Here is a 57,671-nt window from a genome sequence, read left to right on the forward strand (position 1 = left end):
TGAATAGCGCACTTGCAGTCGGCTTATTAATTCAATATCAAAAAGCCATCGGCTTACGAAGGGTTCACTGAAAATGATTTCGGCGCAACGTTTTGTGATTAATTTTGCGCCACACTGTGTATCATATATCGGTATTTTTAAAATGGTGTTATTGACGATTGTGGCCATGATGCGCCCGGAATAATGGCGCATCTGGCTTCTTTCAATGGTAGAACCCGCTTTCTTTATTCTTGAGCCAAGAATCATTTCTCTTTTAGTATCCTCCTTCATCGCACGGTATAGATTCGTAATTTCCGTGAGAGGCGTAGAAAAATCTGCGTCAAAATAGGCAATGTTTTCAGTTTTTGGATTTTGCATTGAAAAAAGAACACCTTCCCGAATTGCTTCGGCTTTGCCCATATTTTTATCCAGATTCAATATGGTAATTGGCGTTTTTTCATTTATTGAAATACTTTCGGTTTTTATTTGATTGAGCATTTCCCTTGTTCCATCGGTACTGCCATCATTCACAAAAATGATATGCACTTGTTCCAAATTTTCCAAATATGAAAAAAATAGCTTTTTGTTGAAACGTGCAGCTTCATTATAACACGGAATGATGATATCAATCATTTACTTCTGAAAAATTTAAATATCAATCATTTCCTTTTTTCTGAACAATCTCCCGCAGTGCATCAATCTCCTTTTGTTGCTGAAGTGTGTAAATGGTGAGTTCTTCTACTTTTTTCAATAATAAAAGGTTCATTTCCTTCAATTCCATTCCATTTTCTGAAAATTCCTTTGCTGACGGTATTTCGGGCAAGTGATTATTTTCGTTTAGAAAAGCTTCCAATTCCTTCAGAGAAATCAACTCATAATGGGGCATATTATCAGAAGCTCCCTTAAAATAAGTTTCAAAAACATAATCCGGTGCCACCGCGCCATCGAGATCCACCCTAACTTCTTGGGTGTGGATTTTTCCTTTTACCGTCAAAAGTTCGTCTGGAGAATTGGTTCCAATCCCAATCTTCCCATCTTTTTCCGTAAGATTCGTAAATGGATTGCGCTGCGAATGGGCGCAAAATGATATTAAAATTGCCGCCACAAAGATTAATTGCTTCATAGTAAGGGATTTGGATTTTAAAACTTTTTTTAAAAGTACATCATTTTTTTTACGCATTTATTTTTCGCTCAATTTCTATATTTCAAAAAATACTTATTATAACTTTGAAGCGTTATCATAGCAGGAAAATTCAGCAAAAACCCGTTAATAAAACAGTTAAAAAAGTTTACAGTATCGCAAAAAGCTACCTTTTAGATTAAATACCTTTACGCCTTAAAAAACTGTAACTAATGAATAAGAATTTTCTCTTCTTTTCGCTTTTTCTATTGCTCTCATTTTCTTCATTTTCGCAGCAGACCGCGGCATTCACAAATGATTACGCTGAATTCAACCAAGCGCTGGAGCTGTATAACAACGGTCAATTTCTTGCCGCCCAAAGCCTTTTTTCAAAAATAAAGGAACAAAGCAACAATGAAACCGTACAGAGCGATTGTGCATACTATATTGCCAATGCGGCCGTGCGCCTTAATCAGCAAAATGCGGATCAATTGATGGAGGATTTTGTGGAAGAATACCCCACCAGCATCAAGCGTAATTCTGCATATATAGATGTGGCCAGTTACTATTTTGAAAATGGAAAATACAGCTACGCACAGAAATGGTACGATAAGGTGGATGCCAGTAATTTGAGCCGAAGCGAGCAGGAAAAGTATAACTTCAATATGGGATACGTTTATTTTAAGGCGAACCGTTTTGAAGAGGCAAAAAAATATTTCAACAAGGTTTCCACTTCGCAGAAATACGGCTCGCAGGCTAAGTATTATCTGGGTTTTATTGCGTATGAAGGAGACGATTACGAAGAAGCGAATAAAAATTTTGAGGAGGTAAAGGGCGAGGAGCGCTATTCTGAAGATTTGAGCTACTACCAAGCCGATATGAATTTTAAGCTCGGAAATTTCCAAAAGGCAATTGATATGGGCAAAGAGCAATTTGACCGTTCAAACCCGCAGGAAAAAAGCCAACTTTCAAAGATTATTGGTGAAAGTTATTTCAATCTTGGAAATTACGCCGAAGCCGTTCCGTATTTAAAGGAATACAAAGGAATGCGCGGCAAGTGGAACAATACAGATTATTACCAGCTTGGGTATGCGTATTACAAACAGGGCGATTACGAGAATGCTATTGGCGAATTCAACAAAATTGTGGACGGTAAAAATGCCGTCGCACAAAATGCCTATTATCATTTGGCCGAAAGCTATTTGAAACTGAATAAAAAACAGGAGGCGCTGAATGCGTTTAAAAATGCTTCAGAAATGGATTTCAGTGCAGAAATTCAAGAAGATGCATTTTTAAATTATGCCAAGTTGAGTTATGAAATTGGCAACAGTTACCAAAGTACGCCGCAGGTTTTGCTTTCCTTTATTCAGAAATACCCAAATAACGCCAATAATGAAGCGCTGAAAGATTTGTTGATTGACAGTTACATCACTTCAAAAAATTATAAGGAAGCGATGGATTTGCTTGAAAACAACAAAAATTTTGAAAATAAATTGGCGTACCAAAAGGTTGCCTTTTACCGCGGTATCGAACTCTACAATGAAAAAAACTACACTGAAGCCATTTCATTTTTTGATAAAAGTCTAAAAGAACCGCGTGACCCTAATTTTACCGCACGCGCTACATATTGGAAGGCGGAAAGCGACTACCAACTCTCAAATTTTGAAAAATCTTTGATTGGTTACAAGCAATTTCAGCAATTGCCCGGAGCGCAGAATACTTCAGAATTGGCAAACTTGAAATACAATCTTGCGTACAACCAATTCAAACTTAAAAATTACGAGGAAGCTATTTCAAATTTTAAAAGCTACGCAAATTCCTCTTCCGCAGAAAATGCCAGAAAAAAGGATGCATACCTGCGCTTGGCAGACAGTTATTTTGTAACGAGCCAGTATTGGCCGGCGATGGAAAACTACAATTCAGCCATTGAATTGGATGGTGAAAACGATTATGCACAGTTCCAAAAAGCAATTAGTTACGGCTTTGTGGACCGAAGCGAAAAGAAAATAGAGGAGTTGATTGCCTTTTCAAAAAAATATCCAAAATCCGTGTATCGCGACGATGCGCTTTATGAATTGGGAAATACATACGTCGCTCAAAATAAAAATAGCGAGGCAATTGGAGCTTACGATCAATTGATTCGAGACATCCCAAACAGCAGTTTTGTTTCAAAAGCGTTGCTGAAAAAAGCGTTGATTTATGACAATACCGGCAAAAGCAGCGAAGCTTTGGGAATTTTCAAAAAAGTGGCAAAAGATTTTCCAAATACGCCGGAAGCAATGCAGGCTGTGGCTTCAGCGAAAATAATTTATATTGACCAAGGCCAGGTTAATGAGTACGCCACTTGGGTGAAAACGCTGGACTATGTGGAAATTGGCGATACAGAATTGGATGATGATACCTATCAAGCCGCCGAGCAGCCGTATTTGGAAAACAAGCAAAGTCTGGCCCAAAGCCGTTTTGAGGATTATTTGAATCAATTCCCGAACGGCCAGCACGCGTTGCAGGCACATTTTTATTTGGGTCAAATTTATTTCAGCAATGGTAAAAATGACCAAGCCATTCCGCATTTTGAATATGTGGTGAAACGCGAGCGAAGTGAATTTACCGAACAGGCCCTTGCGCGAATTTCAGAATTGTATTTGGGCAAAAAGGATTACCAAAATGCGCTGGATTATTTAACGCGGCTGGAAGCTGAAGCAGATTTTCCACAGAACATCATTTTTGCGCAGACCAATAGTATGAAGGCTTCGTATGAATTAAAGCAATATGCGAAAGCCGTAAATTACGCTGAAAAAGTACTTCAAAATTCAAAAATTGATAATTCCATAAAAAGTGATGCGCAGGTAATTATTGCTCGCTCTGCAATGAAAACTAATAATGAGGCAAAAGCAAAAACCGCATACGCTGAAGTTGGAAAAATCGCTACAGGGCAACTTGCGGCTGAAGCGCTTTATTACGATGCATATTTCAAAAATAAGGAAGGTAATTTTGAGGCTTCAAATGCGTCTGTACAGAAATTGGCGAAGGATTTTTCGGGCTATAAATATTATGGGGCCAAAGGTTTGGTGTTAATGGCAAAAAATTTTTATGCACTGAAGGATGCCTACCAAGCAACCTATATTTTGGAAAGTGTGACCACCAATTTCACCGATTATCCGGAAGTGGTAGATGAAGCCAAAACCGAACTGTCAAAAATTAAAACTACCGAGGCAAAAACGAACGCTTCCGTAGAAACTGGAAATTAATCCATCTGTATTCACCTTCAAGGTTTTCAAAACCTTGAAGGTTTAATAAATCTAAAAAAAAAGAAAAATCAATTGATAAAATGTCAAATAAACGCATAGTTTTCATTTCAATAATAGCGATTTCAATGTTCAATTTCTCATTGTTTTCGCAAGAGAAAGAGTTGGGAACCGAAGTGGTAAACATTGTTAAACCTTACACACCCACAATTTCGGATGCTTTTAAGGTAAAGGAAACACCAAACTTGAATGACAGCATTACCACGCAAAAAAAGGAGGTGAAATACAGTATATTTTCCGTTCCGGTGGCTTCCACTTTTACGCCGGCAAAAGGAACGGCAACCAACGTGGAAAAGGCAAAGCCCATAAAATTATACGATAATTACGCCACGCTCGGTTTCGGAAATTACACCAGTGTTTTAGGCGAACTCTACAGCAATTTTGAGATTAGCCGAACAGACAATGCAGGTTTTTTCTTCAGGCACAATTCTTCGCAAGGAGATATTGATGGGGTGCGTTTGGACAATAAATATTACGACACCAGCCTTGACGGAAATTACACCAGTAGGCAAAAAGATGCAACCTACAAGCTGGATGCGGGCGTAGAGCACCAGGTTTTTAATTGGTATGGATTGCCGGAAGATTATCTAAATTTTACTGATGAAATGGTAGCAGGAATCGATCCGCAGCAAACCTATTTAAGCGGCCACGCTGGTGGAAGCATCGCCATTGATGACTCTTTCTTTGAAAAGGCTTCGGTGAATATTCGTTATCTCGGGGATTCGTTTTCTTCTTCAGAATTCAATGCTATTTTGAAACCCGAGCTTTCATTTCCTTTGGAAACTTTAACGCTGAAAATTGATGGCGATATTGATTATTTAAGTGGAAGTTTTGAAAGAAATTATGAAAATACTTCAGAAATAAACTATTCATTTTTGAACGTGGGCATTTCGCCTTCGGTGATTTTTGTGAATAATGATTTGACCTTTTCATTGGGTGTTTCGGGGTTTGTGAGCTTGGATTCAGAAAATAGTGAGACTGATTTTTCACTGTACCCAAATATTAACGCTTCCTATAGATTAGTAGATGAAATTTTGATAGTTTATGCCGGTGCCGAAGGTGGACTTCAGCAGAATACCTTTTATAATTTTAAAGAGGAAAACCCTTTTGTATCGCCCACTTTGGCAATTGCGCCTACCAAAAATCTCTATGAAGGTTTTGGCGGAATTAAAGGAAAACTTTCAAATTCTGTGGGGTATAATCTGCGCGCGGCATATGGAAAGGATGAAAATAGGGTACTTTTTCAAGCCAACCCATTAAAGGTTATTTTGCCTGATTTTAAAGGGTATGAAAACGGAAATTCATTCAATGTGGTGTATGATGATGTTAACACGCTATCTGTTTTTGGAGAATTGCAAGTTGCGGTTTCGGATAAATTTTCATTGGGCATCAATGCAAATTATTTCAATTACAGTACAGATTTACAGGCCCAAGCGTGGAATTTGCCGGATTTAAAGGCGTCCGTTTTTTCAAATTTCAACATCACCGAACAGCTTTATGGCGGTGCGTCGCTGTTTTTTGTGGGTGAAAGAAATGATTTGGTTTTTAGTAATGATCCGGTTTTGTCTGGGACAAACTTTGAGGTGACGCTGGATGCATACCTTGATGCAAATGTACATTTTGGTTACCGTTTTACGGAGCGGCTGTCTATTTTCGTGAAGGGGAGTAATCTTTTGAGCGATAATTATGAGAAATGGCTCAATTACCCAGTTCAGGGCATTCAAGGCTTGGCTGGGGCTACTTATAAGTTTGATTGGTAGATTAATATCATAAATCAAGTACAATTTTAATATTATCCTTTATTTTTTTCTGAAACTCTAATGGTAAAGCAGCTATTTTTTGAACCAGTCTTTTATTATCAATAGCCCTTATTTGATCTATTAAAATTGCACTTTCCTGTTTTAAGTTTGCAGTTCCGGCAGGTAGGTTTACCCTTAAAATCTCAGATTTTTTAAAAACTTGGGTTGTTATTGGGCAGATAATGGTTGATGTATGTGGTACATCGTTAAGCATATTATTTTGTATAACTAAAACGGGTCGGGTTTTTCCAGGTTCTGTACCAATTTGCGGATTTAAATCAGTAATCCAAATTTCAAATTGCTTAATTTTCATTTTCAAAAATTTCAAATTCTGCCATTATTTCCATTGAATTTGCAGAGACCAGCTTTGATTCTTTTTTAAGTTGATCTTCAAGCAATTTTCTTCTATGGAAATTATTGTAAAAATCAATGGCCTCATTAATATAACGGTTGCGGGGTTTTTTTAGATTTTCCAGAATTTTTTCTGTTTCTCCGAAAATAGAGTCGTCAATTTTTAGTGATACCTTTTTCATTTTTTATTTTTACCAAAAGTATATCTTTTTAGTATATCTTCAAAGTCTATTTTTATTCTGCATATATATTTTTTGCACTCCTAGACATTATCTATTTTTGCACCTCAATAAATTCAGAATGAAAAAGATACTATCACTCTTTATAGCAATCACCCTGTTTTCCTGCGCACCCGATAAAATTCCCGCAGATTTACTCATAAAAAATGCAACTATTTATACCGTAGATAAGGATTTCAGCATTGCAAATGCATTGGTGGTAAAAGACGGAAAAATTCTAGAAATTGGTCTAAAACCCGAACTTGAGCTAAAATATAAAATCGAAAAAACCTACGATGCTAAAGGGAATACGGTAGTCCCGGGATTGATAGATGCACATGCGCATCTGTACGGACTTGGATTGTCATTGCAAAATGTTGATTTGGTGGGTACCAAAAGTTTTGATGAAATTTTGGGCAAGGTGGTAGCCTTTCAAGAAGAGAAAAATGTTGATTATATCATCGGCCGTGGGTGGGATCAAAATGATTGGGAAGACAAAAGTTTTCCCACAAAAAAGGAACTCGATTCTCTCTTTCCAGATACGCCCGTAGCTTTGCAGCGTATTGATGGCCACGCATATTTGGTAAATTCCAAGGCGCTGGAACTCGCCGGAATTAATTCGAAAACAAAAATCTCTGGGGGTGAAATTGTTCTGGAAATAGGAGAGCCAAACGGAATATTGATTGACAGCCCAATGGATTTAATCGAAAAAACGTTTCCCAAGGTTACCGCGCAAGTTTCCACCGAGGCACTTTTGGAAGCCGAAAAAATTTGCTTAAAATATGGACTTACAACGGTTGATGACGCTGGACTGAATCGGGATATTATTGAATTAATAGATACCCTTCAAAAACAGGAAAAATTTAAATTGAGAATGTATGCAATGGTTAGCAACAGCCCAGAAAATGTTGGTTTTTATTTAGCGAATGGAATCTATAAAACGGATAGATTGAACGTTCGTTCATTTAAAATCTATGCGGACGGCGCTTTGGGTTCGCGCGGCGCCGCGATGCGTGAGGAATATTCAGATATGCACGGTCATTTTGGGGCAATGATTACACCGGCCGATAGTTTAGATTATTTAGCTGAAAAAATTGCAAATTCAGAATTTCAAATGAATACGCACGCCATTGGCGATTCGGCAAATATTGCAGTATTGCGGGCTTACAAAAAAGCATTGAAAGGTAAAGCGGGTAAGCGATGGAGAGTAGAGCACGCGCAAATTCTTTCGGAAGAAGATTTTGCGTATTTTGGAGAAAACATAATCCCATCCGTGCAACCCACGCACGCAACAAGCGATATGTATTGGGCGCAGGACAGAGTGGGAGCGGAGCGCATAAAGTATGCTTACGCATATAAAATGATGCTCGAAAAAGCTGGTAGAATTGCTTTGGGTACCGATTTTCCTGTTGAAAATGTGAACCCAATGTACACATTTTATGCAGCTGTGGCGCGCAAGGATTTGAATAATTACCCTGAAAATGGTTTTCAAATGAAAGATGCATTATCAAGGGAGGACGCGCTGCGCGGAATGACTATTTGGGCCGCTTATGCCAATTTTGAAGAAAAGGAAAAGGGAAGTATTGAAGTAGGAAAATTTGCGGATTTCACTATTCTTGACAAGGATATTATGAAAGTGGATGAAAATGAAATTCCCAATACAAAAGTAGTGGCGACCATCATAAATGGCGAAGTCGTTTTTGAAGCTAACTAGATGGAACAAATTCTAAAACAGCTTCCGCAGAAAGCAAGAGAGGCCGAAGCCGAAAACAAAAGATTTTTTACGAAACTAAAGAAAAAACCACCGAAGCACCTCGATACGTTGATGCAGGAATTGCACGAAGAGGAATTTCAAAAAACGGATTGCTTGGATTGCGCCAACTGTTGCAAAACTACCGGCCCGCTTTTCACGGACAAAGATATTGAGCGTATTTCAAAACATTTTCGGATGAAGCCGCAACAGTTTATTTCAACTTATTTGCGGATTGATGAAGACAAAGATTATGTGCTTCAAAGCGTTCCCTGTAATTTTTTGGGAGCCGATAATTATTGTAGCATTTATGATGTCCGGCCGAAAGCGTGCCGCGAATTTCCGCATACAGAACGAAAAAAATTCCAGCAGATTTCAAACCTTACAATGAAAAATGTCGCCATTTGCCCCGCGGCTTTTAATATTGTGGAGGAAATGAAACGAAGGGTAAATTCCAAATAACAAGTACCAAATTCCAAATAAATTCCAAAAACAAAAATCAAAAAAGAAATCACTCCCTCCCTTTGGGAGGGTCGGGGTGGGCCTATTGATATAGCAAATACTTTTGCCGAATCTTCATAAAACCCGCAAGCCCTTCTTTCCAGGAATTTCTTATTTCCTCAGCAGACATTCCACTTTCAATCTGCTTTTGAAGTTTATCCGTTCCGGCAAGTTTCACAAAAAAAGAATTGAAAAATTCCTTCTTTTTTCCATTGGCATTGTAGGCGTCAATGAGCCATTCCAAATTTATTTTGCTCAATTTCGGTTCTTTCCGAAGATCTTTTCCATTACAAAGTTGTCCTTTGAATTTTGGATCTTTTGCACCCTCATTGGATTTCGGTGTATATTCAAAGGTATATTTTGAGGTGGGCAAACTTGGGGCGCCAAAAATCTGGAATTGCATATCGGTTCCTCGACCCGCATTGATGAATGTACCTTCAAAAAAACACAGGCTCGGATACAGATTTATTGCTTGGTCATTCGGTAGGTTGGGAGAGGGTTTTATGGGCAGCGAATAAGAAGTTTGATGCGTGTAATTCTCCATTTTTATAACCGATAGTTTACATTTAGCCTTATTTTTTAACCAACCTTCTCCGTTAATCATTTGCGCGTATTCGCCAATTGTCATCCCGTGAACAACAGGAATTGGGTGCATTCCCACAAAACTTTCATTTTCCTTTTCTAAAATAGGGCCGTCAATGTAATGTCCATTCGGGTTTGGCCTGTCAAAAATGATTACCGGAATTCCAGCTTCAGCACAAGCTTCCATTACGTAATGGAGCGTGGAAATATAGGTGTAAAAACGTGCGCCAACATCCTGAATGTCGAAAACCACGACATCGATTCCTTCCAATTGTTGGGGAGTGGGTTTTTTATTATTCCCATAAAGTGAAATTAGTGGTACGCCCGTTTTTTTGTCGATGCCATCTTTCACGTGTTCGCCAGCATCTGCCGTTCCGCGAAAACCGTGCTCCGGGGCAAAAACTTTACTCACTTTTATACTGTTGTCGACCAAAAAATCAACCAAATGCGTCGTGATTTTCTTTGTGTTGTCATCTGCTGAGGTCACTTCATCAATAATTACCGAAGTCTGATTAGCAACAACACCTACATTTTTTTCGGCCAGCATAGGTATGTACAATTGCGGCTGTGCGGCACCGGTTATAATTTTATCCACGATGCTGAGTTCGCCCGTTTTAACAATTGCTTTCTTTGAATCTTCTCGATCTTTTTCCTCGGTAAAAGGTAATTTCATGGGATTGTCTGGGTTGGGTTCTTCCTGAAGCACATCAGACACCAATTTGTTTTTTTCAGTGGTCTGGCTTCCGCAGGAAAAAAATAGTGAGACTACTATTAAAACCGTATTTTTGACAATTGTTAATCCCATAATTTTTCCGTGAATTTCGAATTTTTCATCGCCCGGCGCATCATTGCTTCCAAGGACTATAAAAGTAGTATTTCGGCACCGATTATAAAAATTGCGATCACCGCAATTGCCATTGGAATTATTATGATGCTTATTTCCATTGCTACGGGCGTTGGGCTTCAAAAGAAAATCCGCGAAAAAGTTTCAGCATTCAACGGCGATATCATTATTACGAATTTTGACACTAATTTTTCAAACGATTCGCAAAATCCCATTTCAAAAAACCAACCATTTTATCCTAATTTCAAAAATGTTGATGGAATAAAACACGTTCAGGTTACTGCTTCAAAAGGTGGCGTAATCCGTACCGAAACCGATTTTGAAGGTGTGGTGGTGAAAGGTGTGGGAGATGATTACGATTGGAGCGCTTTTAAGGATTTTTTGGTGGAAGGAAAATTACCTGATTTTAGTGGCGATTTGAATGAAGACATTTTGATTTCAGAATATTTGGCGAATAGGCTTCAATTGAAATTGGGTGATAAAGTGACCACTTTTTTCTTAAATGATGAGGTTTCAAAAACGCCCAGAAGCCGCGGATTTGTTATCGTTGGAATTTACAATAGCGGCTTTCAACAGTTTGATGAACAATTCATTATTACAGACATTCGCCACATCCAGCGTTTGAATAAATGGGAGGATGACCAAATTGGTGCTTTTGAAGTTTTTGTAAATGATTTTGATCAAATAATTCCAATAGGAAATGCCGTTTATAACGAAACGGAAAGTACGCTTGATACACAGACCATCCGCGACAAGTATGCTTCTATTTTTGAATGGCTGGATCTGTTTGATTTTAATATTGTAATGATTATTGGTATTATGATTTTGGTCGCAGGCATCAATATGATTACTGCACTTTTGGTTTTGATTTTGGAACGTACCCAAATGATTGGAATCTTGAAGGCGCTGGGCAGCAGCGACTGGAGCGTGCGAAAAGTGTTTCTTTATAACGCAATGTATTTAATTGGCGTTGGCCTCTTTTGGGGAAATTTGATTGGCATTGGGTTATTGCTAATTCAAAAATATGGCAAGTTTTTCCCGCTGAACCCAGATACATATTATGTTAATGAAGCCCCGGTTTACTTGAGTTGGGATTACATTTTACTTTTGAATTTTGGAACTTTTTTGCTTTGTCTTTTAATGCTTTTAATCCCTTCGTTTATTATTTCAAAAATTTCTCCGGTGAAGGCTATTCGGTTTGAGTAACTTAGCAAGTCCTATAAAGGTTTTAAAATCTTTTATAGCTTTTTTAAGTTTCCAATACATAGCTTCCTGTTAAAATCAAATTTTTACTCATAAAATTTTTTTGTTCGTTTTTTTTTTTTCTTTATAAACTTTAAAGTTGTTGATTTACATTTAACTAATAAATTTTAACCTTAAAATTTTTATCATGAAAATATTTTTATCTTATTTTTTTACTTTCCTAACTTTCTTCTACACTTTTATTTCGTGTGCTCCAGAAAAAGAAAATTCTTTAGAAAACATTAAGGACTATTCAGTCGAGGCTTCGCATTTAGATTATAATCAAGAATCTAAGAATAATGATTATACATTACTGGCTGAAGAGTATATTGCGAGTATTGATATTTTACAAAGTCATTTTAATGATCCAAATAATTCTTTACCTGAAGAGTTTGATCAAGCTGCCGTTGATTATTTTACCGTTCTGCTTGGATATGGACAAGGAGAACTTTCTTCGGAATTTGTCAATAATGTCATAGAGAAAATGGGTATAGTGAATGAACAAGGTGTTCGGGCTGTACTCGATGATTATGATTTAGAGGAGTTTACTGTAACATCTATAGAAACTATAGCGACTGGCCAACCAATTAAACGATCTATTTAATAATCCTAATTACCTTCTCTTAGATCAAGATGAAAAAGATCTATTAAATATGGCAAATACTATACTTCAAGCGGAGCTTAATCAAGGAAGAAGTTATAATAATTCCAATAATACCCATGGAATAGATGCGGGTTTTGTAGAGCTCAATCAAGCTAGAAGTTGCACTGGTGGCGGAAGTGCTGGGTTTGTGGTTGGAGTTTTGTTGGGTGCTACAGTTTGTTTACTTTGCGCACTTGGTGCTGGATTAATAGGTTGGGGATTAGGCTGTGGAATTGGCGGGGGTAAGTAATAATAAATAAAAGAATCATGAAATTATACATATTTATATTTTGCGGTCTAATAACAAGCATATTTTATGCACAAGAACAACCCTCAAATCTTGATAAAAATGGGGAATGGTTTGTTAATAGTTATTTCGGAACTGTGACCATTGAAGCAGAGGATTCTTTTAAAGTAAATGGAAATGTTGCTGGAGGAACTGTAGGAAGAGAGTTTATTTTAAATGAAAATTTTTCATTGCTTACGGGAATAGAACATTTGAGATCTTGGACTGACTTTCAAAATCAAAATCAACAAATTTTTCTTAAAAATAATTATATTAAAATTCCCATAAATTTTAAACTTGGATATTTATTTTCAGAAAAAACCTCGGCATTTGCAGAAGTAGGTGTTTATGGAGGTTATCTTTATACTTCTAAAGTTGAAATAATTTCCGAAAATTTTGAAGATAGGGAAAAAGGATTGGGATTCAATTTTGGTTTACATGCTGGTGTTGGGATCAAGCACCAGCTAAATGAGTATTTCAGCATGTCATTGGGTTTTATCTCACAGGGTGATTTTGCCACAACTTTTGATGATGATACACCAGAATATAAATTATCTGATTTATATGCGTATCGCTTAAGCGCATGGGTAAAACTATAAATATGGGCTTTCGAAATATTTTTGCATTGGGGTTGTGCATAAGCACAGCCCTTTTTTCATGTAAGGGTAAGCACTCTTATGAAGATATTTTAAAAAATGAAAATATATATCTCGTTTTTCGAGGTACAGCCACTAAAGAGGGTTTTCTTTCTAAAGAATTTAATTTAAAAAATCCTAAACCCTCACATGTGGGCATTGCAGTATTTGATAATAGTTGGAAAATTTATCACGTTTTGAATTCACCGTCAAATATCTCTGCTTTAAAAATGGAAACATTTAACAAATTTTTGAACACTGATGAGATGAAAATCTTAAATGCAAGTGTATGGGAGATAAAAAATATCAGCAAATCCCAAAGGAAACTAATTAAAAATGAACTAAACAAACTGGAATCAAAAATTGTAATCTTTGACCGGGCTTTTTATTAGATAACGGTCCGTTTAACCTGTACTGTTCTGAATTGGTCAATGATATACTACATAAAACAGATGCAAAGAGATTTAATTTTGAAATAAAGACCTCGAAATTAAAACCTGTGTATTCAAAATTTCTTCGGAGAGATTCTTTAAAATATTACCCTGTTGATGTTTTTCAATATAACGAAAACATAAATCTTATAAAAGATTGGGATTTCGATTAATTTTATTCAATATATAAATATTTCTCCAGTCAAGGCAATTCGGTTTGAGTAAATTGTAAAAAAAAGCGAAGCAATCTTTTGAATTTGGCTTAAAGAATTCATAATTCATAATTCTGAATTCAAAATTAAGAATGCTACCTTTGCCCATCTAAAATTTGTTATGGAATACGCAGAAAATATACTAGGTACCATTGGTAACACACCCATGGTGAAAATCAATAAAATAATTGGAGATATCCCTGCTTTGGTGCTCGCTAAATATGAAACTTTCAATCCTGGAAATTCAGTAAAAGATAGAATGGCCGTAAAAATGATTGAGGACGCCGAGGCTGATGGCAGGCTGAAACCCGGCGGGACCATCATCGAGGGAACTTCTGGAAATACGGGAATGGGCCTTGCACTTGCCGCAATTGTGAAAGGGTATAAAATGGTGTGCGTAATCAGTGATAAACAGAGCAAGGAAAAGATTGATATTCTAAAAGCCGTGGGAAGCAAGGTTGTGGTTTGTCCCACGAACGTTGCCCCCGAGGACCCGCGTAGTTATTATTCCACTTCAAAAAGGCTGGCTGAGGAGACACCCAATAGTTGGTATGTAAATCAATATGATAATCTCAGCAATACCAAAGCCCATTACGAAAGCACGGGTCCAGAAATCTGGAAACAGACCGATGGTAAAGTCACGCATTTTGTGGTAGGCGTGGGTACAGGAGGAACCATAAGCGGCGTTGGGAAATATTTAAAGGAAAAAAACCCGGACGTAAAAGTTTGGGGTGTGGATACCTACGGAAGCGTTTTCAAAAAATATCACGAAACAGGAATTTTTGACGAAAATGAAATCTATCCATACATCACCGAAGGAATCGGGGAGGATATCCTTCCCAAAAACGTTGATTTCAGTGTGATTGATGGGTTCGTAAAAGTAACGGATAAAGATGCTGCAATCTATACCCAGAAACTTGCAAAAATGGAAGGTTTCTTTTTGGGTAATTCTGCTGGAGCGGCCATAAAGGGCCTACTTCAATTAAAAGATAAATTCAAAAAAGATGATGTGGTCGTTGTGCTTTTTCACGATCACGGAAGCCGTTATGTGGGTAAAATGTATAATGACGAATGGATGCGCGAACGTGGTTTTGTGGAAGATGAAGCGAAAAATGCTTCAGATTTAATTCAGGATCACGCTGATAAACCGCTCATTACCGTTAAAACTGAAGAGTTGGTGGGCCACGCCATCGAGCGTATGAAAAAGTATCACATTTCCCAAATTCCTGTGGAAGATACTTCGGGGTTTGTGGGGTCACTGGACGAAACGGGATTGCTCAGAAAATATTTGGAAAATAAAAATATTGCGGAGCTTTCCATAAAAGATGTGATGCACAAGCCATTTCCAATCGTAAAAAAAAGTACGCCCATTGAAGAAATTTCAAAATTGATACATAAGGATAACAATGCGGTTTTGGTAAATTTGGGCGAGGATAAATATCATATTATTACGAAACACGATATTATTAGGGCGCTGTAAATTAAAATTATTGATTTAACCAAAAGCCAAAACTCAATAGCCAAAAGCAAAAAGCCAATAGCCAAAAATCCAAACACAACAATGATGCAAAAGGATGCAAAGAAATTATTTCGGTTTTTGCGCACCAAGCCGGTGCCGGCAAATACGAATGAAATCTTGGCACTGGAGCGTACCAAGCTTGCCAACGAGCGCACGTTGCTTTCGTACATTCGGTCATCACTTTATTTGCTATTGGGCGGTATTGGTCTTCTTCAATTAAAGGATTTTGAGAGAATCAATTGGTTGGGTTACGTAGCACTTGTCGTGTGCGTCATATTTCTCGCCGTAGGCATTTTTAGGTATGTATTGCTCTATCGCCGACTGTATAAATGGAATCGTGTTCTTTTTGCAAATTCAATTACGGATAAGGTAGAAAAACAAGCGAAAAAAAATGAAGTTGATAAAAATGAAGCTAAATCTATAGAAAAAGAATAGTTTTAACTACCTTTGCTCATTCCCCACGGATAACTCCCCTGTTATACATTCGATATGAAAGAAGATTTTCTACATTATGTGTGGAAATTTCAAGTATTCGGTGCATCGGGATTAACGACGGCTGATAAGGAAATTCTACAAATTATTCATCCGGGAAGCCACAACAGCAATGCGGGCCCCGATTTTGTCAATGCCCAGATTGTACTTGGCGCACAGCATTGGGCTGGAAATGTTGAAATTCACCTAAAATCTTCAGATTGGTATGCGCACAAGCACGAAATTGATTCTGCCTACGAAAATGTCATTCTTCATGTAGTCTGGCAGCACGATGCGGAGATTTATAGGAAAGATGGGTCCGTAATTCCCACATTTATATTGAAAAATTATTTGCAACCGCATACGCTGCAAATGTATTCGAAACTTTTTGCGAAGGGAAATTTGTGGATGAACTGCGAAAATGATTTTCCGGGAATTGATACCTTTTTGATTGAAAATTGGTTGGAGCGACTGTATTTTGAAAGACTTCAGGAAAAGCAAGGATTTATTCTGCAGGAATTGAAAGAATCACAGAATCACTGGGAATCCCTGCTTTTTAGAATGCTTTGTAGAAATTTTGGGCTCAAGGTAAACGGAACATCGTTTCTCAGCATCGCAAAATCACTGGATTTTTCAATTGTAAAAAAATGTATGCAGGATACGTTAGAACTTGAGGCATTACTTATGGGTCAGGCGGGACTTTTTGAAAAAGACTTGGAAGATTGGTATTTTTCATCGCAAAAAAAGCGGTACGATTACCAAAAGCGTAAGTATAATTTGGATAATGCCCACGTTATAAAACCTATTTTTTTTAGACTTAGACCGCCCAATTTCCCCACATTAAGGCTATCGCAATTAGCCGTGTTGTATGCTGAACGACAAAATCTTTTTCAGGAAATTATTGAAGTGAAAAAACTGGAAGAATTTTATGATATTTTTAAAGTAGCCGCAAATGAATATTGGGATACGCATTTTAATTTTGGACTTTCCACAATGAGCCGTAAAAAGTGGTTCTCCAAAAGTTTTGTTGATTTGTTGGTTATCAATACCATTATCCCATTGAAATTCTGCTATGCTGAAAAAATGGGGACAGATGTTACAGAAGAAATAATTGCGCTTTCCACGGAAATAGCTTCCGAAGATAATAAGATCATAAAAAAGTTCAATTCATTGAAACCAATCGCGCGGAGTGCACAACAATCGCAAGGACTTTTGCAAATGAAACATTTTTATTGCGATAAAAATCGGTGTTTGCATTGTGCAGTGGGAAATTCTTTGCTTAGGCGGGGGTGATGTAAATCTAACGCTCCAAAAGACTTGTCACAACTTGTGTTTTAGTGATTAAAGTACGGTGTACTGGGCATTTGTCCGCAATTTCCAATAACCGCTTTTTCTGTTTTTCATCCAAATTTCCTTCAAAATAAATCTCACGTAAAAAAGTATCAATTTTGGAGGCGGAATCTTCACAATTTTCGCAGTCCAGTGCGTGATCTTTATTATAATTTACGTGGACTTCCACATTTTTTAAATCCCATTTTTTTCTTTTCGCATACATTTGGATGGTCATAACGGTGCAGGACGCCAGTCCCGCCGATAAAAATTCATAAGGAGAAGGCCCAAAATTATTTCCTCCGAATGTCTCAGGTTCATCTGCAACCAAATAATGATTTCCCAATTTTAAGTTGGTACTATAGCCATCTTCCGCATCAAGACTCGCGGCTACGCTTCGTTTGGTGGAAAGATTTACCTCTTCATTTATTTCGACATAATGCGTAGCCCACCCAGCAATTACGCTTCCTATATATTTAGAGTCTTCTTTATTTGAAATTAAATGGTCAACGCCATTGAGGGAAATAAAACTTTTCGGGTGGTGCGCGTTTTTATAAATTTCTTCCGCGTGATGAATTCCTACCGTGGTATCTTGCGGAGAATGCAGAATCAAAAGTGCCTTTTTGAAGTCGCGAACAACATTTAACAGTGATTTGGATTCAATATCTTCCAGAAATTGCTTTTTGATTGTGAATTCCCTTCCGCCAAGGTTCACTAATGCCTTTCCATTTTGTGTGATTTCCTCTCGATTACTTCGCAACATATTGGTTACATGTGAAGGATCACTGGGTGTATTAATGACCGCAACCGCTTTGATGGAAGGTAACTTTGAAGCGGCAAAAATTGCGGCAGCACCTCCAAGTGAATGCCCAATCAAAAGGGTGGGAGCGCTAAATTCTTTTTCCAAAAACGCGGCTGCCGCGATAAGATCATCCACATTTCCTGAAAAATTTGTGTTTTCAAAATCTCCTTCACTTTCCCCCAGACCAGTAAAATCAAAACGTAAAACTCCAAATCCTTCCGCGGCGAGGGCCCGACTTATATTTTTTACTGCTATAAGATTTTTGTTGCAGGTAAAACAATGTGCAAAAATCACAAAGTTATGCGGATGCCTGTCTAAAGGTAATTCCAGGCGGCCAGCCAAATTTTCATCATTTTTGTTTTGGAATGAGACTTTGTTTAAATTCATTGATTATCTTTTGTGTAATTATGCATCTCGCAGTATTCCTGTGGGACGGCCATCAATAAACTTTTGGGTTTCACTGCGGCAGTAATTTCGCTTACTTCTCCTAAAAATTCACCATCTATTTGAAATGATACTTTCTTTTTTGTGGAAATTATGGCCTTTTTTGTTGAAATGATATCCACGAATTCTGATGACATTTCAGGATTGTCCTGCAATGTTTTTAAAATTTCAATAAAATCCAGATTTTTAAAAATGAGGATTTCAAAAATACCGTCATTTATTTTTCCCTTCGGATTTATATTGGCGCCGGTACCAAATTTATTCGCGTTGGCAATAGCCAATAAAATCCCCGATTTTTCGAAAGTTTCATTTTCGGTTTGAATAGAGAAATCATATGGCCCTCCAGAATTAATGATGGTAGGAATTGATTGAAGAAAATAACCAAGTTTGCCACGAATGTTGGAACTTTCATAGTTTTTCACCAATTCTGCATTCATACCTAAGTCCGCAATATGCAAACAGATTTTATCATTGATAATTAGCGTGTCTACCTTCAACAAACAATCTGAAAAGGCGACTTCAATCTGTTCTTCCACGGTTTCTGGAATTTCAAAATTGACGGCCATTCCATTCGCGGAACCAGCCGGAATTATTCCCATAACTATATTCGAATTCCGTAAACATTGCGCAACCAGAGATATGGTTCCGTCTCCACCTGCGACCAAAACACGTTCAGGATGGTATTCTTTCAAAATATCTTGTATCTGCGAAACATCGTCCCCGCCTGTGGTTTCAAAAATTTTAAGGGAATATCCACGTTGCGCGGCTTCATAATCTACGCCTTCAATAATATGGTCTTTTTCAGAATCTCCGGCTATTGGGTTGACTATAAGCAGGATATAACTTTTTGATTTCATTAGTAGATATTGATTTTAAAATTAATTATTTTGGAAATGCTAAACCGTTAACAAATTCTCAATAAGTGAAGCTTGATTTAAAACTGTACCGTGGCTATGTAAATGACGAACAATTGGTGGTTTTTGGCCACGTTTTCAGGTCTTGGGCACCGGATAAATATAGATTGGACCGAAAAGGGATTCGGCATGCGGTTTCCATAATTCATATGTTCCGAATAAAGCCTTTGGAAAATGTGGAGGTACGACTGAAATTCCGAAATATTGAGGTAACCACAAAAACCTTGAAAGATGGTTACTTTCGGTTCACGCTTCCGTTTACTGAAAATTTGGAAAGTGGCTGGCATACGTACGAGGTAAGTTGCAAAATTGCAGAATTCGGTATTGTGGAAACTTCGGAATTGCTTAAACCTTTTGAAAGCAAAGTGGGCGTGATTTCAGATATTGACGATACTTTTTTGGTTTCACATAGCCGAAGCTTTTTCAGAAAACTGTATGTGCTGCTTCTTCGGAATATTAACAAAAGAAAAATTTTCACGGATGTAGCCAGACATTACCAAGCCTTAAGCCACGCGGGCCAAGAGAATGCAGAAATTTTCAACTCCTTTTTCTTCGTATCCAGCAGTGAATGGAATCTGTACGAGTTTATTGATTCCATTACACGAATGCACGAGTTGCCAAAAGCGGTCATAAAATTGAAAAAGATCAAAACGGGGATTTCAGATTTTTTATTTACCGGCCGCGGAAGCCACGATCATAAATTTGAAAAAATCAAGGATATTATTATGTTCTATCCAAAATTGCAATACGTACTTTTGGGTGACGATTCGCAACGCGATCCTTTTTTATACGAGCGTATTGTGAAGATTTTTCCAGAAAATATTCGTGCAATCTACATTAGGCAGACATCGCGGCATCGAAAAAGGGAAACTGTCAAAATTCTAGAAAATATAGAATCGCTGAACGTATCCACGTGCTATTTCAAAAACAGCGAAAAAGCCATTGAGCATTCAAAAAAGATGGGTATTATTGAAAAGGCTATCTTCTAATTTAAATTTTAAAATCCAAATTAGATAAGACAGCCTTTAAAAAATTTAATCTCTGCGGTTATAGCGAGCGCGGTCAAATTCATCCCGCTCATAAAATTTTCCATCCTCGTAAACGTGATCCTGCGGAATATTTCTGTTGAAGGATTTTAAAATTACAGACTCATATTCCCTGTTTAACGATTGGCCTTGCTGATATCTTTTAGTTTCGGCAAAAGTTCTGTGGTCAATTCCATTAGTTATTACCGTATTATTTTTTGTGTCCAAATTGACCATGCCAATAGGTACAATCACGTGGTTTTCACCATCCTTGTTTACAAATTCTCTAATGTCCACATTGTTTGGTCTGCCATAGGGGTCGTGTTTGGCATCAATTATAGTTTTATCCACGTGTACATCAAGATAAACCACGCGTTTCATTTCTTTGTTTACAAGCAAGTTTTCTACTTTTCCCACAACGCGGTTGTCTGCATCGCGCACATCCCAACCGCGTACATCCGGATCATCGCTGGCCACTTTGTAATCTGAAAGCTCGTTTAAATTATATAAATGTTTTTCTTCGGTTTTCATAGCTTAAATTTTGTTGGTTAATATTGGGTAGTTGAATCTTCTACTGGGGTATCATAATTCTCATCCATTTGTTCAATACTGTTGTTTTCAACTTCATTTTGTTCCCTATCGTCCATGGTGTCCTGATAGTTCCAGAAAAAATAAACACCAACGAGTATTAATAGGACTAAGAGAATCCAAGGCCATACCGGTTTTTTCTTTTCAATTTTTATTTCAGCCATAATCAAAAAATTTTGAGGTTAGAATTAATTTGAATTTTAAAATTAGGGAAAGAATTTTTTCTGAAAATGGATGTGCTGCCTAAATTACTGTTAACTAAATTGTTAATTATTGCCAACTTGGCTTTATTAAATGGTCATTTCGGAAATGCTGAAGCCGCTGATTTTTGGTAGTAGTTTAACGTTTCCATTTTTTTTCTGATACAACTTTGTTTTATTTTTAAGAAATGGAAAATAAGAAAAGAAGAGGTGGATTCGTTTTTACGAAGCACCAAGCGGAAGAACAATCTCCTTTTGAAAAGTTGTTTGAGATTTTTCAAGAATTAATCACCCATACTTCTGGTGATTTTGATGAAGCCATAAATTGGTTGGAGCAACTGGATGAAGAATACCAATTGACTACGGATGATTATACCATCGATGATTTTATTGAAGAATTAAAAGAGCGCGGCTACATTCGAGAAGAAATTTTGCCTGATGGAAAAGGCGGTCTTGCCATAACCGAAAAAACGGAGCGTGCTCTTAGAAAACGTGCTTTGGAACAAATTTTTGGGAAGCTCAAGCGAAGTGGTGTGGGAAATCACCGCACAAAATTTACTGGCACTGGAGATGAAAAAGCGGGGGAATTCCGTGATTACAGATTTGGCGATGCACTCGACCAAATTTCGATGACAGAAAGTATAAAGAACGCTCAGGTAAATCATGGGATTGGCGGTTTTTCCCTCGCAGAGAACGATTTGGTGGTTGAAGAGACTATGTACAAAAGCCAAATGAGTACGGTCCTTATGATTGATATAAGCCATAGTATGATCCTTTATGGTGAAGACAGGATTACTCCGGCAAAGAAAGTGGCAATGGCTCTTTCAGAATTTATTACCACAAGATACCCGAAAGATACTTTAGATATTTTGGTTTTTGGGGATGATGCCTGGCCCATTAAAATAAAGGATCTACCTTATTTAAATGTAGGTCCCTATCATACAAATACCGTCGCTGGCTTGCAATTGGCAATGGACCTTCTCCGCAGAAAGAGAAACACGAACAAGCAAATTTTTATGATTACTGATGGAAAGCCTAGCTGTATGCGTCTACCGGATGGAAGATTTTACAAAAATAGCATGGGCCTCGATTCCAACATTGTAAATAAATGTTATGGGATGGCGGCCCAGGCCAGGAAACTTCACATTCCCATAGTTACGTTTATGATTGCGCAGGATCCTTATTTAATGCAGTTTGTGGATAATTTCACGGCAGCCAATCAGGGTAAAGCATTTTATACGGGGCTTCAAGGTTTAGGCGAAATGATTTTTACCGATTACGAGGCAAACAGAAAAAAAAGAATTCGATAATATTTCAAAAATAAATAAGAAGAATAAAATGAATTTAGAACACATCAAAACCTTCGGACAGTTAAAAAAAGAAGGATATGAATATAAAAGTGTAAAGGAAGAACTTCGCCGAAATTTACTTCAGAAATTAATGAAGAAAGAAACCGTATTTGAAGGAATTCACGGATATGAATATACGGTAATCCCAGAATTGGAAAGGGCAATTCTTTCAAAACATAATATCAATTTATTGGGATTGCGCGGGCAGGCAAAAACGAGGTTGGCCCGGCAAATGGTTAGCTTGCTAGATGAGTATATTCCGGTGGTTGAAGGAAGTGAAATTAATGATGACCCCTTCAAACCCATTTCCCGATTTGCAAAAAATCTGCTGGAAGAAAAAGGAGATGACTTGCCCATAAAATGGATGCACCGCGATGAAAGATTCTATGAAAAACTAGCAACGCCGGATGTTACCGTAGCCGATTTAATTGGAGATGTAGATCCCATTAAAGCTGCAAATTTGAAATTGACGTATGCTGATGATCGCGTAATCCATTTTGGAATGATCCCGCGAAGCAACAGGTGTATTTTTGTAATCAATGAGTTGCCGGATTTGCAGGCGCGGATTCAAGTGGCACTCTTCAATATATTGCAGGAAGGGGATATTCAGATTCGTGGATTTGCGCTTCGATTGCCTTTGGATATTCAATTCGTTTTCACTGCAAACCCCGAAGACTATACCAATCGCGGAAGTATTGTGACACCATTGAAAGATAGAATTGGGTCCCAAATTCTTACACATTATCCGGAAAGTATTGACATTGCTAGAACCATCACGCAACAGGAAACAGCAAAAACTTCAGAAACAAAACCCAATATTTATGTTCCGGAGCTAGCGAAAGATATTTTGGAACAAATAAGTTTCGAAGCCAGAGAAAGCGAATATATTGATAACAAAAGTGGCGTTAGTGCTCGACTTAGCATCACGGCCTATGAAAATTTATTGAGCACGGCTGAAAGAAGGTCCCTAAATACGGGCGATGAGAAAACCACAATCCGTATGGGTGATTTTATGGGGATTATTCCCGCAATTACGGGAAAGGTGGAACTTGTTTATGAAGGTGAGCAGGAGGGGGCATCCCAAGTTGCGCAACAACTAATAGCCAGCGCAGTAAAAACCCAATTTGAAAGTTATTTCCCAAAAGTTGAAAAATTGAAAAAACAGACGGATGCCGATCCCTATGCTGAGGTGGTTGCTTGGTTTTTCGAAGAAAGCAATTTTGAATTGTTGGATTCTTTGACAAATACAGAATATGAAAAAGAGTTAAACAAAATTGAGCCGTTGGATCGTTTGATCAAAAAATACGCTTCAGATTTTCCTAAAAAGGATGTTTATTTTTTAAAGGAATTTATCCTTTGGGCGCTCGTTGAACTGAAAAAATTGAGCAAGTATAATCTTAGTTCTGGCGTCAGATTTAAGGATGTTTATGGTAGCTATATCAATGATTTATAATTTTTATGAACTAAATTGAATTATTTTTTAAGCCAAAATATTGAAAATCTGAAAGTTGGATTCGCTAAAAAATTTCAAATTTTTAACTTAAAATTAATAGGATTTGGCAAAAACTTTGGCTGACTTCTGTATATCTTTGGGGCAAACAAAACATCAACTTATAAAATTATGAAACTAAAAACAATCGTAATGTCTATGGCAGTTGTAGCTATGTTATTTGCTAGCTGTGAGGACTCAAAAAAGAAAGAAGCTGAAGCACAAGCTCAAGCTGAAGAAATGCGCATGCAACGTGAGCAGGATTCCATGATGAGATTGGAAGAAGAAAACAAAATGAAAATGGCAGATATGGAAGCTAATTCCATTGCAGCTAAAGCTATGAACAACGAGAAGTATTCTACTCTGGTTGCTGCATTGCAAGCTGCTGAACTTGCTGACACTTTCAAAGGTGAAGGTGAGTACACAGTATTCGCTCCAACAAACGAAGCTTTCAGCAAAGTACCTAAAGCAACATTGGATAACCTAATGAAGCCAGAGAACAAAGCTCAACTTCAAGCATTGTTGAAATATCACGTAGTAGCTGGTAAGTGGAACGCTGCTGATGTTCAGAACAAAATCAAAGAAAACAATAACAATTACGAGGTTACTACTTTAGACAACCAAACTTTAACTCTTTCTGAGAAAGATGGTAAAGTTATGATTAAAGATGCTACAGGTAGTATGAGCACTGTTGTTGACGCTAACATGGACGCATCAAATGGTGTTATCCACGGTATCGACAAAGTTCTTATGCCAAAAAAATAATCTAAAAATCTTATTTTTTGAAACCCCAGATTTTTCTGGGGTTTTTTTATGCCCTTTATTTTCGTAGATACCCGAAATCTTTTAAATCGTTAACAGTATCTATGTTGTATAATTTTCCATCATGCATAAGTTTATTATTGGTTGAAATTTCGAAGACATCATTGTAGTAATGATCTGTAATTATAATACCTTTAAAATCCAATAAAGAAATTAAAAGTTCTTTTACTTTATCTTTATAAATTGGTTCCAGCATTGAGAAGGGTTCGTCCAGCATCATAAATTGATGATCCATTTGAGCTATCAATAATACTTCAAAATAGCGAAGCTCGCCCAACGAAAGTTTTCCCGTTACTGTATTGCTAATCTTTGCAATAAAAGGATCATAAAATATTCGGTCCTGTTTTTTTTCTTCCGAAAAATAGATAGGAATTATATCCCGAACTTTTAAATTTTTAGGCAAAAAGGATTCTTGTGGTAGGTATGAGACTATCTGTTCTTTTATTATTTCTGAAGGTTTTATAACTTCATTATTATATAAAATATTAATGGAATTTCCCTTCATTTTCCCGAAGATCATTTTCAACAACGTGGATTTACCGCAGCCATTTCTTCCAAAGATTGCAACAATTTCACCGGTTTTCAGCGTTAGTGAGACATCTTTGAAAATAGATTTTTTTCCAAAGAATTTTGTGGCGTTGGAAATAGCGAGTTCCATCTAGAATAAAATATAAAGAACAGTGGCAACAAAAGCCAATGGAATGGCCACTAAAAGGTTTATAAAGAATGAGGTTTTAAAGAGTTTAAGTTTCGTCAAACCCAGATTATGATAAAAATACCATTTCGATTTATGTAAAATTTGAAAGCTCCAAAATCCTATGAAAATGCCCAAGAAAACAAAAACAAGCATTGCCCAGATTATGTTTGAAAAAGAAGCGCAAACTGCGGTAAATGCCATTATATATGGAAAAATTGTTTTATAAAATTGCCAATGCGCTCTTATCACTTTAGGTTCTATATTTTATATTTTTCTCACAATTATCTATTATTTCTAAAATTCGTTTCATTCGTGTTTCGGTCCGTTTTGCTTGATTTAGCCAATAGAGATAGCTCTTCTGCGCACCCCTATTAAAAGTTTTATAGTTTTCAAAGGCAATAGGGTTTTCACCAAATGCTTTCTTCAAATCTTCTGGAATAATTAAATTTTCAACATCATCCAGCGCGCTCCAACTTCCGTTTTTCTTCGCTATTGCTATGGCCTGCTTTCCGCTTTTGTGAATAAGTCCTTGCTTTTGCAATTCTTTTAAATGATTTTTGTTAACCGCACTCCACACACTTTTGGGTCGGCGTGGGCAAAAATATTGCCGGCGTTTTCCCTCGCCCATACTTTTTGATGTGCTGTCAATCCAACCGTAGCACAGGGCTACCTTTACTGCTTCTTCCCAACGCATAGTTGGAATATTGGTTTCTAATTTGTACAAGATCAAATAGACACCTTCGGTATGCGTTTGATGATTTTCGTGGAGCCATTCCCTCCATTCCGCATCAGTTTTAAAGTAAAGTTCCATTTTGGAATCCATTATTTTACTTCTTCAGAATTCACATAGAAATCAGCTTTAATCTTAAGTGAAGATATAGGGTTGCTCAATTGCTTTTCGGTCCATTCGGCTTTTGGGTAAATCCATTCTTCGCTTCCATCAATGATGGCTATCACGGGCATATCAAAGCCATTAACGATGTTGGTATATCGAAATTTAACCGAATTATCCTCAAACATATATTCTATTTTTGGCACTTTTATCGTTCTTAAATATTGTTGCCAAAATTCCGTGAGGTCTATGTTGCTTTCTTTTGAAATATATTCCTCAAGTTGCTTGCTGCTTATAGTCTGATGGTAAAATTCCTTGTTTAGCCCACGCAGAATTGCCCTCCATTTTTCGTCATCATCAATCAGTTGCCGTAATGTGTGCAGAATATTGGCACCCTTATAATACATATCACTGCTGCCCTCGCGATTTACATTATAAATGCCTATAATTGGCCTATCGTTTTGAATATTATTCCGAAGGCCAATAATATATTCTGATGCCGCTTTTTTTCCGAAAAAGTAATCCAGATACAAACTTTCCGAATAATTTGTAAATCCCTCATGAATCCACATATCTGCCACATCATTATTGGTTATATTGTTCGCAAACCATTCGTGGCCGCTTTCGTGGATTATTATGAAATCAAATTTTAATCCCCATCCGGAGCCTGAAAGATCGCTGCCCAAATACCCATTCCCGTATCTGTTCCCATACGTTACGCTGCTTTGGTGCTCCATTCCCAAATACGGTACTTCTACGAGTTTGTAGCCATCTTCATAAAATGGATACGGGCCAAACCAATGCTCGAAAGCTTCCATCATTTTTGGAGCTTGTTTGAATTGTTCTTTTGCCTTTTCCTCATTTTCCCGAAGCGCATAATAATCCATATCAAGTGTTCCATTTTCACCTTTGTATTTTTCGCCAAAGTGAACATAATCCCCAATATTTAAGTTTACGCCGTAAGTATTTATAGGATTTTTTACTTCCCAAATCCAAGTTTTTGAATCCTTATTTTCAATAGTTTTCAGTAATTTTCCGTTGCTCACGTCCATCAAATCCTTCGGCGTTGTTACTGAAATTTTTACACCGTTATCTGGTTCATCTGCGGGATGGTCTTTTAATGGCCACCAAATACTCGCACCGATTCCCTGATTTGAAGTTGCTATAAAATGTTTCCCGTTGCTATCTTTTTTCCAAGTAAATCCGCCATCCCAGGGTGGGCGGATTGCCTCTTTCGGGGTACCAGAGAAGAAGATGGTTATTTCAAGTTTTTTTCCCTCTTTCTGATTTTTTTGAAGTTTTAGTAAATGTGCATTTCCTTCGGAAGTGAATTGAATTTCTTTTCCATCCTGTAGCACTTTATCAATCTGCATCGGCTTTTGAAGGTCAATCTGCATTACATTATTCGGCTGTAAAACTTCATAAGAAATAATATTGCTTCCTGAGATATTTTTCTCTGAAGGATTTATTTCCACAGAAAGATTATAATGCAAAACGTTCCACCACGCTCTTTCCGGGGTTATGCTACCGCGAAGGGTATCGGCGCGAGTAAATTTCTCCTGGGAAATTAGAATGCTGGTTGATGCAAAAAACAGAGAAATAATTAGAAGCTGTTTAATCATAGTTTATTTTTTAAATCACAAATCACAAATCACAAATCACAAATCACAAATCATAAATCACAAATCACAAAATTCAAATCACAAATCACAAATCACAAATCACAAATCCCAAATCACACAGTCTAAATCCCAAATTTCAAATCACAAAATCCCAATTTTAAAAATCAATTCAGAAAGTAGAAATTAAAGCTTATTGCATTATCTCCTTTTTCTTTTTTCTACAATTGCTGAGAAGATTTTTCTGAGTTCATCGGCTTCCTTTATCAACTCAAGCAATTCTCTTTGGTGAGCTTTATTAAAATCATTCTGCAAAAGTTTTAACCAAAGTAATGATTCCTTGGCTTCCTTTCTGCAAATCTTAATTCTAAAGTCAAAATCTTTATCACTTATATGCTCATTGGATTCTATATAATTAGCTGCTACAGAACCCGAAGAACGAACTAATTGTTTCAAATCTTCAATATTTGCAATGCTTTTCTGAAAAGTATATGCTAATAGTCGGACAGAATTTGCAAATTGAAAAGTTCTGCTTTCCAAATCATAAGGTTTTTTCATTTTTGGGATTTGATTTTTTGAGATTTGTAATTTATTTATTCAGAAATCTCTATCTAAAAACCGAATTCGGAAAAACAAACACACTTTCGTGACCATTCTCACCTACCGCGGCCACTCCGAAAAAATAATTGTCAATTACAATCCCTTCCAAAGTAAATTCTGAGACATCGCCCACATATCTGCTATACTCCCAAGTTGGGGAAGTGGTATCACGCCAATAAATTGTATATCCCTTTGCGCCGGCAACCTTGTCCCATTTCAATCTTGCGGAAGCTTCCACCACGCCGCCAATTGCAACATTTTTTGGCTCAGCAGGAGCCCACGCCAAACATGCCATATTTATTGCGTTCACGGCAGTTAGTTTTGCCGCATAATCAAAGTTTACGAATTTCAATTTATCCCCATATTCAATCCCGTTTTCGGTGCGAATGTCCTGATGTTGCTGGTTGTAATTTTCGTGCGCTTCCATAATTCGTATTCCCGCCCAACCCAAATCGTTGAAGGGGCGATGGTGCCCTCCGCGACCAAAGCGATCCAACCGGTAGATGAGCATCGGGTTCATTTCTGGCATGTAAGTCTTTGTTGTTTTAAAAACGTAACGGGCAAGTTGGCGCGAAATGCCATCCACTTCGCCACCGTAAAATCTTCGCATTTGTCTTTCTTTTTCAGTTTCAGTTGGCGGAACAGGTTCAGAAAATATTCGAAAATCGCGATTGCTAATTACACCGTCAACACCTTCAATATTACCAATCATATCATTATTGAAAACACCAATAATTTCCCAACCTTGTTCCTTTGCAAAATCCGCAAAACCTTTTCCACCAAAAAGACCCTGTTCCTCGCCGCTCAAACCTAAATAAACTATGCTGCTCTCGAATTTATATTTTGAAAGGACCCGCGCAGCCTCTATAGTTCCAGCCATTCCACTGGCATTATCATTGGCACCGGGCGCATCTTTGGTAAAATCGCTACTATCGCTATTTCGTGAGTCTATATCGCCGCTCATTATGATATATCTATTGGGATATTTTGAGCCTTTCTGAACCGCGGCCACATTTACAATCCAAGTATCTTTTGGTACACGGTCATTGCCTTCGGCCTTGACGAAATCCTTCTGATAAAAAACGTTTAGACAATTGTTGCATTCCTTTGAAACTTTTTCAAATTCAGATTTAATCCATCTGCGGGCAGCGCCAATGCCGCGCGTACTGCTCACGGTATCGCTGAAGGTATTTCGCGTTCCGAAATTGGCGAGCGTGGTTATATCTGTCTTAATTCTTTCAGCAGACACAGATTTAATGATATCATATATTCGAGGGTCTGTTTGGGAAAATGAGAGGGCAGAAATGGTGCAGAAGAAGAAGAAGAGAAGCAATTTTTTCATTGGAATATATTTTTCTTAAATGTACCAAAAATGATGGGAAAGACCTACAAGGTTACGGAAAGCTTGAAGGAGTTATTAGATACTTTGCAAATACCTACGAGATTTTGGAAACCTTGCAGGAGAAATCTTGCAGAAGGGTTTACCTAAATTTACTTGTTCGCTACCAAAGCAAGTTTTTTTGTGTCAGGGCTTATGGCGAGCCGCGTAATATCTTTGAGTCCGTATTCTTCAAGGGAAGCTACCTGTACCCAATCTGGTTCACCTAAAGTGTCATATAGATAAAGTTTGTTGCCACTCGCAACAATCACTTGGGTGTCGTTAATCCAGACATAATCCTGAATTCCAATTGGCAATTCAGTAATAAAAAAACTTTCAAAAGAATTCATATCCAGCATATACATGTCTAGATTGCCTGCATCATTTATTAACGAATAACTCATGGATTGGGTCTTTGGAATTTTTTGAAGCGACCTTCCGGCATTTCGGAATAATGTATCTGTCGTATTTTTTTGCAAATCAATAAGTGCCAAATCCATTTTTTCACCATTCAAAACTGTAGAAAGAATGGTTTTATCATTGTAAAATGCAAAATACGCAACTTGGATATTTTCGATTAAATCTGAAGAATTTCCCATTTCAGAATTGTATTTGTAAAGTCGCTGCAAGCCATCCTTATCTAATCTTACTGCAGCTAAATCATTATTTGAAGGGAATTTTTGTGGGGAATATTCGCTGCCTTGTGTTATTTTATTTTTCCATTTTGAAGTTTTTGAAATCAAATCATATTCAGCGATATCTGTTTGGCCATTGTTATTTCCCGCGTATAGCAATGCTTCATTTGAAGCGAAAGAAGGCTGATTGTTATAACCGTCATTAGTTGAAATTTTCTGTACATTCAATAATTCCAACCCTTCATAAGCCATGGAAAAATCACAAACGTATATGGCTGAATTTTCTTGTGCGAAGTTGAAATAATTGATAAAAAGTAGGGAAAGAAACAGGAGCTTTTTCATTGTAACATAATTTTCATATAAAATAACAAACACTGCGCCATAAAATGGGAAACCACGAAAACGCAAATATCATAGAATTTGTGTTTTCGTGGTTATACCTACAAGGTTTTGGAAACCTTACAGGATTATTAAAAAGGATATTTATTTTCCGCAATCACTTTTTCAGCGATTGTTCTTCGCAATTCACCAATGTTTGGGGTATTTTGGTATTTGGTAAATCGCTTCAATCCCATCAACATCATTCGCTGTTCATCGCCTTCGGCAAAGGAAAGAATGGCTTCTTTTGCTTTTATGGTAATAATATCAACCGCGTGGTACAGATACAATTGCGCCATTGCAATCTGTTGTTTTTGTGAATCCTTACCAAAACGTTTCGCATTTTTATATGCACGCAGAACCCCACTTTCCGCCATGTATATTTCAATAAGAATATCGGCTGCGGCCATCAATGTTTGCTGATGTTCTTCCAGTGCCGTTCCATACTTTTGAACAGCGCTTCCGGCAACCATTAAAAATACTTTTTTCAATTTGCCGATCATCGCTTTTTCCTCGGAAAGCAATTCAGAATAATCGGGAGTTTCAAAAGAAGGAATGCCCATTAATTCTGAAGCTACTGCTTGTGCAGGATTCAACAAATCCACGTGGCCTTTCATTGCTTTTTTTACAAGCATTCCCACGGCGAGCATTCTATTGATTTCGTTTGTACCCTCGTAAATACGGGCAATTCGCGCATCGCGCCAAGCAGATTCCATTGGTGTATCGGCGCTAAAGCCCATTCCCCCAAAAATCTGGATTCCCTCATCGGCACAATTCTGGATGTCTTCGGAAACTGCCACTTTTAAAATGGAACACTCAATTGCGTATTCCTCAACGCCTTTAAGCTCCGCTTCTTGATGGCTATTGCCTTGTTCCACGCGCATCGAAATTCTGTCTTCAATATTTTTTCCGGCACGGTATGTAGCACTTTCACTCACGTAGGCATTGGTTGCCATTTCGGCCAATTTCAATTTAATGGCGCCGAAGGAAGAAATAGGCACTTTAAACTGAATGCGGTCGTTTGCATATTTCACCGCCTCTGTAATCACACGGCGTTGTGCATCCAGACTTGCGGCGGCGAGCTTAATTCGTCCAACATTCAATGCGTTCATTGCAATTTTAAATCCATCGCCGCGCCCAGCCAACATATTTTCCACCGGTACTTTTGTTTCGTTAAAGAAAACCTGTCGGGTAGAGGAGGAGTGAATTCCGAGCTTCTTCTCTTCCTCACCTAATGAAATTCCATTTGAAGGATCATTTTCAACTATAAATCCGGTGATATTTTTGTCGTCTTCAATGCGTGCGAAAACAATAAAAGTGTTGCAAAAACCAGCGTTCGAAATCCACATTTTCTGTCCGGTAATGGAATAGTACTTTCCATCTTCGGAAAGGACCGCTTTTGTTTTTCCGCTATTGGCATCACTTCCCGCCCCTGGCTCGGTCAAGGCATACGCGCCAAACCATTCACCGGTTGCAAGTTTAGGAACGTATTTTTTGATTTGCTCCTCGGTACCGTATAACGTAATTGGCATCGTCCCAATCCCCGTGTGCGCACCGAAAGCCGTAGCGATGGAGCCCGTAGCGCCAGAAATATAGTCGCAAACCAACATGGTGGTTACGAAACCCATCCCCAGCCCGCCGTATTCCTCAGGAACGGCAACGCCAAGCAAGCCAAGTTCGCCGGCTTTGCGCATAATTTCTTCCGTGAGTGCATAATCCTTGTGCTCGAACCGCTCTTTGTTCGGCCAAATTTCACGTTCCACAAATTCCTTGACGGAATCGCGCATCATTTTTTGTTCTTCGGAAAAATCCTCTGGGGTGAAGATGTCTTCGGCATTTGTTTCTTTTACTAAGAATTGGCCGCCTCTTAATAGTTCGGACTTATTTACTTGTGTCTCCATATTTCTTATTTTGTATGTTGAATTCTAAATTTTAAATGAAAATTTAGATGTTATTTTTTCTTCAAATTGTCTTGAGCTGTAATTATTATTTTGGTCAAAATGTTTATTATATGTTCTATTTCCATCAAAAAAGGAGAAATATTGAGTTGTGTCAAATCAGACTTGTCCAAAAGTTTAAGCCAATATCTTGTTTCGCGTGCTTCCTTTGAAGCGATGGACACTTTATTTATAAAATCCTTTTTCGATTGGGCTGCCGACGCCTCTTCAACATTAGCGCCTATACTGGTCGCCGAACGTAATAGCTGTTTTGAAAGAATGAATTCCTTTTCTTTTTGAAGTTTTTTATATAAAGAAATTATATCGAGCGAAAACTTAAAGGTTTTGTCTATTATAATATTTTCCTTCTTCGGCTCCATTCATTCAAAATTTAGAATTCAGAATTTATAATAGCTCATAGATACCAGCCGCACCCTGCCCAGTACCCACGCACATCGTAACCATTCCGTAGTTGCCCTGTAGATTTCGTTTTCGCATTTCATCAAAAAGTTGGACGGAGAGTTTTGCGCCTGTACATCCAAGTGGGTGCCCCAAAGCGATTGCGCCACCGTTTACATTTACTTTTTCCTTATCTAATCCAAGTTCGCGAATAACGGCAAGTGATTGGGAGGCAAATGCTTCGTTCAATTCAATTAATTCTATCTGATTTTGATTTAATCCAGCTTGCTTCAGGGCTTTTGGAATAGCATACACCGGACCTATACCCATTATGGCGGGTTCTACGCCAACGGCGGCAAAACTTACCAATCTGGCGATGGGTTCAAGATTTAGTTCCTTTACCATTTCCTCACTCATAACTACAGCGAAGGCAGCACCATCACTCATTTGTGAAGAATTTCCAGCGGTCACACTGCCGCCTTCGGCGAAAACGGGACGCAGTTTTGATAGCGCTTCCACATTAGTCCCCTTACGCGGGCCTTCATCTTGGTTTACCGTGTACTTTCTGGTTTCCTTTTTACCGGAATCGTTAACAAATGTTTCTTCCACTTCAATAGGAACAATTTGCTCCTGAAAACGGTTTTCATCCTGCGCCTTTAACGCACGCATTTGGCTGGTGTAAGCAAATTCGTCTTGGTCCTCGCGGGAAACGTTGTATTTTTTGGCAACCGCTTCGGCAGTCAATCCCATATTCCAATAGTAATCCTCGTGTCCTTCCTTCGCCAACTTATAGTCGGGAACGGGTTTGTAACCGCCCATCGGGATGTAGCTCATACTCTCCGCACCGCCCGCAATAATGCAATCTGCCATACCACTTTGAATCTTTGCGGCTGCAATGGAAATGGTTTCCAATCCCGAAGCACAATAACGATTTACCGTCATTCCGGGAATATCAACAATGTCAAGACCCATCAACGAAATCAGCCTACCCATATTCAAGCCTTGTTCAGCCTCGGGCATTGCGTTACCTACGATTACGTCATCAATTCGCTTTTTGTCGAGTTGTGGCAATTCATTCATAATGTATTTAATGGTTTCCGCCGCCAGTTCGTCTGGACGCTTAAAGCGAAAAACCCCGCGAGGCGCTTTGCCAACTGCGGTTCGGTATGCTTTTACTATGTATGCTGTTCTCATAATCTGCCCCCTCTAACTCCCCCAAGGGGGAGAAATTATTACGGGGTATTTTTAATTATACATTCGTTTTCATTATTTCTCCTCCCCTTTGGGGAGGTTGGGAGGGGCTTTTAATTTCTAAGCGGTTTCCCTTTCTGTATCATATGCTGAAGTCTTTCCAGTGTTTTCCGTTCTCCGGTTAGGCTTAAAAATGCTTCTCTTTCAAGGTCGAGCAAATATTGTTCGCTTACTTGCGTGGCTTCACTTAAATCGCCACCCGCCATAACGTACGCTAGTTTGTTGGCTATTTTCTTATCGTGTTCGCTGATGTAATTTCCTGCGAGCATTTGGTCTGTACCCACTAAGAACATCCCCAAGGCCTGTTTTCCAAGCACTTTAATATCTGTTCTTTGAATGGGTTTCGTATAGCCTTGGTCTGCCATAAACCGGGCAACTTCCTTGGCGGCTGCGATTTGGCGTTTTGGGTTTACAACTACGATATCTTTTCCTTTTTGAAGAATACCCGTGTCATACGCTTCGTAAGCTGAAGTTGAAACTTTTGCCATCCCAATTGTGAGGAAATATTCCTGGAGTCTGTTGAGCTCCACATCATCTTTTTTGAAGGAATCGCTTGCACGGAGCGTCATTTCCTTGGAGCCACCGCCACCGGGAATTACCCCAACACCAAATTCCACCAAACCAATATAGCTTTCCGCAGCGGCTACTACGCGATCTGCGTGCAAGGTAAATTCGCAACCGCCGCCAAGCGTCATAGCGTGCGGAGCAACTACCACGGGAATGGAAGAGTATCGCAAACGCATGCTGGTATCCTGGAAATATTTGATGGCAGCGTTCATTTCATCGTATTCCTGCTCTACGGCCATCATAAAAATCATTCCAATATTGGCACCTACGGAAAAATTCTTGCCGTTGTTTGCAATAACGAGACCATCGTAACTGGCTTCGGCAATGTCAATAGCCTTGTTAACGCCAGCCAACACATCGCCGCCAATGCTGTTCATTTTGCTTCGGAATTCAACGTTAAGAATTCCATCGCCCAAATCTTCGACCACCACATCTTTATTGCTCCAAACCTCCTTAGATTTACGGATGTTGTCCAAAATAATAAAGGCATCCTGGCCGGGAATTTTTTTATGGGTCTTTTCTGGAATGCTGTAATAATAGGTATTGCCCTCACGCACATCGTAAAAACTGTCCACACCATTTTCCAGCATTTCATTTACCCAAGGTGCGGGCTCTTTGCCTAAATCCTTTATAAGCTCAATTCCCTTTTTAACGCCAACAGCATCCCAGATTTCAAAGGGTCCTTGTTCCCAACCGAAGCCAGCTTTCATGGCATCGTCAATTTTGTAAAGTTCATCGGTTATTTCTGGAATTCTTTTGGAAACGTAGGCGAACATTGCCCCAAAATTCTTTCGGTAGAATTCGCCAGCTTGGTCTTCGCCTTCAATAAGAATTGGGAAACGTTCGGTAACTTTATCCACCGACTTTGTTTTCTCCAACGTATCAAAAGAAGCCTTTTTGCTTTTTCTGTATTCCATGGTTTCCAGATCCAAGGAGAGGATCTCACTGCTGCCGTCGTCATTTTTTACTTTTTTATAAAAACCTTGACCGCTTTTGCTTCCCAACCATTTCTTTTCCATCATGGTATCGATGAATCCGGGGAGCTGGAAAATGCCGTGCTCTTCATCATCGGGCACGTTTTCATAGATTCCGTTGGCAACGTGCACCAACGTATCCAGCCCTACCACATCAACTGTTCTAAAGGTTGCGGATTTTGGCCTGCCTATTACCGGACCGGTCAATTTATCTACTTCCTCAATGGTAAGACCCATATCCTTCACTTGATGGAAAAGGCTTTGAATGCCGAAAATCCCAATCCTATTTCCAATGAATGCCGGTGTGTCTTTTGCGACAACTGAAGTTTTCCCGAGGAATTTTTCGCCGTAACCGTTTAAGAAATCAAGTACTTCCTTGGAAGTTTTTGGCCCGGGAATAATTTCAAAAAGTTGGAGGTAGCGCGGTGGGTTGAAAAAATGGGTACCGCAGAAATGCTTTTGGAAATCCTCACTTCGGCCTTCGCTCATAAATTTAATGGGAATACCCGAGGTGTTTGAAGTAATAAGCGTACCGGGTTTTCTATGCTTGTCCAGATTTTCAAAAACCTGTTTTTTGATGTCGAGACGCTCCACAACCACTTCAATAATCCAGTCTGCCGTATTTACTTTTGCAATATCATCCTCAAGGTTTCCTGTGGAAATCCGCTTTGCGAAATCTTTGTGGTAGAGTGGGGCGGGATTGCTTTTTATGGCCTTTTGCAGATCGCCGTTCACGATTCTATTTCTAACAACCTTATCTTGGAGCGTAAGTCCTTTTTTCTTTTCGTCATCAGTAAGTTCGCGCGGAACGATGTCCAGCAACAAAACTTCCACACCAATATTTGCGAAATGGCAGGCAATGCCGCTTCCCATAATTCCGGAGCCGATGACCGCTACTTTGTTAATTCTTCTTTTTGACATTTTTTTGAGTTGTAAGTTAAGAGTTCAGAGTTAAAAGCTCTGAATTCTGTATTTATTTTGTTTCGTATATTTTCTTTGAACTTACCAATTCATTAATAGTACTGGCTACTTTTTTGAAAGTCTGAAGATCTTCGGCGGAAACGTTTTTCTGTACGGCCTCATCAAAACCCAGGACTACACCTTTGGAGAATTCCCGCATTTCCTTGCCAAAGTGTGTTAAGTGGATTAACACCCCGCGGCCGTCGTCCGGATTTGGTTTCCGTACAATCAACCCTCTTTCCTCCATAGATTTCAATGTGCGCGAGAGGCTGGTTGCCTCCATTCCCATTTTTGGGCCGAGCGCCGTGGATGGCGTTCCCTCTTCTGGGTCTATGCTTATAAGTGCAAAACCAGTGGCCATAGTACTTCCCTTTTTCCCAGCTTCCTCATTGTACATTCTGGTAACGTTCATCCAAGTGGAACGGAGAATATAGTCTATGGTTTTTTCCTTCATCAACTGATTATCAAAAATGTGAAAACCAAAGATACAAAAATTTATTATGCACGCATAGGAAAAAGATGTTAGAATTTAGAATTTAGATGTGAGACGTTAGACAAAAGACAAAAGAAATGAGAACAGAGACAAGAGAGCAGAGAATATAGAAATTACTTAAGAGTAATTAGAACTTTAATTGGCAACAAATTTTAGTCCGATAATTGAAATTATTAATGTTGAGATGAAGAAAATACGCCAAAAGGTGGCGGGTTCATTGAAATAGAATATCCCTATAAGAACAGTTCCCACAGCGCCGATTCCTGTCCAGACGGCGTAAGCTGTGCCAATGGGTAAGGATTTGGATGCTTTGATGAGAAGAAACATACTTACAAAGAGGCAAAGCATAAAACCCCCGAACCACAATTTGGTGATTAGTCCGGAGGTTTCCTTGACTTTTCCAAGGCAGAAAGCGAAAGCTACTTCAAAAAGACCTGCGATGATTAGTAGGAGCCAGTTCATTAGTCCCCGCTATGCTCATAAATCTTATCATACAGATTTTTGAACTTCTCTTTAATTACTTTACGTTTCATCTTCATAGTGGGGGTGAGGTGGCCACCTTCGATGCTCCATACTTCTGGGGTTAGCTCAAATTTCTTTACCTTTTCCCATTTGCCGAAACGTTCGTTATAGAAATCAATTTCCTTTTGGATTCGTTTTATTACGGCTTCATTTTTTACCATTTCCGTAGGATCTGATGGAATGTTCTTGCCTTTTTTATTTCCCCATTCCTTTAAAAATTCAAAATCTGGTTGGATAAGCGCTGCTGGCATTTTCTCGCCTTCACCTACCACCATAATCTGATCGATAAATCGGGATTGCTTCATTGCGTTTTCGAGTACTTGCGGCGCAACGTATTTACCGCCGCTGGTTTTAAACATCTCCTTCTTGCGGTCCGTAATTTTTAGGAAACCATCTTTATCTATTTCGCCAATATCACCCGTATGGAAATAGCCGTTTTTGAGGACTTCATCCGTTTGCTCTTGGTTTTTGTAATAACCACACATTACTTGTGGGCCTTTGATTAGGATTTCACCATCCTCGGCAATCTTCACTTCAGTTTCCTTTAGCGGTTTTCCCACGGTACCGATTTTAAATCCATGGTCGCGCATATCGTTTACCGAAACGACTGGGGAGGTTTCGGTAAGACCGTAGCCTTCCATTACGGGAATCTGCGCAGCGTTAAATACCCGTGCCAACCGAGGTTGCAGGGCTGCACTTCCGGAAGCAATGGCTTTAAGATTGCCACCCAAGGCTTCGCGCCACTTGCTGAAAATCAATTTATTGGCTAGTTTCAGTTTGGTTTCGTACCACCAACCGTTTTGTCCGTACGGCTCATATTTCAAACCGAGGTCAATGGCCCAAAAAAATAGTTTTTTCTTAATTCCCGTAAGTTCGGCACCCTTCCCATAAATTTTATCATACACCTTTTCCAGAAGACGCGGCACGGCGGTCATTACATCTGGTTTTACTTCCTTTAAATTATCGCTAATGGTCTCCAGGGATTCAGCGAAGTTTATTTCGACCCCGCAGTATTGGTACATATAAAGAATCATCCGTTCGTAAATATGGCAAACGGGAAGGAAGCTGAGCGCTTTGGATTTTCCCAATTCTATGGGCAGTCGGTCTGCACTAAAAATACTATTTGAGGCTATATTTTTATGTGAAAGCATTACGCCCTTAGGCTTGCCCGTAGTTCCGGAAGTATATATTAATGTTGCCAGATCATCTTCGGTAATGGCATCTTTTCTGCTTTCGACTTCATTTTGGTTGCTATCATCCTTTCCATCTTCAAGAATTTCCTTCCAGTTTTTCGCCCCTTTAATTTCATCAAAGGTGTACACTTCCTTTAGGGAAGGCACATTGTTTCTGATTTTTTGCACCTTATCATACACCTCCTTGCAGGAAGCGAAACAATATATGGATTCACTATGATTGAGAACGTACTCATATTCCTCTTCTGAAATCGTGGGATAGATAGGTACGTCCTGCGCTCCGGTCTGCATAATGCCGATGTCGCAAATATTCCATTCCGTGCGGTTGGTCATGGAGATAATGGCGATTTTATCGTTCGGTTTTACGCCCATTTTTATAAGCGCGCGGCTTAAGGCGTTTGCTTTGTCTATATATTCCTGAGTGGATGTGGCTTCCCAGGTTCCGTTAAATTTGGTTACCAGTGCTTTTTGCTGTGGATATTTTTCCAATTGGTAGTAGGGAAAGTCGAAGAGTCTTTTTGGTTCTTTCATGGAATTTTTATTGATAAAGTGAAAATAGGGATTTTTTTCAAGTTATCTATTAATGGGGGATTAGATTTTAGACTCTAGACTAGAGACTAGAGAGCAGAGACTAGACGTAAGACTTAAGATGTGAGATCTGAGATGTGAGATCTGAGATGTGAGATCTGAGATGTGAGATCTAAGACGTAAGACTTAAAAAGTATGATGTAAGATGTAGGACTTGGTTATTTCTTGAGGCTTAAATTTCAAGGTTCAGGGTTCAGGGTTCAGGGTTTAGGGTTTAGGGTTCAGGGTTTAGTGTTCAGTGTTCAGGTTCAATGTTTAAAGTTGAAAATTTTTAATTCAAATGTGAAGACTTGATTTTGCTTTTAGAATTTTGGATTAAGGATGTTTGCAATTTTTGCAGCATCTATAGGTGTGTATTAAAAAGTGATGGTGAGGTTTTTGTTGCTTGACCATAGAAGGGTGATAATAAGGTAGTGTTATAGTTGAAGTAATCAGGGAGCATCCATAAGGTATCTAGGGAGTATCATCGGTATAGGGTCGGCATACTATCGGCATATCATCGGCATACAGTCGGCATAGGGATTTTTCTGTGGAGGGAAAGTACGGCTAAGATAGGGAAATGATGTTTGATCAGCAATTAACAATTAGCAATTAGTAGTTCTCAGTTCTCGGTTCTCAGTTGTTGGCTTTTGGCTGTTTATTGTTCTCGGTTGTCTGTTTTTGGCTTTTGGCCTTTGGCCTTTGGCTTTTATTGCATTTATAATATTTTTCAGGGAGGTCATTGCGAGGCCGATAGGCTGTGGCAATCTCATGAGGCTACTTGTTATCATGATTGGGACTGCACTTCGGCAGATTGCTTCAGTCGCTCCTAAAGTCGCTCCTTCGCAATGACGTTACTATATATCCAACCATCCAATAATCCAAAAAAATCTATTAGGCTTTTTCAATCCACTCCCGCGCATTTACCAGCGCCTGCACCCAAGGAGAGACTTCATCATTTTTTCTGTCTTTTGGGTAATGCGCCCAATTCCAAGGGAAAATGGATCGCTCCAAATGGGGCATCATTACCAAGTGCCTTCCGGTTTTATCAGTCATCATTGCGGTGTTGAAATTGCTGCCATTTGGGTTTGCTGGTAAGACGTCGTAGCCATATTTACCTACAATGTTATAGTGGCCCTCTTCTTTTGGAAAACTGAATTTACCCTCGCCGTGTGCTGCCCAAATTCCCAACGTACTTCCAGCGAAAGAGGATAGCATCACGCTATTATTCTCCTGAATTTTCACCGAAGTAAACACGCATTCAAATTTGCCCGTTGCGTTGTGGAGCATTTTCGGTTTTTCTTTATCCTCTGGATTTAAAAGTCCCAATTCCACAAAAAGCTGGCAACCGTTACAAACGCCAAGGGAAAGGGTATCTTTTTTCGCAAAGAAATTTTCCAAGGCCTTTTTCGCCTTTTCATTGTATAAAAACGACCCGGCCCAACCTTTGGCACTGCCCAGAACGTCACTATTGCTGAAACCGCCTACTGCTACTATAAATTTAATATCTTCCAGCGTTTCGCGGCCTTCAACGAGATCGGTCATGTGCACATCCTTTACATCAAAGCCCGCGAGGTGCATCATATACGCCATTTCGCGTTCGCTGTTGCTCCCTTTTTCGCGGATAACAGCGGCTTTTGGACGGCCTCCATTTTGAGGAAGTTTGGGCAATAGAAATTCTCCTCCTTTGGAGGGGTTAGGAGAGGCGGGAAACTCAAATTTAAGAGGTTGGTTCTTGTAATTGTCGAAGCGCTGTTTTGCCAGTGTTTCGCCGCCTTGGTTTTTATCCAATAAATACGAAGTTTTATACCAAACATCGCGCATTTCAGAAATACTGAACTCTAATTCTTTATCGTTATTTTTTATTGAAAGCGAATTGTTTTCTGAAACGGTTCCTATCTTTTTGAAATCTATTTTATTTGAAGTAAAAAGTTTTTCAACCGAAGCATCATCCGAAGCTTGAATAACCACACCACAATTTTCGGCAAAAAGGAGTTTCACCAAATCGTTTTCACCCAAAGTTGAAAGATCTAAATCTGCTCCCAAGTTTATATCGGCAAAGCACATTTCCAGCAAGGTGGTAATCAATCCGCCCGAGGCCACATCGTGTCCGGCAAGGATTTTTTCATCACGAATTAATTGCTGCAGCGTGTTGAAAACATTCTTCACATATTCGGCGCTTTTGACCGTAGGCGCATCGTTTCCTACAGAATTTAAAATCTGCCCGAAGGATGAGCCTCCCAACTTGAAGTCGTCCTGCGAAATATTGATGTAATAAATACTTCCCCTCCCAATGCCTTGGGATCTCTGCAAAACAGGCTCCACCACTTTTTGAATAGCGTTACAATTTGCTGCCGCGGAAATAATCACTGTTCCAGGAGAAATCACCTCACCGTCCTTGTATTTCTGTTTCATGGAAAGGGAATCCTTCCCCGTGGGGACATTGATTCCCAAATCGATTGCAAATTCAGAAACGGCTTTTACCGCTTGGTATAAACGTGCATCCTCTCCCTCGTTGTTTGCGGGCCACATCCAGTTTGCGGAAAGGGAAACGCTTTTCAATCCGTCTTTTAGCGGTGCCCAAACAATGTTGGTCAGCGCTTCGGTGATTGCGTTTCGAGAGCCAGCTTCGGGGTTAATCAGAGCGGTCAAGGGCGAATGGCCAATGCTTGTGGCAATACCTTCTTTTCCGTTGAAATCCAACGCCATCACGCCGCAATTATTCAGCGGAAGTTGCAGCGGCCCGGCGGTTTGCTGTTTTGCAACACGTCCGGTTACGCAACGATCTACTTTGTTGGTAAGCCAATCTTTACAGGCCACGGCTTCCAATTGAAGCACTTGCGCAACGTATTCTTTTATTTTTGAAAACTCATAATCCGGATTTTTGTAGTTGCGGTTTATGGTTTTATCCTTCATTAGGGTTTTGGGGGAACTGCCAAACATATCCTCCAACGCAAAATCCATGGGTTTCTCGCCTTTCTTATTTTCAAAACAGAAGCGTTTGTCTGCTGTTACATGTCCCACTTCATACATAGGGGAGCGTTCGCGGTCTGTGATTTTCTTTAGTTTTTCCAAATTCTCTTCACCAATGATCAAACCCATCCGCTCTTGGCTTTCGTTGCCCATAATCTCCTTCGCGGAAAGGGTAGGGTCGCCCACGGGAAGTTTGTCCAACTCAATTTTTCCGCCCGTGTCTTCCACGAGTTCGCTCAAGCAATTTAAATGGCCGCCCGCGCCGTGGTCGTGGATGGATATAATCGGGTTTTCGTCGCTTTCCACCATTGCTCTTATGGCGTTGGCGGCACGTTTTTGCATTTCTGGGTTGCTGCGTTGTATTGCGTTCAACTCAATTCCGCTGTGAAATTCGCCAGTATCTGCGGAAGAAACCGCGGCACCGCCCATTCCAATTCTATAGTTTTCGCCACCCAAAACAACAATTTTATTTCCTTCCTGTGGCTTCCCCTTAATGGCTTGGTCTGCTTTTCCATACCCAATGCCACCCGCAAGCATGATAACCTTATCATAACCCAGTTTGCGAGCATCAAGCCCTTCCCTTTTGGGGGAGCCGGAGGGGGCTTCTTCGTGTTCAAAAGTTAAAACTGAACCGGCAATAAGCGGCTGCCCGAATTTATTCCCAAAATCGGAAGCGCCGTTGCTGGCTTTTATCAAAATATCAAGTGGCGTTTGGTACAACCAATCGCGTTCTTTCATACTTTTTTCCCAAGGTCTTTCGTTGTTCAATCTAGAATACGAAGTCATATACACCGCGGTTCCCGCCAAGGGCAGGCTACCTTTTCCACCTGCCAGTCGGTCGCGGATTTCTCCGCCGCTTCCGGTCGCCGCACCATTGAATGGCTCCACAGTAGTTGGGAAATTGTGCGTTTCAGCTTTAAGCGAAATAACACTTTCAAAATCGGTTTCGGCGTACCAGTCGGGTTTGTCGGTACTCTTTGGCGCCCATTGCTTCACTTTTGGGCCTTTTATAAAAGCAACATTGTCCTTGTATGCCGAAACGATATCGTTCGGGTTGGTTTCTGAAGTTTTTTTGATGAGTTTGAAAAGGGAGGTTGGCATTTCCTTCCCATCAATTTCAAAAGTTCCGTTGAAGATTTTATGCCTGCAATGTTCGCTGTTCACTTGGCTGAAACCAAAAACTTCGCTATCGGTAAGTTTTCTGCCCAATTTTTTTGAAAGATTTTCAAGGTACTCCACTTCTTCGGCATTAAGCGCCAAGCCTTCCTTTTGATTGTATTCTGAAATATTTTCAATTTCCAAAATACCTTCTGGCTGTATGTGGATATCAAAAATTTCTTGGTTCAAATCTTTGTATTTCTGTGAAAGCATGGGGTCAAAAGTCCCTTTTTCAATTGAAGTATTATGAAATTCCTCAATGCGTATAATGCCTTCAATGCCCATATTTTGGGTAATTTCAACAGCATTGGTACTCCATGGAGTTATCATTGCCGCACGTGGACCTATAAAAAAATCCGCCGCATCGGGAGATAGGGCGGATTTTTCTATTTTGGGTTGGTTGCCGAAAAGCCACGACAGTTTTTTAATGTTTTCCTCTGAAATATTACCTTGGGTCTGGACTGCAAAAACGGTATTTTTTACGTCTCCAAAAAAGTGAACCATCTTTAATTTTCTGTTTGAAATTAATGTGTTGCAAAGGTAATTTAATTCAAATAAAGATGAAGTGATTTTAAAGGCGCTTCTGTAAAGTTTTTGATTATGCGTTTGGGTCTGGTATTAATTCTTCATTATGTTTTAAAATATGTGTGAGAATATTTCACATTAAATGATAGTTTTGCAGAAAAAGAAGTGTTTTGCTTCAGAAAAAATTTTAGAATGAAATTGATATTTACTTCCTTTTTAGCTTGTTTACTTTCCTTGGCAAGCTATTCGCAATTGGTTATCAACGAACTTGATAGTGATACACCCGGTCAGGATTTTCAGGAATTTATTGAACTGAAAAGTGACACGCCCAATTTTCCGTTGGATGGCTACGTGGTAGTACTATTTAATGGTTCTACAAGCGGAAATGACAGCAGTTATTTTGCGGTGGATCTCGATGGGTACCAAACCGACATTAATGGAATTTTGGTAATTGGCAGCACGGGAGTATCCCCAATCCCGGAACTTTTAATACCGCCGCTCGTTATTCAAAATGGGGCAGATGCAGTGGCAATCTACTTGGGCGATGCTACGGATTTCCCTGAATTTACACCCGCAACAACTACCAATTTAATTGACGCGCTGGTTTACGATACCAGTGACCCGGACGATACTGCCCTTATGGCGTTGCTGGGCGTTACCGAACAGATAAACGAAGATGAAAATGGAAACGCAACCACGGAATCCATCCAAAGAAATAATGATGGTACTTACACCGTTACTACACCTACGCCGGGCGAGACAAACGATGGTAGCGGGGTTGATTTGAACGGAATTTCATTTACCACAGACCAGGACGAATATGAAGAAGGGGAGGTAATGACCATAACTTTTACCACCGAATTTAATGTTACCAACGACTTAAACCTTGATTTTACGCTCGATAACGAAACCTTTACTACGGCAGATTTTACCGGGAACACTTCATTTACCATTTCGGCAGGTACAAATTCTGAAGTAGTACAGATACAACTGGTGGCAGATGGAATCAATGATGGCGATGAATTCTTGGAAATTGATTTGGGATTTATTCCGCAGGGATTCAATAGAATAAGGGACAATGTACAGATTTTGGTAATTGATCAGGATTTTACCCAAGCAGATTATGGAACGCCATTAAATCCCACGTATGGAATGGTAGCTTCCACGCAGCCATCAGGCTATTACAGTAGTCTTACAGGCCTTGGCGGGGAAGATTTGAGGCTGGCGATGCAGGATATTATTTCAGATCCCGCAGTGGTGCGCGCCCAGACGTATGCCGATGTAGTTGATATTTTAAAGGAAGCAGACCAAAACCCGGAAAATAGCAATGAGGTTTGGCTTTTTTATACCGAACAGGCGAGGGCAAAATACCTTTATCAAAATACGGGAGGCAGCAACGTTGGGCTTTGGAACCGCGAGCATACCTATCCACAATCCCGCGGAGGTTTTTATACCATTGAATACGATGAGGTGGCAGATGGCAGGGACCTATTTTTAGTGAGTTCTGCAGATTCGTTGCGTCACGGGATTTCTGAAGTGCACGGTCTCCGCGCTGCGGATGGTCCGGAAAATAGCTCTAGAAATAATAGTGATTACGGCGAATATGACGGTCCTGCAGGAAATCTGGGCAGCTGGAAGGGTGATGCCGCACGTGCGGTTATGTATATGGCGGTACGATTCAATAATTTGGAACTTGTAAACGGTGATCCAGCAAATACTACGGTCGGGCAGTTGGGCGATCTTGAAACCTTATTGGATTGGCACAGAAATGATCCGCCGGATGATTTTGAGATGCACCGAAACAATGTAATCTATACGTGGCAATTTAACCGAAACCCGTTTATTGATAGGCCAGATTTGGTAGAATATATTTATGGAAATATGATGGGCGAAATTTACAATCCGGGATTAGGCATTGGTAGCGAAACGCTTTCAGAAATAAATGTATATCCAAACCCTTCCAGCGGAACATTCAACGTAGCTGGAATTTCCGAAGATACCAAACTTACGGTTACGGATATTTCGGGTAAAGTTATTCTGAAATCAGAAAGAATTGAGAACGGAACTTTTACATTGAATCTCCCAAGTGGACTCTATATTGCAACTTTTGAAAATGCTGCAAATGTGGAGACATTCAAGTTGGTGATTGAGTAGCTTTAAAAATTATATTTGATTATAAATAAAACTAACGACGCTATTAATTGGCAATATTTATATAATTACACAAAAAAAAGTGGACTATCAAGTCCACTTTTTCGTTAGCTATAATATTTAGTCTATTGTACAATAATTCTTTTAACAACACTCTTTTCAGTAGCATTCAGTTTTAAAAGATAAACACCACTCTCCAATGAAGAAACGTCCACTTTCTTTTCAGAAGCAGTAAAAATTGCCGATTTTATTTCTCTTCCCGCAATATCATAAACTACATAACTTTCTATGGGAGCAGAGGTATTGTCCTGTACCCAAACCACTTCTGAAGCGGGATTTGGATAAACAGAAACAGTTTCAGCCGTAAAATCCTGTGTTCCCAGAACGCCCCAACGATCCTCTGCCATGGGTCCGCCCCATATTAGCGTTGCCAAATACGGCTGATCGATAAATGGATTTCTGTTGCCATATACGGGTTGTAAATATGCATTGCGTTGGTCCTCAAACTCGGTTACGGGATCCTCGGCATTCCATTGCAAATAAATTTGCAACATATCTGTATCTCCTTGGAGGGCGCCGGAACCATTGAGGCTTGGCAAACAGCGATTGCCGTAGCGGGTGTACATATACATCATCATTCGCGCTACATCGCCTTTCCACTCATCACCGGGATACCAGTTTCCACTTCCCACGTTCCCAGCATTGCCGGAGCCTGCTGCAAACTTTTTACTATCGCGATTGTTATTGAATTGCTGGTCTGATGGACGAATGTTGTGCGGGTCTGCATTAATCCCCGTCGAGCCATTATTAACATCGCCCATTGTAGGATTTGCATTGGAACGTGCAAAGGTATGCTCGCGATTGTATTCGCAAGTACTACCGCCAAAATCGTCCTTATCACGGCTGCGGTCTGTAGTACAATTCCCATCTGTATCGTTATAACCATACAGCAATAATACATTGTTATTGTTGTCTGGATCTTCGTCCGTAATCTTCATCGTGTCGCGCGTATCTCCATAAGTGAAACTCGAGCTTGCCACGTTGATTTTTTGCTGAAGCTCAAAATAAAGATCCTGGCCCGTAAGGGTAATATCCACATTGTTGTAATAAGGTTGTTGCGCAAGAATGAGCTGCGCGGAAAGTAAAATTACGAGGGTAACTAATTGTTTCATTGTTCTTATTTAAATGGTGCTATTGATTTTATTGATGCTATTGATGCTATTGATGCTATTGATGCTGTTTTTGGTGTCACTATAGTTTCTATTGTTATTTTTGATGCTATTGTTTCTCTTGTTGCTTTATTATTTATTTTCCCATAGAATCCATAGTATTAATTCTTATTCTTTTTTCTGAAGCAAAGAAATATAAAATCCGTCAAAACCGCTTTGGCTTGGCATTATTTTTTCGTCGTGAATCAAGGTAAAATTTTTACCGGCTTCCCTGCCTAAAAATTCCTTTATCTGCACCTCATTTTCTGAGGGGAGTATTGAGCAGGTTGCGTATAACAATTGGCCTCCCGGCTTAACCATTCTAGAGTAACTATCCAACAGTTCCTTTTGGGTGGCGCGAATGGAATCCAAGAATTCGGGTTGCAGTTTCCATTTGGAATCTGGATTTCGCCTTAAAACCCCCAAACCGCTACAAGGCGCATCAATCAAAACTTTGTCGGCTTTATCCGCTAATTTCTTAATCACTTTAGTGGATTCGATCACACGTGTTTCAATGTTGAAAATATCATTTCTGCGTGCCCTTCTTTTCAACTCATTCAACTTATTTTCATAGATGTCCATCGCAATTAGTTGGCCTTTATTCTGCATTAAGGTAGCAATGTGAAGGCTTTTTCCTCCGGCACCGGCGCAGGCATCCACAATACGCTCTCCGGGCTGTGGGTTCAAGATTTCAGCGACTTTTTGGGAAGATGCATCCTGAACTTCAAAAAGGCCGTTTTTAAAAGCATCTGTAGTAAACACATTTGTGCGTTCCTTGAGCTTCAGTGCGTTAGGATATCCTTTGAGCGTTTCGGTTTCAATATCCAAATCTGAAAGCTCGTTCTGTAAATTTTCGACCGTGGTTTTAAGGGTATTTACGCGCAGGACCACATCTGCCAATTCATTTAAGGCTGAAATTTCCCTGTCCCATTTTTTGCCCAGTTCCTTTTGGCCCAGCTCATCCAGCCAGTCTGGGATGGACTCGCGATACTTTCTTATTTTTGATAGCTCATCAAATCGACCTTTGATTCTGCGTGTTGGGGTGTCCTCAAATTGCTTCCATTCTGGAATTTTAATTCCGTTCAACGTGGCCCAAACGGCAAAAAGTCGAAAAAGATTTGGCCTGTCAAAAGGCTTGCGCACTTCAGCAATCTCCGCATATAGTCTTTTCCAGCGCACGATATCATACGTAGTTTCCGCGATGAAGGCCCTATCGCGTGCGCCCCAACGTTTATCGCGCTTCAAGGTATTTTTGAGAACTTTATCTGCCTGCTTGTTTTCGTTGAAAATGAGGTGTAGCGAGTCTATGGTTGCAAATACAAGGTTACGGTGTAATTTCATTTTTCTTCTTTTTGCACAAATTCTATACTAGGTTTTTTCCCTTGATGAATTTGCGGACGCAAAGGTATCTTTTTAAATCGAAAGTGAAATCGAAATCGAAATTGAAATCGAAGCTGAATTTGAAATCGAAATCGAAACTGAAAATCTTTAGAATGATTACTTTTGCCCAAAAATATTCTTGATGCGTTATTTGGTAAGCCTTCTTTTTGTTTTCTCCCTTTTTTCTTGTGAAACAAAGCCTGATTACACTTTTTCTTCGGTTGAAATTAGCCCGGTATTTATTGATAGCCTTAGCATTCGTGCCATTGAGCCCATTAATGAAAATATGGTGTGGTTTGCGGCAGACAAGGGCAGGGTTGGGGTAATTGATGGCGATACGCCGCGGCTCGCCAACATAAAATACGGTGATTCTCTGCTACATTTTCGTTCCATAGCTTCAACGAAAGAGGCCATTTTTGTATTGAGTATTGCAAATCCCGCCGTTCTTTATAAAATTGGAGTAGATGGTGCAAAGGCTACAAATATTGAGGAAGTTTACACTGAAAAAGGTGAAAATGTTTTTTATGATTCCATGAAATTTTGGAACGAAAAGGAAGGAATTGCCGTTGGCGATCCCATAAATGGTTGCTTGTCCATAATAATCACGCGTGATGGCGGAAACCATTGGAATAAATTGGATTGTTCAAACCTTCCTTCGGCTGAAAAAGGCGAGGCGGCTTTTGCGGCAAGCAATTCCAACATCGCGGTTTATGATAATCAGGTATGGATTGCCACGGGCGGCAAGCGGGCGCGCGTGCTTCATTCTGCCAACAAGGGTGAGAATTGGGAGATTTTTGAAACTCCAATTATTCAAGGGAAGGCGATGACGGGAATTTACAGCATCGATTTTTATGATGCCAAGACGGGAATCATTTTTGGCGGGGATTGGGAAAATAAGAAATTGAACGAAGGAAACAAGGCCGTAACAAAGGACGGTGGCAAAACCTGGAAACTTATTGCCAATGGAAAGGAACCAGGGTACCGCTCCTCTGTAAAATATGTGCCGGAAACTGAAGGCCAAGGGATTGTAGCCATAGGCTCTCCAGGAATTTCAGTTAGTGGTGATGGTGGGAAAAGTTGGAATGAGATTTCAAAAGAAGGTTTTTTTGCCATTGAATTTGTGAACGACAGCGTTGCGTTTGCTTCGGGGAATAATAGGATTTCAAAATTGTTATTCAAAAAATAGGAATCAATTATTTATTTCATTCATAATCTCCGCAAAAAGCTGTGCTGATTTTATCCTGTCTTCATTATTGTAAAAGCTTGAGGCAACGATTACTTCATCTACGTTAGTTTCGGTAAGGAAAGTCTCTATTTGTTTTTTGACTGTTTCCTTGCTTCCCACAAAAGAATATTTCAGCATTTGATGCAAGGCGGGATGGTTCAATAACTCTTGCATTTCTTCAGTAAAATCAGAGGGCGGTTGCAATGCGGCCCTTGCGCCCGTGAGCACGCCCAAAAACATACGTATTATGGTAGTAAATATTCGTTTTGCCTCTTCGTCGGTATCGGCTACGATTACATTTATCCCTGCAATGGTGTAGGGCGTCTTCAAAAATTCTGAAGGCTGAAATTCTGACCTATAAATTTTTAGGGCATTCAATAAATGTGCAGAGGCAAAATGGCTCGCAAAAGCATATGGCAAACCTTTTTCGGCAGCCAAATGTGCACTATCCGTGCTTGATCCCAAAATATACAAAGGCACATCCACGCCTTCGGCTATGGCAGCGCGTACTTTGGAACTTGAATTTTTTTCTGAAAAATAATTTTGGATTTTTCCCACTTCATTTGGAAAGGAATGTGCGGCCTGCATAAAATCTGACCGAATGGCCTGCGCCGTTTGGGGATCGGTGCCGGGTGCGCGTCCCAAACCAAGATCGATACGGTTGGGGTATAAATGTGCCAAGGTTCCAAACTGTTCCGCAATGATCAATGGCGAATGGTTGGGGAGCATAATACCGCCAGAACCCACGCGAATTTTCTCCGTATTTTCAGCAACATAACCGATGAGCAGTGAAGTGGCACTGCTGCCAATGTGCTCTGAGTTATGGTGTTCAGCAAACCAATACCGTTTGTAACTATATTTTTCAGCCTGCTGTGCCAATGCAAGCGAATTGTGCAAGGTTTGTTGAATGGAATTTCCTTCTGAAACAATGGCCAAATCGAGTATGGAGTATGCTATTTTTTTTAAATTCATTTTAAATATTTTTGAACAGAACTATAGGTTGTTCAAGATTTCCGCTTTCTTCAAACTTCTGAAGAAATCAATTTTTCCTCATCATTTTTGCCCATTACAACCTGAAGAAGCAGTGCAATAGCTATCACCAGTATACTTCCTATTAAATTGAGCCACAAATATGGAACCTTGTCAATACCTCCGTAATGTTTTATGGCGAAATAAAAGAGGGCAAAAATGAGCAGTTGCGTAATAATGGCAGCAATAAATACCGCGAAACTTTTTACGTATTTTATGAAAAATGCCAATAGGAAAATTCCCAGCACATTTCCATAAAAAATGGAACCGATAATGTTTACCAATTGGATTAAATTATCGAATAAATTAGCCGTACAGGCGACCACAATGGCCATGATTCCCCATAAAAATGTGAATCCGCGCGAGGCGTTCAAATAATGTTTATCGGCTTTGCCGGGTCTGTTTCTTTTGTAAAGGTCTATGGTAGTGGTAGAGCCTAGGGCATTCAGCTCAGACGCAGTGGAGGACATGGCCGCGCACAAAATTACCGCAAGCAACAAACCTATGAGCCCATTTGGCAGATTATTCAGGATAAAATGGATAAATACATAATCCTTATCATTGGTCTCCGCATTTGGGTTGGCTTTTTCAATTACCGCCTTGGATTGTTCACGCAAATCCTTTTCGGTATTGTTGAGCAATTTTATTTCCTGCATCAAACCCTGTTGCTGGGAAAGTGACTCAGCTTTGGAATAGGCAATCTGTTTCGCCTTAATTTCTTGATGAAGGGATTTTTTCTCTGTTTCCAAAGCTTTGTAATCTTCGGCATATTCAGATTTCATGACATCCTTTACCGCAGCGGGATTAAAGTGCAATGGTGAATAATTGAATTGGTAAAAAACAAAAACCATAGTTCCCACCATCAAGATGAAAAATTGCATAGGAACTTTGAGCAAACCGTTCATAATCAAACCCATTTGGCTTTGCTTGACGTTGCTGCCAGACAGATATCTTTGTACTTGGCTTTGGTCTGTCCCAAAATAGGAAAGCGCCAAAAATGTTCCGCCAATCAGTCCGCTCCAGACCGTGTATCTATTTTCAAAATCGAATGAAAAATCAAGAATTTTCATTTTTCCGTTGGCTCCGGCAATTTCCAAGGCTTTTGTAAAGGATACGTCCAAAGGCAAATAATTTAGAATGAGCAAAAATGCAATCAGCATTCCCAGAAAAATAACGCCCATCTGCTGTTTTTGCGTAACACTCACTGCCTTTGTCCCGCCGCTTACCGTATATAGAATTACAAGCACGCCGATGATGATATTCAAATACAACAAATTCCACCCGAGTACCGCTGAGAGAATGATGGACGGTGCAAAAATGGTTATGCCGCAGGCCAAGCCGCGCTGGATTAGAAATAGGATTGCCGTTAACGTGCGTGTTTTTTTATCAAAACGGCTTTCCAAATATTCATAAGCCGTAAAGACTTTCAACCTGTGATAAATGGGGATAAAGGCCAAACAAATAATCACCATAGCAATGGGAAGGCCTATGTAAAATTGCACAAAGCCCAAACCATCGTGGAATGCTTGTCCAGGAGTTGAGAGAAAGGTTATCGCGCTTGCTTGAGTTGCCATAACACTTAGGCCAATTGTCCACCAGCGCGCGCTGTTTCCACCTTTCAAATAATCATCAACATCTTTGTGGCTACGGGATTTGTAAAGGCCGTAGCATACTATAAAAAGTAGGGTCCCAATTAAAACAATCCAATCAATCTGTTGCATTTAGCTGAAGTTTTGCATTAACAGATAAAAAAGATATATATATAGAGTATTCATTAGAAGCACCAGCGTGTACTTCCATTTCCAGACATATTTTTTTGGATGTTTTTCCACCTTTAAAAAATTTATTTTTTTCCTATCGAAAGCATATTGGCAAAAAGTCTATATGCACCGGGAACACCGGCAGGCAATTCCCTAAAAAAACTGAGACCTGTATAAATATAGTGGCCTTTGCCATAGGTGGCAATAAGTAGGGCACCCTCACTTTCTGTTTCATTTTTGTCTTTCATTGCAAGCACCGGCGTAAATTCCTTCGCCCATCCGTTTGGAAAATATAGACCGCGTTCCTGCACCCATCCCTCAAAATCCTTTTCGGTAATTTTATTCGGAAAAGTCATTAGCGCATTGCTTTTATCAAGAATTTTTACCTTACTGAATTCATCCGTAACCCTATCGCGTGAAAGTTTTAATGGATACGGAGAAAAATTTTCGGTAACCAGACTGTGATTTGTATTGTATTGCACTATCATAGTTCCGCCATTTTCTACATATTTGTGAAGAATGGGTTGCGCAAAAGCAAGTTCTGGGACGGTGTTATAAGCGCGAATTCCCACTACAATGGCATCAAAATTTTTCAGGCTCTCAGCGGTGATGGATGAGGGGTTTATGGTCGTGACCGAATAGCCAATTTGCCGCAAATTTTCAGGAATTGCATCGCCGGCGCCGGCTATGTATCCTATGTTTTCACCTTTTTTTTGAATATCCAACTTCACAATTTTTGCTTCGGAAGGTAAAAGGACGCTTTGATAGGGCAGGTGGTCGTAATTGATACTAACCAATTCCTTTTCAAAAGTCTGATTACCAATTTTCAAAATAGATTTCAATGAAGCTTCACTTTGATTTTTAGGGGGCGTTATTTTGAAATAGAAAGTTTTGGTTTCATCCATTCGGGACAAACTGAAAGTCTGCTGTTGTGGCTCTACCCCCCAACCATTTTGGGTTTGAAGGACAACAGTACCCGCAATACTGTCTTTTCCCGCACGTACTAGTACCGGAATTTCTTTAGAATCTTCATTTGCAAAAATGATCACTTTCTCCGGCAGTGATGAGGTTACTTGGGGCAAGACTTCAAGCGGGCGATAAACCTCTCCCATCACGGGATCGTTGAATTTATAGACAATTTCCCTTTTAAAAGACAAACTGGTTTCACCAAATTGCAATTCAATAATTATTTGTTCCAAAGATGGAGTTTCGGGAAGCCCAATAAATTTTTCCGGTGCTTCATACATTCCCACCGTTCCCGTTTCGTTGAGCCAATAAGGCGAGGAATAGCGCGGATTGTTGCTGCCGGAATTCAGTTTTATTTCAATTTTTTTATCGAAATTAAATGGAAGGGAAACAGATTCGTTCCAAAGAATTTTTCCATCTGAATTTTTTATGCTTTTTAGAAGAACATTATTGTTGCCGCGGTTGATAGCTTCCACCGTAATCCTAAAGTCTTCATCGGGATTTACCGAATTTTTTTCAGAAACGGCTTCCAGAAAAATTCCGCCGCAATCCAAAATCAGCTTTTTAAGCTGCTCCAATTTTATCTTTCGCCAGTGTTCGTCCTTTAAATTTAAAACCAACGAATATGCGCTCAACAACTGCGGAAGCATAGCTGAAGGATCTTTGTAATTGAAGTTTTCTTCCAAAGGATTCAAAATCGAACCAATCTGGGCACCGCCCTCCAAGCGGGACCACGTGGTATTTATACCATCAAAAAGATCGCTTTTTGCAGGCATCGAGCCTTTTAAAAGTTCCAAATATTCAGTTTCGCTACCTCGGGAACCCGTGCTACCAAAGCCCTGCGACTTGTGCATACTGCGGCTCAAGGAAGCGATTTCGCCATTGGAAAGTCCCAAACTTGGGAAAAAGTTGCCCGTTTCCACCGCCACCATTTTTGATTTATCAGCCTTTTCAAATTTTTCTTGGCTTCCATAGAACCACCACGACGTATTGAAAAACAAACGCTCGGGTTGCCATACGCCAAATTCCTGTGCGCTTTTTGGAAATTTATTTTGGTTGCCAACATCATCAAAAGCATCAACGCTCAACATCGCGGAAAGGGTATGATGACCGTGTGTACTGCCAGGGCTGCGGTGATCAAACCTATTGATTATTACATCTGGCTTAAATTCGCGAATGGTGCGCACCACATCGCCCAAAACTTGATCCCTGTCCCAAAACTCCAATGTTTCATCGGGATTTTTGCTGTAACCAAAATCATTTGCCCGTGTAAAAAATTGTTTTCCGCCATCAATCTTTCGTGCGGCAAGCAGTTCTTGGGTTCTAATCACGCCCAATAATTCACGGATTTCCGGGGCTATTAGATTTTGTCCGCCATCGCCACGCGTTAATGAAAGGTAAGCGGTATTTGCGTGAACATCATTGACCAAATAACTGATCAATCGCGTGTTTTCATCATCTGGATGGGCTGCGATATACAAGGCCGAACCAATGAAATTCAACTTTTGAAGGGAATGGAAAATTTCTGATGAAGTGGGTTTTTTGGGAGTTTGTGCGCTTGCGAAGGTGGCTATAAAGAGGAGTAAAAACTTCGTAAAAAATAATTTTTGCATAAAAAATTTCTGAATTATTGAAATCAATCCAAAGATACCCATTTATAATCTTAATCTTCGGGAAGCTTTTCCAGATTTTTATCCGTTTCTTGGTGCTCATAAAAATCTTCCGCCTTAACAATGCTTACCCCTTTTTGGAGCATCATACTGTTTGGGTAGGTAACAATTTCATTGTTTTGGGTATGCAGAATTATGTGGAAGGTTTTAATATCTTCAATAATACCTTCACAGGGAGCTTCCTTATCGTGGATTTTTATATAATCGCCAATTTTGTAGGGAAACGTAAAAAACATAATCACCCCACTGGTCACATTGCTCAAAATAGACCACTGCGCAAAAAAGCCGATGCCGATAACCGCAAAAACGGAAGACATAACCACGCCCAGATCCTTAAATTCCACACCCCAAATAAGTATGAGCCCAAAAATGATGAGAAAAATGGTTGCAAAATCCACGTGTTTCAGGATAAGACCTGTACGGTGCTCCAATCTTTCAATTTTTTTGGCATAACTTTTTACTCCTTTGTTCAATATTAATCTTAAAATGAGCAAAATAATTAGGAGTACTACAGATTCTATGAGTTGCACGTAATGCTGACTAATGTGAAATTCCATTTATGACTTTATTTTAATCCAAGGGTATCCCGCAGGGTTGTATGTTCGCTTTTGTTTTTATTCCAGTAATCCGTTCGCATCCGCTTTATTTTAGTTGCGGTGGTGATTAATCTTGTGGTGTCGCTGGGGTGTGCGGCATTCACTTCTTCCCACTTTTCTATTTCATATGGAAAGACATTTCTGAAAAATAGTGTCAACTGCCGTTGCAGATCTGGATAATTTAGGGTGTATGAGGTCAAGGAATCGCCTTGTTTTACGCTTGCAAAAGCATTGTGCTCTGAAATATCTTTATGGTGCAGGCGCAAATATTCAAAAGAGGGAATTACCATCACATCGCCGGTGGGCAATTCCGCGGGGTTGATGCGTACCAAGTTCCAGATTTCGTTTTCCAGCCAGGTTTTCTTCAGCTTAAAATTTTCATCTGCCTCCTTGGCAAAGTAGGAATGGGACATTACCTCAAAATTTGCCCTGTTATTGAGCTGCATATACACGTGGCCGCACCATTCCTGAACCGAATTGCTCACCTTTAAAGCGTGGTTTGCAGTTGCTATGGGATTGAATGTGCTAGTCATAATTGAATACGGGTAAATACCCGTAATAAATTTTTTGGTGCTGTTCAGTTTTAGGACCGAAATAGTATTTTCCGTAGCATTATCTGCCTTTACTTGCGCTTCCGGTAGAAAATCTTCCGTTACAAATATGGTGACCGCAGTCCCTTCGCGAAGTTCACCATAGCGTTCCTGCGTTAAATTATATGAAGTTATTTCAGCCTTTCCGCTGTACCAATATTCTTTAAATTCTTTTGAAATTGTGCGCGGTTTACTGTTTTCCGAAGAATAATTATCGGTGTTTTTTGAATCCAACTTTTTTTCTTCCGAAGAATTGCAGCCTATAAAAAATATAGAAATAAAAAACGAAAAGAATAAAGAATGAAAACTCATTTTTTGAAGAATTAAGCGTAAAAGTACCAAAAAATCAACGCTTGGCAATTTCGGTTAACGTTTTGTAAACAAGTCGGGTGGGCAGCCCCATCACATTAAAATAACACCCTTCAATTTTTTCGATTCCTATGTACCCAATCCATTCCTGAATGCCATAGCTGCCGGCTTTGTCAAAGGGTTTGTAATTGTTTATATAATAGTCAATTTCTGCATCGGTCAATTTTTTGAACCAAACTTGGGTTACATCGTGCACGGTTTTTTGGAAATTCTTTGAAG

Annotated in this window: 49 protein-coding genes (2 of these 49 cut by a window edge); 18 read left to right on the forward strand and 31 right to left on the reverse strand. The window is 39.4% G+C overall.

All coding sequences use genetic code 11. From position 1 onward, the window contains the following. Nucleotides 1-612, reverse strand: partial view of a glycosyltransferase gene (locus KIV10_RS11745; RefSeq protein WP_214113952.1) — the 5' portion only. It extends 162 nt beyond the left edge of the window; 612 of the gene's 774 nt are visible here — the first part of the coding sequence; its start codon is at nucleotides 610-612; its stop codon lies beyond the left edge, outside the window. Between the two features lie 22 nt (nucleotides 613-634). After that, entirely contained in the window at nucleotides 635-1,102 is a 468-nt protein-coding gene (locus KIV10_RS11750) for a tail fiber protein (RefSeq protein WP_214113953.1), read from the reverse strand. A 230-nt stretch (nucleotides 1,103-1,332) separates the two neighbouring features. On the opposite strand from KIV10_RS11750, the gene KIV10_RS11755 reads away from it, so the two are divergent. Together KIV10_RS11755 and KIV10_RS11760 are read left to right on the forward strand one after the other, a co-directional pair. After that, nucleotides 1,333-4,347: a tetratricopeptide repeat protein gene (locus KIV10_RS11755; RefSeq protein ID WP_214113955.1), complete on the forward strand. Its 3,015-nt coding sequence runs from the start codon at nucleotides 1,333-1,335 to the stop codon at nucleotides 4,345-4,347. An 80-nt stretch (nucleotides 4,348-4,427) separates the two neighbouring features. Beyond that, nucleotides 4,428-6,164, forward strand: a complete 1,737-nt coding sequence (locus tag KIV10_RS11760; protein WP_214113957.1) for a TonB-dependent receptor — start codon at nucleotides 4,428-4,430, stop codon at nucleotides 6,162-6,164. A gap of 7 nt (nucleotides 6,165-6,171) precedes the next feature. Here KIV10_RS11760 and KIV10_RS11765 read toward each other — a convergent pair whose 3' ends face one another. Further along, nucleotides 6,172-6,516, reverse strand: coding sequence for a type II toxin-antitoxin system PemK/MazF family toxin (locus tag KIV10_RS11765; protein ID WP_214113959.1), 345 nt, complete (start codon nucleotides 6,514-6,516; stop codon nucleotides 6,172-6,174). Beyond that, nucleotides 6,506-6,736, reverse strand: coding sequence for a hypothetical protein (locus KIV10_RS11770; protein ID WP_214113961.1), 231 nt, complete (start codon nucleotides 6,734-6,736; stop codon nucleotides 6,506-6,508). Before KIV10_RS11770 ends, KIV10_RS11765 begins: the two co-directional genes overlap by 11 nt. 118 nt (nucleotides 6,737-6,854) lie before the next feature. Between KIV10_RS11770 and KIV10_RS11775 the strand changes: the two genes are divergently transcribed. Continuing rightward, nucleotides 6,855-8,486: an amidohydrolase gene (locus tag KIV10_RS11775; RefSeq protein ID WP_214113963.1), complete on the forward strand. Its 1,632-nt coding sequence runs from the start codon at nucleotides 6,855-6,857 to the stop codon at nucleotides 8,484-8,486. Next, nucleotides 8,487-8,984, forward strand: a complete 498-nt coding sequence (locus tag KIV10_RS11780; RefSeq protein WP_214113965.1) for a YkgJ family cysteine cluster protein — start codon at nucleotides 8,487-8,489, stop codon at nucleotides 8,982-8,984. It begins immediately after the preceding gene. 82 nt (nucleotides 8,985-9,066) lie between these two features. Here the strand turns inward: KIV10_RS11780 and KIV10_RS11785 are convergent, their stop codons facing one another. After that, nucleotides 9,067-10,410 (reverse strand): exo-beta-N-acetylmuramidase NamZ family protein, encoded by a 1,344-nt coding sequence (locus KIV10_RS11785; protein WP_214113973.1) that lies wholly within the window; start codon nucleotides 10,408-10,410, stop codon nucleotides 9,067-9,069. A 9-nt stretch (nucleotides 10,411-10,419) separates the two neighbouring features. Between KIV10_RS11785 and KIV10_RS11790 the strand changes: the two genes are divergently transcribed. The 8 genes from KIV10_RS11790 (at nucleotide 10,420) to KIV10_RS11825 (ending at nucleotide 17,181) form a co-directional block, all read left to right on the forward strand. Next, nucleotides 10,420-11,655, forward strand: a complete 1,236-nt coding sequence (locus KIV10_RS11790) for an ABC transporter permease (protein ID WP_214113974.1) — start codon at nucleotides 10,420-10,422, stop codon at nucleotides 11,653-11,655. Nucleotides 11,656-11,839: 184 nt separating this feature from the next. Beyond that, nucleotides 11,840-12,295, forward strand: a complete 456-nt coding sequence (locus tag KIV10_RS11795; RefSeq protein ID WP_214113976.1) for a hypothetical protein — start codon at nucleotides 11,840-11,842, stop codon at nucleotides 12,293-12,295. A 49-nt stretch (nucleotides 12,296-12,344) separates the two neighbouring features. Further along, nucleotides 12,345-12,584: a hypothetical protein gene (locus KIV10_RS11800; protein WP_214113978.1), complete on the forward strand. Its 240-nt coding sequence runs from the start codon at nucleotides 12,345-12,347 to the stop codon at nucleotides 12,582-12,584. 17 nt (nucleotides 12,585-12,601) lie between these two features. Further along, nucleotides 12,602-13,219: an outer membrane beta-barrel protein gene (locus KIV10_RS11805; RefSeq protein WP_214113986.1), complete on the forward strand. Its 618-nt coding sequence runs from the start codon at nucleotides 12,602-12,604 to the stop codon at nucleotides 13,217-13,219. A gap of 2 nt (nucleotides 13,220-13,221) precedes the next feature. Next, entirely contained in the window at nucleotides 13,222-13,647 is a 426-nt protein-coding gene (locus KIV10_RS11810; RefSeq protein ID WP_214113987.1) for a hypothetical protein, read from the forward strand. 372 nt (nucleotides 13,648-14,019) lie between these two features. Beyond that, entirely contained in the window at nucleotides 14,020-15,378 is a 1,359-nt protein-coding gene (locus tag KIV10_RS11815) for a pyridoxal-phosphate dependent enzyme (RefSeq protein ID WP_214113989.1), read from the forward strand. 81 nt (nucleotides 15,379-15,459) lie between these two features. Continuing rightward, on the forward strand, nucleotides 15,460-15,852 hold the full coding sequence (locus tag KIV10_RS11820; protein ID WP_317194736.1) for a DUF202 domain-containing protein: 393 nt from the start codon (nucleotides 15,460-15,462) through the stop codon (nucleotides 15,850-15,852). Nucleotides 15,853-15,906: 54 nt separating this feature from the next. Continuing rightward, nucleotides 15,907-17,181 (forward strand): DUF2851 family protein, encoded by a 1,275-nt coding sequence (locus KIV10_RS11825; protein WP_214113991.1) that lies wholly within the window; start codon nucleotides 15,907-15,909, stop codon nucleotides 17,179-17,181. A gap of 7 nt (nucleotides 17,182-17,188) precedes the next feature. Here KIV10_RS11825 and KIV10_RS11830 read toward each other — a convergent pair whose 3' ends face one another. Together KIV10_RS11830 and KIV10_RS11835 are read right to left on the reverse strand one after the other, a co-directional pair. Next, entirely contained in the window at nucleotides 17,189-18,406 is a 1,218-nt protein-coding gene (locus tag KIV10_RS11830; RefSeq protein ID WP_214113993.1) for a bifunctional alpha/beta hydrolase/OsmC family protein, read from the reverse strand. Next, entirely contained in the window at nucleotides 18,403-19,320 is a 918-nt protein-coding gene (locus tag KIV10_RS11835; protein WP_214113995.1) for a diacylglycerol/lipid kinase family protein, read from the reverse strand. The genes KIV10_RS11830 and KIV10_RS11835 overlap by 4 nt, the downstream gene beginning before the upstream one ends. Before the next feature lie 65 nt (nucleotides 19,321-19,385). Between KIV10_RS11835 and KIV10_RS11840 the strand changes: the two genes are divergently transcribed. Further along, nucleotides 19,386-20,366, forward strand: a complete 981-nt coding sequence (locus KIV10_RS11840) for an App1 family protein (RefSeq protein WP_214113997.1) — start codon at nucleotides 19,386-19,388, stop codon at nucleotides 20,364-20,366. A 45-nt stretch (nucleotides 20,367-20,411) separates the two neighbouring features. On the opposite strand, the gene KIV10_RS11845 is transcribed toward KIV10_RS11840, so the two are convergent. Together KIV10_RS11845 and KIV10_RS11850 are read right to left on the reverse strand one after the other, a co-directional pair. Then, entirely contained in the window at nucleotides 20,412-20,933 is a 522-nt protein-coding gene (locus tag KIV10_RS11845) for a PRC-barrel domain-containing protein (RefSeq protein WP_214113999.1), read from the reverse strand. Nucleotides 20,934-20,950: 17 nt separating this feature from the next. Further along, nucleotides 20,951-21,154, reverse strand: a complete 204-nt coding sequence (locus tag KIV10_RS11850) for a hypothetical protein (protein WP_214114001.1) — start codon at nucleotides 21,152-21,154, stop codon at nucleotides 20,951-20,953. Between the two features lie 224 nt (nucleotides 21,155-21,378). Here KIV10_RS11850 and KIV10_RS11855 point away from each other — a divergent pair, with 224 nt between their 5' ends. The 3 genes from KIV10_RS11855 to KIV10_RS11865 all read left to right on the forward strand — a co-directional run bounded on the left by KIV10_RS11855 (nucleotide 21,379) and on the right by KIV10_RS11865 (nucleotide 24,793). Continuing rightward, a complete protein-coding gene (locus KIV10_RS11855) occupies nucleotides 21,379-22,500 on the forward strand; it encodes a vWA domain-containing protein (RefSeq protein WP_214114003.1) in 1,122 nt (373 codons plus the stop codon). Nucleotides 22,501-22,528: 28 nt separating this feature from the next. Beyond that, the gene (locus tag KIV10_RS11860; protein ID WP_214114005.1) at nucleotides 22,529-23,992 is read left to right on the forward strand and encodes a magnesium chelatase; all 1,464 of its coding nucleotides are present in this window, start codon (nucleotides 22,529-22,531) and stop codon (nucleotides 23,990-23,992) included. A 168-nt stretch (nucleotides 23,993-24,160) separates the two neighbouring features. Beyond that, nucleotides 24,161-24,793, forward strand: coding sequence for a fasciclin domain-containing protein (locus tag KIV10_RS11865; protein WP_246516291.1), 633 nt, complete (start codon nucleotides 24,161-24,163; stop codon nucleotides 24,791-24,793). 55 nt (nucleotides 24,794-24,848) lie between these two features. Here the strand turns inward: KIV10_RS11865 and KIV10_RS11870 are convergent, their stop codons facing one another. The 14 genes from KIV10_RS11870 to purL form a co-directional block, all read right to left on the reverse strand. After that, a complete protein-coding gene (locus KIV10_RS11870; RefSeq protein ID WP_214114006.1) occupies nucleotides 24,849-25,508 on the reverse strand; it encodes an ATP-binding cassette domain-containing protein in 660 nt (219 codons plus the stop codon). Nucleotides 25,509-25,797: 289 nt separating this feature from the next. Further along, the gene (locus tag KIV10_RS11875) at nucleotides 25,798-26,370 is read right to left on the reverse strand and encodes a YdeI/OmpD-associated family protein (protein WP_214114014.1); all 573 of its coding nucleotides are present in this window, start codon (nucleotides 26,368-26,370) and stop codon (nucleotides 25,798-25,800) included. After that, nucleotides 26,370-28,001 (reverse strand): M1 family metallopeptidase, encoded by a 1,632-nt coding sequence (locus tag KIV10_RS11880; protein ID WP_214114016.1) that lies wholly within the window; start codon nucleotides 27,999-28,001, stop codon nucleotides 26,370-26,372. Before KIV10_RS11880 ends, KIV10_RS11875 begins: the two co-directional genes overlap by 1 nt. A gap of 198 nt (nucleotides 28,002-28,199) precedes the next feature. Continuing rightward, entirely contained in the window at nucleotides 28,200-28,556 is a 357-nt protein-coding gene (locus KIV10_RS11885; RefSeq protein WP_214114018.1) for a four helix bundle protein, read from the reverse strand. 49 nt (nucleotides 28,557-28,605) lie between these two features. Further along, nucleotides 28,606-29,940, reverse strand: a complete 1,335-nt coding sequence (locus KIV10_RS11890; protein WP_214114020.1) for a M28 family metallopeptidase — start codon at nucleotides 29,938-29,940, stop codon at nucleotides 28,606-28,608. A gap of 149 nt (nucleotides 29,941-30,089) precedes the next feature. Then, nucleotides 30,090-30,953, reverse strand: a complete 864-nt coding sequence (locus tag KIV10_RS11895) for a hypothetical protein (RefSeq protein WP_214114022.1) — start codon at nucleotides 30,951-30,953, stop codon at nucleotides 30,090-30,092. 128 nt (nucleotides 30,954-31,081) lie between these two features. Beyond that, nucleotides 31,082-32,890 carry an acyl-CoA dehydrogenase family protein gene (locus KIV10_RS11900; protein WP_214114024.1) on the reverse strand — a complete coding sequence of 603 codons (1,809 nt, stop codon included), beginning with the start codon at nucleotides 32,888-32,890 and terminating at the stop codon, nucleotides 31,082-31,084. Between the two features lie 50 nt (nucleotides 32,891-32,940). Next, entirely contained in the window at nucleotides 32,941-33,306 is a 366-nt protein-coding gene (locus KIV10_RS11905; RefSeq protein ID WP_214114026.1) for a four helix bundle protein, read from the reverse strand. 25 nt (nucleotides 33,307-33,331) lie between these two features. After that, nucleotides 33,332-34,519, reverse strand: a complete 1,188-nt coding sequence (locus KIV10_RS11910; RefSeq protein ID WP_214114028.1) for an acetyl-CoA C-acyltransferase — start codon at nucleotides 34,517-34,519, stop codon at nucleotides 33,332-33,334. Between the two features lie 110 nt (nucleotides 34,520-34,629). Beyond that, nucleotides 34,630-37,038, reverse strand: coding sequence for a 3-hydroxyacyl-CoA dehydrogenase/enoyl-CoA hydratase family protein (locus KIV10_RS11915; protein WP_214114030.1), 2,409 nt, complete (start codon nucleotides 37,036-37,038; stop codon nucleotides 34,630-34,632). A 52-nt stretch (nucleotides 37,039-37,090) separates the two neighbouring features. Continuing rightward, nucleotides 37,091-37,531, reverse strand: a complete 441-nt coding sequence (locus KIV10_RS11920; protein WP_214114032.1) for a MarR family winged helix-turn-helix transcriptional regulator — start codon at nucleotides 37,529-37,531, stop codon at nucleotides 37,091-37,093. 174 nt (nucleotides 37,532-37,705) lie between these two features. Then, nucleotides 37,706-38,032, reverse strand: a complete 327-nt coding sequence (locus tag KIV10_RS11925) for a DMT family transporter (RefSeq protein ID WP_214114033.1) — start codon at nucleotides 38,030-38,032, stop codon at nucleotides 37,706-37,708. Further along, nucleotides 38,032-39,816: an AMP-dependent synthetase/ligase gene (locus KIV10_RS11930; RefSeq protein WP_214114035.1), complete on the reverse strand. Its 1,785-nt coding sequence runs from the start codon at nucleotides 39,814-39,816 to the stop codon at nucleotides 38,032-38,034. Before KIV10_RS11930 ends, KIV10_RS11925 begins: the two co-directional genes overlap by 1 nt. A gap of 930 nt (nucleotides 39,817-40,746) precedes the next feature. Beyond that, entirely contained in the window at nucleotides 40,747-44,487 is a 3,741-nt protein-coding gene (gene purL, locus KIV10_RS11935) for a phosphoribosylformylglycinamidine synthase (RefSeq protein ID WP_214114037.1), read from the reverse strand. Between the two features lie 213 nt (nucleotides 44,488-44,700). Between purL and KIV10_RS11940 the strand changes: the two genes are divergently transcribed. Next, nucleotides 44,701-46,662, forward strand: a complete 1,962-nt coding sequence (locus KIV10_RS11940; RefSeq protein ID WP_214114039.1) for an endonuclease — start codon at nucleotides 44,701-44,703, stop codon at nucleotides 46,660-46,662. 122 nt (nucleotides 46,663-46,784) lie between these two features. On the opposite strand, the gene KIV10_RS11945 is transcribed toward KIV10_RS11940, so the two are convergent. Next, nucleotides 46,785-47,831 carry an endonuclease gene (locus tag KIV10_RS11945; protein WP_214114041.1) on the reverse strand — a complete coding sequence of 349 codons (1,047 nt, stop codon included), beginning with the start codon at nucleotides 47,829-47,831 and terminating at the stop codon, nucleotides 46,785-46,787. A gap of 165 nt (nucleotides 47,832-47,996) precedes the next feature. After that, a complete protein-coding gene (locus KIV10_RS11950; protein ID WP_214114043.1) occupies nucleotides 47,997-49,208 on the reverse strand; it encodes an RsmB/NOP family class I SAM-dependent RNA methyltransferase in 1,212 nt (403 codons plus the stop codon). A 181-nt stretch (nucleotides 49,209-49,389) separates the two neighbouring features. On the opposite strand from KIV10_RS11950, the gene KIV10_RS11955 reads away from it, so the two are divergent. After that, nucleotides 49,390-50,433: a WD40/YVTN/BNR-like repeat-containing protein gene (locus tag KIV10_RS11955; RefSeq protein WP_214114044.1), complete on the forward strand. Its 1,044-nt coding sequence runs from the start codon at nucleotides 49,390-49,392 to the stop codon at nucleotides 50,431-50,433. A 3-nt stretch (nucleotides 50,434-50,436) separates the two neighbouring features. Here the strand turns inward: KIV10_RS11955 and KIV10_RS11960 are convergent, their stop codons facing one another. The 6 genes from KIV10_RS11960 to KIV10_RS11985 all read right to left on the reverse strand — a co-directional run. Beyond that, the gene (locus KIV10_RS11960; RefSeq protein WP_214114045.1) at nucleotides 50,437-51,444 is read right to left on the reverse strand and encodes an LLM class flavin-dependent oxidoreductase; all 1,008 of its coding nucleotides are present in this window, start codon (nucleotides 51,442-51,444) and stop codon (nucleotides 50,437-50,439) included. A gap of 50 nt (nucleotides 51,445-51,494) precedes the next feature. Then, the gene (locus KIV10_RS11965) at nucleotides 51,495-53,222 is read right to left on the reverse strand and encodes a sodium:solute symporter (protein WP_214114047.1); all 1,728 of its coding nucleotides are present in this window, start codon (nucleotides 53,220-53,222) and stop codon (nucleotides 51,495-51,497) included. A gap of 122 nt (nucleotides 53,223-53,344) precedes the next feature. Next, nucleotides 53,345-55,840, reverse strand: coding sequence for a PIG-L family deacetylase (locus KIV10_RS11970; protein ID WP_214114049.1), 2,496 nt, complete (start codon nucleotides 55,838-55,840; stop codon nucleotides 53,345-53,347). 50 nt (nucleotides 55,841-55,890) lie between these two features. Next, the gene (locus tag KIV10_RS11975) at nucleotides 55,891-56,454 is read right to left on the reverse strand and encodes a mechanosensitive ion channel domain-containing protein (protein ID WP_214114051.1); all 564 of its coding nucleotides are present in this window, start codon (nucleotides 56,452-56,454) and stop codon (nucleotides 55,891-55,893) included. Nucleotides 56,455-56,462: 8 nt separating this feature from the next. Beyond that, nucleotides 56,463-57,317: a septum formation inhibitor Maf gene (locus KIV10_RS11980; RefSeq protein WP_246516292.1), complete on the reverse strand. Its 855-nt coding sequence runs from the start codon at nucleotides 57,315-57,317 to the stop codon at nucleotides 56,463-56,465. Between the two features lie 112 nt (nucleotides 57,318-57,429). Next, nucleotides 57,430-57,671, reverse strand: partial view of a Maf-like protein gene (locus KIV10_RS11985; RefSeq protein WP_214114054.1) — the 3' end only. 346 nt of this gene lie beyond the right edge of the window; 242 of the gene's 588 nt are visible here — the last part of the coding sequence; the start codon falls outside the window, past its right edge; its stop codon occupies nucleotides 57,430-57,432.

It is taken from the genome of Aequorivita echinoideorum (genome assembly GCF_018476645.1).
GTDB lineage: Bacteria > Bacteroidota > Bacteroidia > Flavobacteriales > Flavobacteriaceae > Aequorivita > Aequorivita echinoideorum.

Coding starts and splice junctions, on each gene's coding strand:
- KIV10_RS11765 (WP_214113959.1), bottom strand. CDS start 6,516: ATGAAAATTAAGCAATTTGAAATTTGGATTACTGATTTAAATCCGCAA.
- KIV10_RS11955 (WP_214114044.1), top strand. CDS start 49,390: ATGCGTTATTTGGTAAGCCTTCTTTTTGTTTTCTCCCTTTTTTCTTGT.
- KIV10_RS11755 (WP_214113955.1), top strand. CDS start 1,333: ATGAATAAGAATTTTCTCTTCTTTTCGCTTTTTCTATTGCTCTCATTT.
- KIV10_RS11910 (WP_214114028.1), bottom strand. CDS start 34,519: ATGAGAACAGCATACATAGTAAAAGCATACCGAACCGCAGTTGGCAAA.
- KIV10_RS11915 (WP_214114030.1), bottom strand. CDS start 37,038: ATGTCAAAAAGAAGAATTAACAAAGTAGCGGTCATCGGCTCCGGAATT.
- KIV10_RS11925 (WP_214114033.1), bottom strand. CDS start 38,032: ATGAACTGGCTCCTACTAATCATCGCAGGTCTTTTTGAAGTAGCTTTC.
- KIV10_RS11760 (WP_214113957.1), top strand. CDS start 4,428: ATGTCAAATAAACGCATAGTTTTCATTTCAATAATAGCGATTTCAATG.
- KIV10_RS11805 (WP_214113986.1), top strand. CDS start 12,602: ATGAAATTATACATATTTATATTTTGCGGTCTAATAACAAGCATATTT.
- KIV10_RS11775 (WP_214113963.1), top strand. CDS start 6,855: ATGAAAAAGATACTATCACTCTTTATAGCAATCACCCTGTTTTCCTGC.
- KIV10_RS11795 (WP_214113976.1), top strand. CDS start 11,840: ATGAAAATATTTTTATCTTATTTTTTTACTTTCCTAACTTTCTTCTAC.
- KIV10_RS11850 (WP_214114001.1), bottom strand. CDS start 21,154: ATGGCTGAAATAAAAATTGAAAAGAAAAAACCGGTATGGCCTTGGATT.
- KIV10_RS11960 (WP_214114045.1), bottom strand. CDS start 51,444: ATGAATTTAAAAAAAATAGCATACTCCATACTCGATTTGGCCATTGTT.
- KIV10_RS11905 (WP_214114026.1), bottom strand. CDS start 33,306: ATGGAGCCGAAGAAGGAAAATATTATAATAGACAAAACCTTTAAGTTT.
- KIV10_RS11770 (WP_214113961.1), bottom strand. CDS start 6,736: ATGAAAAAGGTATCACTAAAAATTGACGACTCTATTTTCGGAGAAACA.
- KIV10_RS11865 (WP_246516291.1), top strand. CDS start 24,161: ATGAAACTAAAAACAATCGTAATGTCTATGGCAGTTGTAGCTATGTTA.
- purL (WP_214114037.1), bottom strand. CDS start 44,487: ATGGTTCACTTTTTTGGAGACGTAAAAAATACCGTTTTTGCAGTCCAG.
- KIV10_RS11970 (WP_214114049.1), bottom strand. CDS start 55,840: ATGCAAAAATTATTTTTTACGAAGTTTTTACTCCTCTTTATAGCCACC.
- KIV10_RS11820 (WP_317194736.1), top strand. CDS start 15,460: ATGATGCAAAAGGATGCAAAGAAATTATTTCGGTTTTTGCGCACCAAG.
- KIV10_RS11885 (WP_214114018.1), bottom strand. CDS start 28,556: ATGAAAAAACCTTATGATTTGGAAAGCAGAACTTTTCAATTTGCAAAT.
- KIV10_RS11900 (WP_214114024.1), bottom strand. CDS start 32,890: ATGGAGACACAAGTAAATAAGTCCGAACTATTAAGAGGCGGCCAATTC.
- KIV10_RS11895 (WP_214114022.1), bottom strand. CDS start 30,953: ATGAAAAAGCTCCTGTTTCTTTCCCTACTTTTTATCAATTATTTCAAC.
- KIV10_RS11930 (WP_214114035.1), bottom strand. CDS start 39,816: ATGAAAGAACCAAAAAGACTCTTCGACTTTCCCTACTACCAATTGGAA.
- KIV10_RS11800 (WP_214113978.1), top strand. CDS start 12,345: ATGGCAAATACTATACTTCAAGCGGAGCTTAATCAAGGAAGAAGTTAT.
- KIV10_RS11875 (WP_214114014.1), bottom strand. CDS start 26,370: ATGGATTCCAAAATGGAACTTTACTTTAAAACTGATGCGGAATGGAGG.
- KIV10_RS11830 (WP_214113993.1), bottom strand. CDS start 18,406: ATGAATTTAAACAAAGTCTCATTCCAAAACAAAAATGATGAAAATTTG.
- KIV10_RS11815 (WP_214113989.1), top strand. CDS start 14,020: ATGGAATACGCAGAAAATATACTAGGTACCATTGGTAACACACCCATG.
- KIV10_RS11845 (WP_214113999.1), bottom strand. CDS start 20,933: ATGAAAACCGAAGAAAAACATTTATATAATTTAAACGAGCTTTCAGAT.
- KIV10_RS11855 (WP_214114003.1), top strand. CDS start 21,379: ATGGAAAATAAGAAAAGAAGAGGTGGATTCGTTTTTACGAAGCACCAA.
- KIV10_RS11785 (WP_214113973.1), bottom strand. CDS start 10,410: ATGGGATTAACAATTGTCAAAAATACGGTTTTAATAGTAGTCTCACTA.
- KIV10_RS11825 (WP_214113991.1), top strand. CDS start 15,907: ATGAAAGAAGATTTTCTACATTATGTGTGGAAATTTCAAGTATTCGGT.
- KIV10_RS11890 (WP_214114020.1), bottom strand. CDS start 29,940: ATGAAAAAATTGCTTCTCTTCTTCTTCTTCTGCACCATTTCTGCCCTC.
- KIV10_RS11860 (WP_214114005.1), top strand. CDS start 22,529: ATGAATTTAGAACACATCAAAACCTTCGGACAGTTAAAAAAAGAAGGA.
- KIV10_RS11920 (WP_214114032.1), bottom strand. CDS start 37,531: ATGAAGGAAAAAACCATAGACTATATTCTCCGTTCCACTTGGATGAAC.
- KIV10_RS11950 (WP_214114043.1), bottom strand. CDS start 49,208: ATGAAATTACACCGTAACCTTGTATTTGCAACCATAGACTCGCTACAC.
- KIV10_RS11810 (WP_214113987.1), top strand. CDS start 13,222: ATGGGCTTTCGAAATATTTTTGCATTGGGGTTGTGCATAAGCACAGCC.
- KIV10_RS11780 (WP_214113965.1), top strand. CDS start 8,487: ATGGAACAAATTCTAAAACAGCTTCCGCAGAAAGCAAGAGAGGCCGAA.
- KIV10_RS11940 (WP_214114039.1), top strand. CDS start 44,701: ATGAAATTGATATTTACTTCCTTTTTAGCTTGTTTACTTTCCTTGGCA.
- KIV10_RS11965 (WP_214114047.1), bottom strand. CDS start 53,222: ATGCAACAGATTGATTGGATTGTTTTAATTGGGACCCTACTTTTTATA.
- KIV10_RS11945 (WP_214114041.1), bottom strand. CDS start 47,831: ATGAAACAATTAGTTACCCTCGTAATTTTACTTTCCGCGCAGCTCATT.
- KIV10_RS11975 (WP_214114051.1), bottom strand. CDS start 56,454: ATGGAATTTCACATTAGTCAGCATTACGTGCAACTCATAGAATCTGTA.
- KIV10_RS11880 (WP_214114016.1), bottom strand. CDS start 28,001: ATGATTAAACAGCTTCTAATTATTTCTCTGTTTTTTGCATCAACCAGC.
- KIV10_RS11835 (WP_214113995.1), bottom strand. CDS start 19,320: ATGAAATCAAAAAGTTATATCCTGCTTATAGTCAACCCAATAGCCGGA.
- KIV10_RS11870 (WP_214114006.1), bottom strand. CDS start 25,508: ATGGAACTCGCTATTTCCAACGCCACAAAATTCTTTGGAAAAAAATCT.
- KIV10_RS11750 (WP_214113953.1), bottom strand. CDS start 1,102: ATGAAGCAATTAATCTTTGTGGCGGCAATTTTAATATCATTTTGCGCC.